Here is a 57,671-nt window from a genome sequence, read left to right on the forward strand (position 1 = left end):
CCGACGAGTTCGGCCGCGACGTTTTGAGCCGTATCATGGTGGGCGCCAGGGCCAGCGTATGGATCGGCGTGGCCACGGTATCCTTTGCCGTCGTCGCCGGCACATTGATCGGCCTGCTCAGCGGCTATTCCCGAGGCTGGATCGACAGCGTCATCATGGCGTTCAACAATGCGCTGCTTGCCTTCCCCGGCATTCTCCTGGCGCTTGGCCTTCTCGCAGTTTTCGGTGCAAACCAGTATGGCATCATCCTCGCACTGGGCATCGCCTACACGCCCTCCATGGCACGCATCGTGCGTGGTGCCGTGCTGTCGCTGCGCGAAAAGGAATTCATCGAAGCGTCGAAAATCATGGGCAACAGCGAATTCTACACGATGTTCCGCCATGTCCTGCCCAACTGCCTCGCGCCGATCACCGTGCTTGGCACATCCATGTTCGGCTGGGCGATCCTGTCGGAAAGCGCCCTGAGTTTCCTTGGCCTTGGCGTACCACCTCCTGCGCCGACATGGGGCAATATGCTCGCCGCGGGCCGGCCGTTCATCGAGCAGGCAGCCTGGCTGGGCTTCTTTCCCGGCCTCTGCATTGCCTTGACCCTCCTCGGCATCAACCTGCTTGGCGATGCGCTGCGTGACAAGCTCGATCCCCGCATGAAAGGTCTGAAATGAGCGATCAGAAGCAGCAGCTCCTCAGCGTTCGCGATCTTTCGCTCAGCGTCGCCCATAGCGGAACGCCTGTCGTCAAGAACGTCAGCTTCGACGTCGCACCGGGTGAAATCGTCGGGATCGTCGGTGAATCCGGTTCGGGCAAGACGCTGGCGACGCGCGCCATCATTGCCCTCATTCCCCCCGGCATCCGTCATGCGGGCGGCTCCATATTCTACAAGGGAAACGATGTCCTCAAGGCCAAGGATGGAGCGCTGCGTCAATTGCGTGGTGGCGAAATCGGTGTGGTCTTCCAGGAACCGATGACATCGCTCAACCCCTCGATGACAATTGGCCGCCAGCTCGAAGAAGGACTTGTCCTCCACACGAAGCAGGGCCCTGCCGAGCGCCGGGAGAACATTCTTCGCATGTTGACCCGTGTCGGCCTCAAGGACCCTGCTGGCGCGCTGGCCGCCTATCCGCATGAGTTTTCGGGCGGCATGCGGCAGCGGATCATGCTGGCGTCGGTCATGCTTTTGAAGCCAGCCTTGCTGATCGCGGATGAACCAACCACCGCGCTTGACGCGGTAATCCAGCGCGATGTGATGGAGTTGATGGTGGAACTGACCCGCGCCGAGGGCACTGCGGTTCTGCTGATCAGTCACGACCTGCCCATGGTTGCCCGCTATACCAACCGCTTCGTCGTGATGGAACGCGGCGTTGTCGTCGAGCAGGGTACGACAGGGGAAATCCTCACCAGGCCCGCACATCCCTATACGCGCAAGCTCCTGTCTTCCCTGCCTTTCCGCGGCGATGTGCGTTGCATCGACAAGGTGAAGGCGCCGATGATCTCGGCACGGGATATCATCGTCGATTATCCCGGACGCAAGAGCCTGTTCAAGAAGGGCTTGGCCAAGCGGGCATTGCATGGCGTCAGTGTCGATATCCACGTCGGCGAAGTGGTCGCTCTGGTTGGCGGCTCGGGCTCCGGCAAAACGACGCTTGGGCGCACAATCGCCGGGCTGGTGCAGGAAAGCAGCGGTGAAATTCTCTTCCAGGGCAAGAGCCGCAGGAGCGACTGGTTCGACTATCGCATGAACTGCCAGATGGTGTTCCAGGATCCCTATTCCTCGCTTGATCCGCGCATGACTATCTTCGCGCTCGTGGAGGAAGCCTTGCGGCTTGTTCCTGATCTCACCGCCACGGAAAAGAAGAAGCGCGCGCTCGATACACTCGAAGAAGTGGGGCTCGGCGGTAATTTTGCCGATCGCTACCCGCATCAGTTGTCCGGAGGCCAGCGCCAGCGTGTGGCAATCGCCCGCGCGATCGCCCGCCGGCCCAAATTCCTGATTGCCGACGAGCCGGTCTCCGCCCTCGACGTCACCGTGCGGGCACAAGTGCTGGAGCTCTTTTCGAACCTGCAGCAGCGTTACGGTTTCTCGTGCCTATTCATCAGCCATGATCTTGGCGTGGTCGAACAGGTCGCCGACCGGGTGATTGTCATGCAGGACGGCCGGATCGTTGAACAGGGTGATCGCGACACGATCTTCGACAATCCGAAGAATGCCTATACGCGCAAACTGCTCTCGGCGATTCCGGCGCTCGATCTCAACGGCAGCGGCGGCGTCGCGCTGAAATGGCGTCTCGACGCCTGAGACGACGAAATTCCGAACAACCAAAGAAGAAGAGTGGAACCATGAAAAAAATACTTCTCGCAGGAACGATCGTCATGACGGCATTCGGTATTGCCGAAGCGCGTGAGATCAATGTCGCGCAAAGCTCGGATATCCGCAACAATGTGCCTGGCGTCAACCGTGACGGCAATACGGACTCCGTGATCTTTCATCTCGTCGAAGGTCTCGTGGGCTACACCGAAAACGGCGATGTAAAGCCGCTCCTCGCCGAGTCCGTAGCCGTCTCTGAAGACGGGCTCACTTACACATTCAAGCTGCGCGACAACGTCAAATTCCACAATGGCGGTGCATTGACCGCTGAAGATGTGGTCTGGAACTGGAACCGCTATATGGCGGAAGACACCAAATGGACCTGCCGTGCCGATTTTGACGGCAGCCGGGCTGTGAAGGTGACCGGTATTGAAGCAACCGATGTCCGCACGCTGACCATGAAGATCACTGCACCTTCCGCGGTTTTCCTGGGCCTCATGGCTCGTCCGGAATGCGGCTATACCGGCATTATCAGTCCGAAATCCATCGCGGCGGATGGCACCTTCATCGCCCCCATTGGCACCGGCCCCTTTAAATGGGGTGAGTGGAAACGCGGGGAGTACGTCCGCTTGACCAGGTTTGACGACTATGTGTCGCCGCCCAATGATGGCAAGCCCGACGGCATGGTGGGATCCAAGCGGCCACTGGTGGACGGCGTCAAGTTTTCCGCGATTCCGGATGCATCGACCGTCAAGGCCGGCCTTCAGTCCGGTGCGCTCGACGCTGCCGAAGTGTCGGCGGACCTGGTGGCCGAATTCAAGGACAATGCGGCCGTTCAGCTGATCATGCAGCGCAACAATGGCAAAAATCTTCTCTACATCCAGACCCGGGATCCGGTCCTGAGCAAGCCCGGCGTGCGCCGCGCCATGGCTGAAGCGCTCGACCTCGACCAGCTTGTCGCGGCAGTGTCGAACGGAACCGGTGCTGCGAATCCCTCGATGGTTTCAATGGACTCCATCTACTACTCGGACGTCCAGAAGAAAAAGATCACCACGGACCTTGAAAAGGCCAAGGAAGACCTGGCTGAATCCGGCTACAACGGCGAGCCGATCACAATCATCGCCAACAAGCGCGGCAATGTACCAAGCTATCCGGCCGCTGTGGTTGCCCAAGCAATGATGCAGCAGGTCGGCCTCAACGTGCAGATCGAGGTTCTCGATTACGCAACACAGGTGGATCGCCGCCGCAGCGGCAAGTACCAGGTGATCTCCCAGTCGGTTACCCCTCGCCTCGACCCGGCGCTGATGTATAGCTTCTACGTCGGCAACAAGGACAAGAATGCCTCGCTGATGTGGGACAATCCGAAGGCGATCGAGCTGATGGAATCCGCCTACAAGGAAACCGACCAGAGCAAGCGCCAGGCGATCTTCGACCAGTTTCACGAATTGATGCTCGAAGATGTGCCCGGCATCTTCCTGTACGACCTCATCGACATCTGGGGCGCATCGAAGAAGCTGCATGGCACGCCCGTGTGGCAATCGAATGTACGCGTTTGGGAAGTTTCTCTCGACGATTAACCGGCAAGCATTCCTCCCGGGCCGAGCAAGCCCGGGAGAACCATGCCCAAGAAGGAAAAAAATGATGCATATCAAGCCATCCGTTGCAGCCATCGCTGCGGCCGTCGACCGGCTGCAGCCCGAATTTGCTGCGATGAGCGACGCGATCTGGGACTATGCGGAGCTGAGTTTTGCCGAGCACCAATCCGCGAAGACACAGATTTCAATGCTGGAACACCATGGCTTTGGCATTCAACGCAACGTCGCGGATATTGAGACTGCCTTTATCGGCGAGGCCGGCAGCGGCAAGCCGGTCATTGCCTTCCTGGGTGAATTCGACGCCCTGGCTGGCCTTAGCCAGCAAGCCGGGATCGCCCAGGAAGCACCGGTAACTCCAGGTGCAACCGGCCATGGCTGCGGACACAATCTGCTCGGGACTGGTTCGATGCTGGCGGCCGTGGCGCTTGCCGCCCACCTCAAGGCCAACAATCTCCCAGGCACCATTCGCTACTACGGCTGTCCGGGCGAAGAAGGCGGATCAGGCAAGACATTCATGGCCCGCGCAGGCGCCTTCGACGACGTCGATACGGCTCTGACCTGGCATCCAGCGCCGTTCAATGGCGTGCGCTCAACCAATAATCTCGCGGTTCTTGAAATCTACTACCGCTTCAAGGGAATCGCCGCCCATGCCTCCAACGGCGCGCATCTCGGCCGCAGCGCGCTTGATGCACTTGAACTGATGAATGTTGGCGTCAATTTCCTGCGGGAGCACATGCCGCAGGATTGCCGTGTGCACTATGCAATCACCGATGCGGGAGGCAAGGCGGCAAATGTCGTGCAATCGCGTACGGAAGCACTCTACCTAGTACGCGCGCCGGAAATGCCGACAGCGCTGGAACTCGCAAGCCGCGTCGATCGCATCGCCAAGGGCGCTGCAATGATGACCGATACGCAAGTCGAGATTGTCTTCGACCGCGCCGCCACCAACCTTCTGCCGAATATTGCACTCGAAAGCGCGATCCACGCCAATATGCTGCAACTTGGGCCCGTACCGTTCGATGAGGCGGATATCGCCTTCGCAAAGCAGATCCAGGATACGCTGACCCAGGAAGCCATCAAGAGCAGCGTGAAACTTTACCAGGTCAAATCCGACGTCTTCCTCAACAGCAAGGCGGATGGATCAACGCCGCTGCATCTGGGCCTGCGTGACTTCGAAGGTGAACCGCATTTCCGTGCCGGATCGACCGATGTCGGCGATGTGAGCTGGGTCACACCAACAGCGCAGTGCTGGGCGCCGGCATGGGCCATCGGCACTGCGCCGCACACATGGCAAGTGGTTGCGCAGGGTAAGAGCCCGGCAGCGCACAAGTCCTTTGCCCACGCGGCAAAATCACTGGCCGCGACAGGTCTCGATCTCATCCTCAATCCCGAACTTTTGGCAAGCGCAAAGGCCGAGTGGCTAGAGAAAACCGAAGGCCGGCCCTACCAGTGCCCCATTCCGCCACATGTCGGGCCCAAACTATGATGGTAATTCCTAGAGGGAAATGGTTGACGTTCGACCCGGCTGCAGCACATTGCGCATGTCGCGACGGAAGTCGGATGGCGACATGCCGGCAATATTGCGAAATGACTTGTTGAAAGCGCTGAGCGAACCAAATCCGCTGTCCATGGCCACCTGAAGCACATTGACTTCGTCTTTGAGCAGCATTGCCTGGGCATAGGAGAGGCGCAGCAGACTCACATAGCTGTTGAGTGTCATGCCGGTTGATTTCTTGAAAACGCTCATTGCATATTTGGGATGCAGATTGGCCGATAGCGATATGTCTGCCGAATCGATCTCCTGCAAGAAGTTGGCCGCGATGAAATCGCACATGCGGGCAACCGCGCGCGACGATTGCTGGCTTGACTGATCGATGGAGGGCGTGTCCCTGTTTTCGGGGACCATGTGAAACGGCTCGAAACACACACGTTCGATGCGAAGCAGCAACTCGCTCACCGCATGCTCGACCTTGGCCGGATCACCGGAGCGGACGTAACGGAACCATCGCGCAAAATTTTCGGCGTCTGCCACGTCGGTGGCCGAGGTTACCAATGTCTGTCCCTGCATCAGGCGGCTCGGCACCGTCTCCGGCAAACGCATGCGGAAGAAATGGACGAGCGGCAGATGCGCCCCGGCATAGATCGAGATCGTCGGAAGAATCGTCCATCTGATGCGGCTGGCCTCCCCAGAACAGGCACATATCTCCAGCGTTCAGGCGAATTGCGTGGTCGTTCATGCGATAATGAACGGAGCCGCGGACGATATAATTGACTTCCACCTGGGCATGCCAATGCGGCATGGCCATCACCGGCGGGTGGTTATGAAACATCTGCAAGGCAGTTGGCATCCCCTCGACGCTGCTTGCACCCGGCTGGTAAATCGGCCTTTCACCCATCTTACTTTCCGCCCATTTCATGTTCCCTTTGTAGGAGACAGACGCTCCCTTGTGGTTAGTCTAGCCACGTTCGCAAAGAACGAGCAATTGAAAAGGGAGGATTTTCAATGCGCTTTATATCTCTTGGCGCGACAGCGCTCGCGGTAACACTGGGCTTGAGCTCCTTACCGGCGTTTGCCCAATCGGGCGAACTGACCATCTGGAGCTGGAATGTCGCTGCTTCATCGCTGAAGTCGACCCTGGAAGGTTTCAACAAACAGTTTCCCGATATCAAGGTCAACGTAATCGATCTTGGCAATCACCAGGTTTTCGACAAGACGCTCGCGGCTTGCGCAGCGGGTGGGGATGGCCTGCCTGACATCGTCACCATCGAGAACTTCGAAGCTGAAATATTCTGGAATCGTTTCCCCGAATGCTTCGCCAATCTCAAGGATCTCGGATATACGCCCGAAATTCAGGCCAAATTTCCCGAATTCAAGCGTACCGAGCTGGAAGTCGGGGATGTTGCCTATGCAATGCCATGGGATTCCGGCCCGGTCGCCGTTTTCTACCGCCGTGACTTCTATGAGAAAGCCGGCGCTGATCCGGCAACGATCAAGACTTGGGACGATTTCATTGCCGCAGGCAAGAAAATCGCTTCGGCCAATCCGGGTGTCGTCATGGCGCAAGCCGATTTCAATGGCGACAGTGAATGGTTCCGCATGATTTCCAACGAGCAGGGATGCGGATACTTCGCCACCGATGGCCAGTCGATCACCATCAACCAGCCCGCATGCGCTGCAGCGCTGGAAAAGATAAAACAGATGAAGGATGCCGGCACGCTGACGGCCGCCATCTGGGATGAGAAAATACAGTCCAATACGGCAGGAACCGTTGCAAGCCAGCTTTATGGCGGCTGGTACGAAGGCTCCATCCGCTCCAATTCGCCCAAGCTTGAAGGCAAATGGGGCGTCTATCTCATGCCAAGCCTCACCGCCGACGGCCCGCATGCGGCCAATCTCGGCGGATCCTCGCTCGCCATCAGCAACGGCTCCCAGAACAAGGAAGCTGCCTGGACCTACCTCAACTATGCGCTTGGCACGAACGAGGGACAGATTGCCATGCTCAAGAGCTTCGGCCTGGTGCCGTCCCTGCTCGGCGCGGTCAAGGACCCGTTTGTTTTGGAGCCGCAACCCTATTGGGGCGGACAAGCCGTATGGTCGGAAATCCTCGGAACCTTGCCAAAGATCGTTCCGAGCCGCGGTACGGCATTTCAGAGTGACGCCGACGAAACTTACAAGGCGACACAAACGAAATATTTCGCGGGCGGCTACCCCGACGCCAAAGCCGCTCTGGATGACGCTGCCAACCAGATCGCATCGGCCACTGGCCTTCCCATTGCCGAATGACCTCAAACCGGACACGCGACAGGGCGTGTCCGGTTTACCTGGCCTTTCGCACTGAGGAGAACAACTGATGCAATCGTCGCGCAACCGGGCCGCCTACGGGTTTCTTGCCCCCTATCTGTTGATCTTTGCCGTCTTCTGGATTTGGCCGATCATCAGTTCATTTATGATGTCGTTTCAAAATACGCGCATCAACCCGTGGACCTTCAGCCCCGGCACGAACTGGGGGCGGCTGTTCTCGGATCCGGCTTTCTACAATGCGCTGAAGAACACGATGATCATCCTGGTCATTCAGGTGCCGGTGATGATTACGCTTGCAACGATCATGGCGGTGCTGCTCAATTCCCCGCTGCTGAAGGCAAAGGGCCTGTTCCGCTTCGCCTTTTTCGCGCCAGTCGTTGTGGGCGAAGTCGCCTACGCCGCGGTGTTCCGGCTCATGTTCAATCTCGATTTCGGCATCGTCAACAAGCTGTTGAATGCCACCGGCATCCCGTCCGTCTCATGGTTTGCCGAAGCCCCGGCGGCAATGGCGCTGCTGATCATCGCCGTGACCTGGCGCTGGGCCGGATACAACGCCATCATCATACTCGCCGGACTTCAGTCAATCCCCGATGACGTTTACGAGGCCGCAACACTCGACCGCGTCAGCAAGTTGAAGCAGTTCATCTACATTACATTGCCGTTGCTCAGGCCCATCATTCTCTTTTGTGTCGTGCTGTCGATCATCGGTTCCATGCAGCTCTTCACCGAGCCGTTCCTGATCACCAATCGCGGTGGTCCCGGCGGTGGAACGGAAACGCTTGGCCTCTTCCTCTACCGGCAAGGTTTTGCGTCTGCTCAACTTCGGCTATGCCTCCGCCATTGCCTATACGATGGCGGCGCTGGCGATTGCAATTTCACTTCTCAATCTCTGGGTGGGGCGCGAACCGAAATGAAATCGAAATCGAGATCAACATTCATCCGTTCGCTGTCATTGCATGCCGTGCTTATTCCGCTGGCGATCATCTGGCTGTTTCCGCTCTGGATGATGTTCGTGTTTGCGACAATGCCCGACTACGGCATTTTCAGCCCGCACATCGAACTGCTGCCCTCGACCTATTTCGTCGAGAATCTCGGCAACCTTCAGGCGGATACCGACTTCATACGCGCACTGATGATCTCCCTTAGCGCCGCGATGATCTACACGTTCCTGTCGGTCCTGCTCACAGCGATGGCCGGCTGGGCACTCGCACGCTACCGGTTCTTCGGCAAATCTCTGGTGGTCGGCATCATTCTCGGCACCATCACCCTGCCCTATTTTGTCGTGGTCATCCCACAGTTCATCATGGTGGCGCGTGAATTCAGACTGGCCAATACCTGGGTTGCGCTCATCGTGCCGCCATTGTTCAACTCGCTCGGCGTATTGTTCATGCGGCAAGCCTTTTCGATGATGCCGTCAGAGCTGTTTGATGCCGCGCGCGTCGAAGGTGTCAAGGAATGGCAGATCTTCCTGCGCATTGCGCTGCCGCTGGCCCGGCCGACCATGGCTGCACTGGCGATCATCCTCTTTCTCCACTCCTGGAACAACTATCTCTGGCCGCTGCTGATCAATTCGCGGCCCGGCATGATGACGGCACCAGTCGCGCTCGGAACGCTGATCGGTCTGACCAAGGTTTCCTGGGGCGGCATCATGGCAGGGGCGGTATTGCTCACCGCGCCGATCCTTGTCGTCTTCATCCTCTTGCAGCGCCACTTCATTGCCGGCATCGCCGCCGGCGCGATCAAATAACCGGAGAACGCCGCATGGCTGAACTTTCGCTCAAGGGTGTCGTCAAGCGTTACGGCTCCTATGAAATCATCCGCAACGCCAGTCTCGATGTCGCCGATGGCGAGTTCGTGGTGTTTGTCGGTCCATCCGGCTGCGGCAAGTCCACATTGCTGCGCATGATCGCCGGCCTTGAACATATAACCGACGGAGAAATCCGCATTGGCAGCACTGTCGTCAATGATGTCGAGCCGGCGGACCGCGGCATCGCCATGGTATTCCAATCCTACGCGCTCTATCCGCACATGACCGTCGAAGAGAACCTGGCCTTTGGCCTGCGCATGACCGGCAACCCCAAGGCCGATACGCAGCGCCGTGTCCAACGCGTCGCCGACATTCTGCAGATCAGGGAATTGATGAAACGCCGCCCCAAGCAGCTTTCCGGCGGCCAGCGTCAGCGCGTCGCCATTGGGCGCGCCATCGTGCGTGAACCGCAAGTTTTCCTGTTCGACGAGCCGCTTTCAAATCTCGACGCGGAACTGCGCGTGCAGATGCGGGTCGAAATTTCCCGGCTGCACAAGGAACTGGGGACGACCATGATCTATGTGACGCACGACCAGACCGAGGCCATGACCCTGGCCGACAAGATCGTCGTGCTGCGTGGCGGCAATATCGAGCAGATCGGTGCACCACTCGACCTGTACGACAATCCGGCCAATCAGTTTGTCGCCGGTTTCGTCGGTTCGCCCAAGATGAACTTCATGAGCGCGGAAATTATCGAGGCAACGGACCACAGCGTTACGATCACGCTTTTGAACCAGGGCAACGTCCGGGTCACCCTGCCGGTCGAGAGGCCTCGCGGCGGTAGCGGCGAGCGCGTGACGCTTGGCATTCGGCCGGAGCATTTCGTCAAGGCTGGTCAAGGCGATGCCGACCTCACCATCAAGGTCGATGTCGCCGAACATCTCGGCAATACCAGCTACATCTACGCGAACGTTGCGGGTGGTGAACAGGTCATCATCGAACGCGAAGAATCCCGCAATGAAACCAACCGCGACCTGCTCACCGTCGCCATCAGATCGAGCCACGCCTTCCTGTTCGACAACGATGGCAACCGGCTGCGGTAATCAGCATCCAGTTCGGCCACCCTCCCAGTGGACGAGAACCAATCCAAAGAGGACATATCCATGACCGAAACGACATCGATCCGCTGGGGCATCATTGGCCCCGGCACCATCGCCCGGACTTTTGCCGATGGCATTGCCCATTCCCGGACCGGCAAGCTGGTTGCCATTGCTTCGCGCAATCCGGACCGGCCCGGACTTGCCGATCATTTTCCAGACGCTCGCATCGTCAGTGGCTATGAGGCTCTGCTGGACGATCCGGAAGTGGATGCCATCTACATCGCGACACCGCATACGGCTCACGCCGAGTGGGCTATCAAGGCGCTCCGCGCCGGCAAGCATGTCCTCGTCGAAAAGCCAATCGGCCTCAGCGCCTTTGCTGCGGAAGCCATCTTTCATGAGGCGAAAAAAGCGGGCAGGTTCGCCGGCGAGGCCTTCATGTACCGCGTTCATCCGCAGACCGTCAAACTGGTCGAGTTGATCAAGGGCGGTGTCATTGGCGATATCCGTATCATCCGGTCGAGCTTTGGCTTCAACATGGGCAGCGTCAAGCCCGACCACCGGCTCTTTTCCAATGAAACCGCGGGCGGCGGCATTCTCGATGTCGGCGGTTATCCCGTGTCCATGGCGCGGCTTATAGCTGGCAGTGTCGACGGAAAGCCCTTTCTTGAGCCAGAATTCGTGTCGGGGGCAGGTCATCTCGGTCAAACGGGTGTGGACGAGTGGGCTTCAGCTGTCCTCAAATTTCCGAATGGCATCGTCGCCGAAGTATCCTGCTCGATCATGGCCGATCAGGATAACACGCTTCGCATCATCGGCTCGCAAGGACGGATCGAGGTCAAGGATTTCTGGTTTGCATCCGGCCACAAAGGGGGCGTGGGCAAGCTGGAACTGTTCGGTTCCGGTGGAAAGCATGAAACAATCGAAGTCGAGGAAAGCCGATGGCTCTATTCCTTCGAAGTCGATGCTGCGGGCGAGGCCATCCGCGAAGGACGGCAGGAGTTTGCCGCCCCCGGCATGAGTTGGGCTGACTCCACCGGCAATCTGCGCGTGCTCGACCAGTGGCGGGCCGCGATAGGGCTCGAATATACGGTTGAAAAAGCGGCGTTTCGCACCAGAACGATTTCAGGAGACACGCTCAAGCCGGGCAATGCCATTCCAAAGAGAAGCATTCCCGGCCTTGCAACATCCGCCTCTGTTGTCGCGCTGGGCTTTGAGTTTTTCCCGAATTTCGCGGCGGCCGCGTTGACCCTTGATTCCTTTTACGAGGCAGGCGGCAATCTGTTCGACACCGCTTACATTTACGCTGGAGGAAAGACGGAGGAGATATTCGGCGATTGGCACACCAGCCGCAATGTTCCGCGCGAGGAGCTCGTCCTCATCGGCAAAGGTGCCCATTCGCCGCTTTGCTATCCGGATGTGATTGGCAAGCAATTGTCCCGGTCGCTTGACCGGCTCAAGACCGACTACGTGGACCTTTATTTCATGCACCGCGACAATACCGACATTCCGGTCGGTGAATTTGTTGACGCCATCGATGCCGAAGTCAGGGCCGGCCGCATCCGGGGACCATTTGGTGGTTCGAACTGGACGCGCGAACGTATGGATGAGGCAATCGCCTATGCTGAAAAAACCGGAAAAACGGCACCGGGTGCACTATCGAATAATTTTTCGCTGGCCGAAATGCTCGATCCGATCTGGGCTGGCTGTGTGGCAGCGTCGGATGACCGGTGGAAGGCATGGCTCAACAGCGGCCAGATACCGAACTTCGCCTGGTCAAGCCAGGGCCGCGGGTTTTTCACGCACCGTGCTGGCCGCGACAAGCGGGACGATGAAGAACTGGTGCGCGTCTGGTATTCGGAGAAGAATTTCGGGCGGCGTGACAGGGCGATTGAACTCGCCACGAAACTTGGCCGCAATCCAATTCACATCGCGCTTGCCTATGTCCTTGCCCAGCCTTTCCCTGTCATTCCGCTCATCGGGCCGCGCACGCTGGGTGAACTCGAAGACAGTCTGTCGGCTCTCGATATCAAACTCACCCCAGATCAGGTGAAATGGCTGGAAGGTTAGAGCATTCGCATAGCGGATCAGTCCGGCCGCGGATTATCGTCCGGGCTGGTCCGGTTTTTGACGCTGGCATACATGCCCGTGGTACGAAACTCGGTCGGGCTGGCACCGTAGACGCGCCTGAATACTTTTGAAAAATAATTGGCGTCGTCAAAGCCGGTCATGATTGCGACCTCCTTGACCGGCAGAAACGCGGCGTTGGTCAAAAGCTTGGTTGCTCTTTGCATCCGCTTCTGCAGAACGAATTCGGCGGGCGGCAGCCCCTCGCTCTCCGCAAAGACCCGTGAAAAATGTGCGCGGCTCAAACCCGAGACGCCCGCCAGTTCGTCAACGGGAAGCGGTTTGTCGAGGTTGGCACTGATATGGTCGATAACCGGCTGCATGGCTGTCCGCTCATGTTGTGCGACAGGGTGAGAACCGAACACTCCATCGTAGAGTGCCATGGCGGCCTCATAGGCGATGGAAGAAGCCCGTCCGGCGGTTTCCGCATTCTCGATCAGCCGCAAACTGCAATCGGCAAGATGTTCTATGGTCTCTGCCGGCAATCTCAGAACTGGCCCTTGAGCCGCAAGGACGGAGCGATGAATACGCAACGCTTCTTCGCCGTTCATAGAAATCCAGAAATATTCCCAGTGACCGCCCTGCGGCAGCCAATAGCGATGATTGTGCGGCACCAGAACCAGCAGAGTTTCACCCTCGCGCACTTTGTAGTTGCGATTTTCATAACGCAGATTGCCTGCGCCGCTGATCGTGTGCTGCAACACCGTAAAGGGCGTCTGGCCGCGCTTGCGCCCATCCCAGTCATATGGCTCATCGTGGCGGACCTCATAACCCGTACTGGTGGGCATTGTATGCAGCGAATGACGCCCGCGCGGCAGTGAAACGGTCTTCATGACTGGTCCGGAAGCAACTAATTTCTGCAGCACAAAATTACCCTCAAAAGCATAATCCCTCTCTATTCGCTCAGGGGAATATACGCATAATACCGGCAAAGAACAGCAAATGAACTGTCAGCGAGAAGTGTCAACGGAGGGGAAGACAGGAGAATCCTGATCTTTCGAATGGCTTGGCGTTACGACGTCCAGGGGCGTGCCTTTCTCACTGCTTCCGGCGGTTCCAGATGATCGAGGTCAGCATGAGCAGTTTCAAGATCGCCATCATTGGCGCAGGCAGCGTGGGTTTCACAAAGAAGCTGTTCACCGACATTCTGTGCGTGCCCGAGTTCCAGGATATCGAATTCGCCTTGACCGACCTGAGCGAACATAACCTCAAGATGATCAAGGCCATCCTGGATCGCATCGTCGAGGCAAACAAGCTGCCGACGCGGGTTACCGCGACGACAAACCGGCGCAAGGCGATCGAAGGCGCGCACTACATCATCAGCTGCGTGCGGGTGGGCGGACTTGAAGCCTATGCCGACGATATCCGCATCCCTTTGAAATACGGCATCGACCAATGCGTGGGTGACACGATATGTGCCGGCGGGATCCTCTACGGGCAGCGCAATATCCCCGTCATCCTCGACTTCTGCAAGGATATCCGCGAAGTGGCGGAACCTGGCGCGAGGTTGCTCAATTATGCCAATCCCATGGCCATGAATACCTGGGCTGCCATTGAATACGGCAAAGTCGAAACGGTTGGCCTCTGCCACGGCGTCCAGCACGGTGCAGAGCAGATCGCCGATATTCTCGGCGCACAGTCGAAGGAGGAACTCGACTACATCTGTTCCGGCATCAATCATCAGACATGGTTTATCGATCTGCGGCTGCGCGGCCGCAGAATTGGCAAGGATGAACTTGTCGCGGCATTCGAGGCCCACCCCGTCTATTCCCGGCAGGAAAAGCTGCGCATCGATGTACTGAAGCGTTTCGGCGTCTATTCCACCGAGAGCAACGGCCACCTTTCGGAATATCTTCCCTGGTACCGCAAGCGGCCGGAAGAAATCACCAAATGGATCGACATGTCCGACTGGATCCATGGCGAGACGGGCGGCTATCTGCGCTACTCGACCGAAACACGCAACTGGTTTGAAACCGAATTTCCGCAGTTTCTTGAAGCTGCCGCCAAGCCCATCGACCCGGCCCGCCGCTCCAACGAACATGCAAGCCATATTCTGGAGGCGCTCGAAACGGGACGGATCTATCGCGGCCACTTCAACACGAAGAACACTGGCATCATCACCAATCTGCCCGCCGATGCGATCATTGAATCGCCGGGCTTTGTCGACCGTTTCGGTATCAATATGGTCTCCGGTATCACGCTGCCGGAAGCGTGCGCCGCAACCTGCATTTCATCCATCAATGTGCAGCGCATGGCGGTGCACGCCGCAGTCAAGGGCGATATTGATCTCCTTAAACTCGCCGTCCTGCATGATCCGCTGGTTGGCGCGGTGTGCACACCGGAGGAAGTCTGGCAGATGGTCGATGAGATGATTGTCGCCCAGGCACAGTGGCTGCCACAATATGCGCACGCAATCGACGGTGCAAAGGAGCGCCTGCGCCACAAGACCGTCGCGACGCGCGAATGGAAGGGCGTAGCCAGCCGTTCAGTGCGTTCCATTGAAGAATTGAGAGCAGAAAAGGCGGCCGTGAAACAGGCGGCGGGCTAGAACCGCCAGTCTGTTTTCCCCGTCTTGGAGGAGACGCGCCGGAATGCAGAGAAGCGGCGGCAAATGCTGCCGGGAGGAGTGGTCCGGTGAAAACCGGCCAGAAGCACAGAGGGAGAGACGATGAGCCATTTTCGCTATTGGAGCAAATTAGCCGTTGGCGTGTCGATGCTGGCCTTTCCGGCCCTTGCATCAGAGCCCACCGTTCCGCCAGAGCCAGCGGAATTCAAGGCGCAGGCCCCTATCACCTATGTTCCGCGCGATTCAATTCTCGAATTCAAGAGTCTTCCCGAGTACCACGAGCCGGAATGGGTGACAGAGAAATTTGTCAAAACGGGCGGGCTTCCGCCCGTCAAAGACCGCCTGCCCAAGGAGCCCCTGGTCTTCAAGACCGGAAACATGCCCGACGGAATCGGGGTTTATGGCGACACACTTCGTCATGTCATTGGCGGGCGTCCCGAAGGCTGGAACTACAGTGCCGGTCAATCCCAGGGCTGGGGCGGTATCGACATCGCCATGTCGGAATGCCTTACCCGCACTGCTCCACTTTTCCAGGTGGAGGCCAAGGATATAGAGCCGTTGCCGAACCTTGCGAAGGCTTGGGAGTGGTCGGCGGATGGCCATAAACTTACGATGCATCTTATCGAAGGTGCGAAATGGTCCGATGGAGATGCATTCGATGCCGATGACGTCATGTTCTTCTGGCAAGACAATGTTCTCGATTCGAATGTTTCACCGTTGAATGGAGCAACACACGAGAGTTTTGGCCCAGGGACGACACTCACGAAAATCGATGCCTACACTGTTGAGTGGACTTTCATAGAGGCTTTTCCCCGTCAGTATCTCTACGCCATGGCCTATGGCACGTTCTGCCCCGGGCCTTCGCACATCCTGAAGACAAAACATCCCAAATATGCGCAAACAACCTACGACCAGTACAAGAACGGCTTCCCGCCAGAATATATGAATATTCCGGTCATGGGCGCCTGGGTTCCCGTGGAATACCGGCCCGATGACATTATCGTGCTGCGCCGCAATCCTTACTACTGGAAGGTGGACGAAGACGGCAATCAGCTGCCTTACATCAACGAACTGCACTACAAATTGTCCACCTGGGCCGATCGCGATGTGCAGGCCGTGGCCGGTTCGGGCGATTTTTCCAACCTCGAGCAGCCAGAAAATTTCGTGGAATCCCTCAAGCGCGCCGCCCAGGACAATGCTCCGGCCCGTCTGGCGTTCGGTCCTCGCCTCATCGGCTACAATCTCTACATGAATTTTTCCGGCAATGGCTGGGGCCAGCCTGACGCACGCGGCCAGGCCATTCGCGAGCTCAATCGTAATGAGCACTTCCGCAAGGCGGTGACAATGGCGATCGACAGGAAGCGGCTTTCGGGTCACTGGTCAAGGGACCGTTCACGGCGATCTATCCGGGCGGCATTTCCTCTGGCACAAGCTTCTACGACCGGCAATCCACGGTCTACTATCCGTTCGACCTGGAAGGTGCCAAGGCGGAACTTGCAAACGCGGGACTGAAGGATACGGACGGCAACGGCATTGTGAATTTCCCGGCTGACAAGGCGGGCGGAAAGGATGTCGAGATCACGCTTCTCGTCAACAATGGCTACAACACCGACAAAAACCTTGCCGAAGGGGTCATTGGCCAGCTGGAAAAACTTGGTCTGCGCGTCATCATCAATGCCCTCGACAGCAATCAGCGCGATGCCGCAAATTATGGCGGGCGTTTCGACTGGATGATCATGCGCCATCATGCGGAACTTGCATCGGTCGTGCAGAATACGGAACAGCTGGCACCAACCGGCCCGCGCACCAGCTGGCACCACCGCGCACCTGAGGGAGGCCAGCTCGACCTGATGCCCTTCGAACAGCAACTGGTCGACGTGGTGAACAAGTTCATTTCAAGCCAGGACAAGGACGAACGTGCCGAACTGATGAAGCAGTACCAGAAGATTTACACTGCCAATGTCAACACGGTTGGCCTGACCGAATATTCCGGCGCGCTGATCATCAACAAGCGTTTTTCCAATATACCATCCGGCGCTCCGATCTTCATGTTCAACTGGGCGGAAGATACGATCATTCGCGAGCGTGTATTCGCCAAGGCCGACAAACAGGGTGATTATGAATTGTTCCCCGAACAGCTGCCGGGAAAGCCGGGCGGCGATGGTCCTATGAACTGAGCCTCCCAAGCTCTGACTTTCCGGCCGCACGCTGGTGCGGCCGGAGGGTGCCGCGATTGCGTTAGTTTTGAACCAGGCAAACACAGAGAAGTGAACCGGCCCATGTTACGATTCCTGCTTGTGCGTATTGCATCTGCCATTCCAGTGCTGTTCGTCCTGAGTGTAGTGACCTTCGCCATCATCCAGGCGCCCCCTGGCGACTATTCCGATTACATCCGCTCGCAATTGATCAATCAGGGCGGTGCTTCCTTCGAGGCTGCCGACGCCCAGGCACAGGCCTATCGTGTCGCCAATGGCCTCGACAAGCCCCTGCCCGTCCAGTACGTCAATTGGGTCGTCGGCATGGTGACACGCGGCGATTTCGGCCACAGCCTTTTTTACAACAAACCGGTGGCCGACGTGGTCGGCGAGCGGCTGCCGCGCACCCTGCTGCTGGCACTTACCTGTCACATCCTGGCGTCAGTTATCGGCATCAGCTTTGGAATATTGGCGGCAACACGGCAATATTCCTGGGTCGACAGCCTGTTGTCGGGAATATCGTTTCTCGGCATGACGGTGCCGCGCTTTCTGATGGCACTGATCATCGTCTACATACTTGTGTTTCATTTCAACGTCTCGGAGATCGGTAGTTTCCATTCGGCACGTTACGGCGGCGCTCCGTGGTCATGGGGCAAATTCGTCGATCTTGCCCAGCACGTCTGGCCGGTTGTCGCCATCGCCACATTTGGCGGGCTTGCCTACAATATGCGCGTGATGCGCGGCAATCTGCTCGATACGCTCAATGCCCAGTATGTCGAAACCGCCCGCGCCAAGGGCCTGAGCGAGGGTGCGGTTATCATGCGGCACGCTGTTCCCAACGCGATGCATCCGTTGATCATGTATCAGGGCGTGGTCTTGCCCTACATGCTGACCGGTGAGATCGAGACTGCCATTATCTTTGCCCTGCCGACCGTTGGTCCAGCCATCGTCGGATCAATGTGGGTGGGCGATGTCTATGTCACCGCAACCTTCATGCTCGTGCTTTCAGCGACATTGATCGTGGGCAATATCATTGCCGACCTGCTTCTCGCCTTGATGGATCCGCGCGTCCGGCAATATGGGGAGGCAAGCTGATGCAGATGCACGTCCAATCCCGCGCACATGTGGCGGAAGTCATTGATAACCAACGCGGCAATGAGAGCTACATCGCGCTTGTGTGGCGGCGCTTGAAGCGATCCTGGACAGGCATGACCGGTCTCGTTCTTGTCTGCCTCCTGCTCGTCATGGCAATCTTCGCCGGCTTTTTTCGCACCAGTTGATCCAAAGCAGACCGATATCGGATTTGCACCACCGGAAGCCGTCCGCTTCTTTGACAAGGACGGCAATTTTGCATTGCCCCCCCGGACCTATCCCATAGCAGAAACCGAAGAGCTGGACCCGGTTACATTCCAGCCAATCGTCGGACCCGACTATGACAATCCCCGCTTGCTTGGATTTTTTGTACGAGGCTTCGAATACCGGCTCTTCGGCATTATTCCATCAGACCGTCATTTCTTCGGCACGCTTGATGGAAAGCCGGTGCATTTCCTCGGGACGGACAAATTCGGACGTGATGTCCTGTCCCGTGCCGTTTATGGCTCACGCATCTCGCTGATGATTGCGCTGATCGTGGTGTTTATCGTCACCGTGGTCGGTACAACCGTGGGTCTGGTCTCCGGCTATTTCGGCGGGCGGTTCGATTCGTGGACCCAGCGCTTCGTTGAGCTGGTTCTGGCATTCCCGCAATTGCCACTCTATCTCGCCTTGAGCTCGCTTATTCCTGTGACCGCACCGACGAATGTCTTCCTTGCCTTCGTCATTATCGTCATGTCGGCGCTCGGCTGGGCACAGATGTCGCGCGAAGTACGCGGCAAGACGCTGGCCCTTGCACGGATCGAATATGTCCGTGCCGCCATGGCCGTGGGCGCTACCGACCGGCGCATCATCTTCCAGCATATTTTCCCCAACGTGCTGAGCCATGTGATCGTTGCCGTCACGCTCGCCATCCCGCACGTGGTGCTTCTGGAATCCTTTCTTGGCTTTCTCGGATTTGCCGTCAAACCGCCGCTGATTTCCTGGGGACTGATGCTGCAGGATACCGCTACCTACTCGGTCATCGGTTCCTATCCGTGGATACTCACCCCCGTTGCCTTCGTGCTCCTCACCGTCTTTGCGTTCAACGCGCTCGGTGATGGTTTGCGCGATGCCGTTGACCCTTATTGAGGCTTGAAGCGATGCAGATTTCCGATCTCAGAACGATTGCTCCAGGTCAACGGCAAGACCACGCGGCACACAGCGGCGCGCCGATCATCAGCGCCAGCAATATCGCTGTAAAGTTCAAGGTCGAAGGTGGAATCGTCGATGCCGTCAAAGACGTTTCCTTTCAGCTCTATCGAGGCGAAACCATTGCCATTGTCGGCGAGGTCTGGGTCCGGCAAATCCGTAACTGCCCGCACGATCATGGGTCTTCTGACAAAGCGGGCCGTAGTCTCCGGGACGGCGAAGATCGACTATGACGGCAAGAACGTGTTGAAATTCTCGGATCGCGAACGGCGCAAACTGCGTGGTGACCGCATGTCCATGATTTTTCAGGAACCGATGAGTTCCCTCAATCCGATCTATACGGTCGGCAGTCAGATCGTCGAGGCCATTCGCGTGCATCGTCGCGTCAGCCGGCGCGAGGCGCAAAAGCGTGCGCTCGAGCTGCTGGTACAGGTGCAAATTCCTGATCCGGATCCCGGCTCAACCAGTATCCGCACCAGCTCTCAGGAGGTCAGCGCCAGCGCGTAATGATTGCCATGGCGCTCGCCAACAATCCTGACGTACTTATCGCCGATGAGCCGACGACAGCACTGGATGTCACAGTCCAGGCCCAGATTCTCAACCTCATCCGGGATTTGCAGAAGCGGCTCGGAATGGCGGTGATCCTCATCACCCATGATCTAACTGTCGTCCGGCAGTTTTCCGACTATGTCTATGTCATGCAGAACGGCGAAGTGCGGGAACACAATACGACGGCAGCGCTTTTTGAAAACCCGCGTCACCCCTACACCCGTCATCTGCTCGGTTCGGAGCCGACGGGACAAGCCAATCCGATGCCGGCAAATTGCGAGGCTATTCTGGAAGGCAAGGCAGTAAGGGTTTCCTATATGTTGAAGCGCGGCGGCTTCTTCAAGCCGCAGCTGCACGAACTTGTAGCCGTCGACAGCCTCAATCTGAAACTTCACCGGCACGAAACGTTGGGCATCGTCGGTGAATCCGGCTCGGGCAAAACGACATTCGGTCAGGCACTTGTCCGGCTCATCAACACCGACAGCGGTGAGATCTATTTCGATCGCCAGCCGATCCATAGGAAAACCCGGGAGGAGATGCGCCCGCTGCGATCGCGCATGCAAATCGTGTTCCAGGATCCTTTTGCCTCACTCAATCCGCGCATGTCCGTGGGGCAGATTATCGAGGAAGGGCTAATCATCAACAGGATTGGCCAGAACCGTGCAGAGCGCCTTGAACGTGTGCAGGAGGCTTTGACCTGCGCAGGCATGCCTCACAATATTCTCTCGCGCTTTCCCCATGAATTCTCCGGCGGCCAACGCCAACGCATCGCCATTGCCCGCGCTATTGTGCTTGAGCCGGAATTCATCCTTCTCGACGAGCCGACATCGGCGCTCGATCTGTCGGTCCAGGCCCAGATCATCGACCTGTTGCGCAAGCTGCAGGACGACTGCGGCCTCAGTTACCTGTTCATTTCCCACGATCTGAAAGTAGTCCGTGCCCTCTGCCATCGCGTGATGGTGATGCAACACGGCAAGATCGTCGAAGAGGGCCCCGTTGACGAAGTCCTCTCCCAACCCAAGACCGCCTACACCGAACGGCTCGTCAAAGCCGCATTCGAGGTAGCCGCATAATCCTCCCGGAGACTGCCATGCCAAGACAACAACCCAAAATTACCTTCATCGGAGCCGGATCGACGGTCTTCATGAAAAACATCATCGGCGATGTGCTGCAGCGCCCCGCTTTGTCGGGCGCAACGATCGCGCTGATGGACATCAACCCGCAGCGCCTTGCGGAAAGCGAAATAGTTGCGGGCAAGCTTGCTCGGACGCTTGACGCCAACGCGGCCATAGAAACCTATTCCGACCAGCGCCGGGCTCTCCAGGATGCCGACTTCGTCGTTGTTGCATTCCAGATCGGCGGCTACGAACCTTGTACGGTCACCGATTTCGAGGTCCCAAAGAAGTATGGCTTGCGCCAGACCATTGCTGATACGCTCGGTGTCGGTGGCATAATGCGAGGCCTGCGTACGGTTCCGCATCTATGGAAAATCTGCGAGGATATGCTCGCCGTCTGCCCTCGGGCCATTCTCTTGCAATATGTGAATCCGATGGCGATCAACACCTGGGCGATTGCGGAAAAATACCCGGCCATCCGGCAGGTTGGCCTGTGCCATTCGGTTCAGGGAACCGCCGGCGAGCTCGCTCGCGATCTCGACATTCCCATTGCGGAGATTCGCTATCGCGCGGCCGGCATCAACCATATGGCGTTCTACCTGCAATTCGAGCACCAGCTGCCGGACGGCAGTTATCGCAATCTTTATCCGGATCTGGTGCGCGGTTATCGCGAGGGCCGTTTGCCAAAGCCCAGCGACTGGAATCAACGCTGCCCCAACAAGGTGCGGTATGAGATGCTGACGAGGCTCGGCTATTTCGTAACGGAAAGCTCCGAGCATTTTGCCGAATACACGCCCTATTTCATCAAGGATGGCCGTGATGATTTGATTGAAAAAGTTCGGTATTCCGCTGGATGAATACCCAAAGCGCTGCATCGAGCAGATTGAACGCTGGAAGGATCAGGCGGAGAGCTTTGCGAAGGCCGACACGATCGAGGTGAATGAGAGTCACGAATATGCATCATCCATCATGCATTCGGTGTGGACCGGCGAACCGTCCGTGATTTACGGCAATATACGCAATAATGGCTGCATCACCTCTCTGCCTGCCGATTGCGCGGTGGAAGTGCCGTGCCTTGTCGACGCATCGGGCATCCAACCAACCTTCGTTGGTCCGCTGCCGCCGCAACTAACCGCTTTGATCCGGACCAATGTCAACGTGCAGGAACTGACCGTTCAAGCCCTGATGACAGAAAACCGTGATCATATCTATCATGCCGCCATGATGGACCCGCATACTGCGGCAGAGCTCGATCTCGACCAGATATGGTCGCTTGTCGATGACCTTCTCGCCTCTCACGGCGAATGGCTGCCCGCCTGGGCAAGGGCAAAATAACTCAAACAGCGGTGTCATTGTCGCCATGGCGCCGCTCTCTCGCCTTGACCCGACAGGCCGGGCTCAACCGCCGGGGCGGTGATCGTCGCCTTTTGTCTTGCCGCGCCGATCAAGGCTCAGTATTGAGAATCGGGCACCACAACCAGCTTGCCGACAAAGTTTTTTGCCATGAAATCGGTCTGCGCTTTATGGAACTCGGACAGCCGGTAGACACCACCGACAAGCGGCTTGATCTTGCCTTCCTCAATATAGCGGACTATGCGGCGGAAATCGCCTCGCGTCCCCTGTGAAGAGCCATGCAGGGCGAGCTGCTTGAGGTACATCGTGCGCAGGTCGAGTTGCACAACCGGTCCGCCAATCGCACCAGCCGTGGTATAACGGCCCTCGGCGCGCAGGATACGCAACAGATCATTGAATATCGCACCACCTACAAGATCGGCAACGACATCGATCGGCCTGCCGCCTGTGGCACTATTGACGGCCGCGACAAGATCTTGCGTTCCGCGGGTGATTACCGCCTCGGCGCCAATATCCTTGAGCGCCTGTTCCTTGCCGGGGCCAACGATCGCGTATGGAATAGCCCCGCGCGCCCTGGCCAGCTGAACAATACCGGATCCGACGCCGCCAGACGCGCCAGTTACAAGTATTCGCTCACCGGTCTTAAGACCAGCGCGCTCCAGCATCTGTTCGCCCGTAAGGTACGCACAACAGAACGTGGCAAGCTCGACATCGCTCATCGCGGTGTCGACAAAGTGGGCGTTTTCCGCAGGGACCGTGACGTACTCTGCATAGCCGCCATCGCGGCCATGCCCGATGTAGTCGATATCGGCCAAACTGTCGTCGTCGCGATTATAGATCGAGAAGTCTACCATCACGCGTTGGCCGATGCGCTCTTGCGGCACGCCGTCACCAACCGCAGCGATGTTGCCGACGATGTCCGTACCCTGGATCCGCGGAAAGGTGAGTGTCGGTTCCTGCCGGCGCCAGGTGGAAACTGCACCTGCATCTTCCTCGGTGCCATAGGCGCCTTCGCGCACCCAGACATCGGTATTATTCATGCCGCAGGCCGTGATCGCTATCGACACTTCACCGGCTGCCGGTGCCGGGACGAGGACGTCTTGGCTGTAGACGAGCTTGTCGAGACCGCCGTGGCCAACGAGTTGAACCGCGGCCATGGTCTTTGGAAACTTCTCATGCATCGTCGTTATTATCCTCAGAGTGTCCTGGCTACGGATTCAACAGCATCGGCTGCGGCTTTGACGACAATATCCGCCTCGACAGGCGTCAGGCAGAGTGGCGGCGCGAAACCGAGTATATCGCCCTGCGGCATGGCCCGGCCAATGACACCGCGTTCCGCCAATGCAGCAGCGATGCGCGGACCGACTTTCAATGCCGGATCGAAGAATTTGCGATCGTCCTTGTCGGCCACAAATTCGACCGCTGCCAGCATGCCATCACCGCGGACATCGCCGACGATCGGATGACTGGCGAGCGCTTGCCTCAGCTGCTCCCGGAAATACGCGCCGGTTTCACCGGCGTTGGTGACGAGATCGAGCTTGTCGATCAATTCGAGATTGGCAACACCGGCTGCGGCGCAGATTGGATGGGCCGAATAGGTCCAGCCATGTCCGAGCGCACCGAGCATGTCGGAGCCTTTCACCAGCACCTGCCAGACCTTATCCGAAACGATCACACCGGAAAGCGGCGCATAGGCGGAGGTCAATCCCTTGGCGATGGTGATCAGATCCGGTTGAATCCCGTAGTGATCGGAACCGAACATGGTGCCAAGGCGGCCAAACCCGGTCACGACCTCGTCAGCGATCAAAAGAATGTCGTATTTATTGAGGACCGCCTGGATGTGCTTCCAATAATGCGCTGGGGGCGGAACGATACCTCCCGTTCCAAGGATCGGCTCACCGATGAAGGCGGCGATCGTCTCAGGACCCTCCACCAAAATCATCTCTTCCAGCTTGTCCGCGCACTGTTGTGAGAACTGCTCCTCGCTCATCGCGCGATCTTCGCGGCGGAAATAATAGGGCGCTTCGGTGTGCAAGATTGGTGCGAGCGGCAAATCGAAAGCGTTGTGAAACAGTTCGAGGCCAGTCAGACTGCCGGTCATGACTCCCGAGCCGTGATAGCCGCGCCAGCGCGAGATGATCTTCTTCTTCTCGGGACGCCCAAGTACATTATTGTAGTACCAAACCAGCTTGATATTGGTTTCATTCGCATCCGAACCGGACAGACCGAAATAAACGCGGCTCATCCCCTTTGGCGCGCGATCGATGATCATTTTGGCCAAAGTGATCGAGGCATCCGTGCCATGGCCGACATAGGCGTGGTAGTAAGCGAGCTCCCTGGCCTGCTTGGCAATTGCTTCAGCAATTTCTGTCCGCCCATAGCCGACATTGACGCAATAGAGCCCGGCGAACGCATCGATGCTCGTCCGCCCTGTGCTGTCGGTGATGTGAACGCCCTCGCCGCCCCTGATGATGCGTGTCGGTGTTTCGCCTCGCGCATGGGTGCCCATATGCGTCGAAGGGTGGAAGAAGTGGTCGCGATCCCAGGCGTTCAGTTCGTTCGAGCGGTCAAGCATGATTGAATTCCTTGTTCTCAGTCAAATACTGCGTGTCGATGCAAAGATATTTGAGTTCGGTGAACGCCTCGATTCCATGGCGCGAGCCCTCACGGCCCAGGCCGGATTGCTTGATGCCGCCAAAGGGAACCGGCGCGCCGGTGATCTTGACGCGATTTATCGCCACCATGCCGTATTCGAGGCGGCGGCCAAGCCGCAGCATGCGCGCGCCATCTCTTGTCACGGCATAAGCGACAAGTCCATATTCGGTGGCATTGGCCCGTGCGACAACCTCGTCCTCGGAATGAAACGCGCTGATGGCCGCTACCGGTCCAAACGTTTCCTCGCGCATGATCAGCGCATCATCCGGGACATCGGTCAGAACGGTTGGCTGATAAAACAGCTCCCCCTGCCCCGTGACGCTTGCCGCCGACAATGCATCGAGCGCCTCGGGCCAAGGCGTCGGCGACCTGTTCCTCCACTTTTCTTATTGCACGCTCATGCATCAAGGGACCAATGACAGCATCGAGGCTCAATCCAGCCGCGACTTTGAGGTCTGCTACTCTCCTGGCAAATGCTGCAGCAAAGTCATTGTGGATCGGGCCTTCGACATAGATCTCGATTGGCGGCGAGGCAATCCTGCCCTGACGTTGCGAACTTGGCATTGATGGCGATATCGACGGCGCGGCCGATATCGGCGTCGGCGAAGATTATCAGTGGTGCGTGGCCGCCAAGCTCCATGATCAGGTTTTTCATCGTTGGCGCGCATTGCGCAGCGATCAAACGGCCAATTTCCGTCGACCCGGTGAAGCTCAGCGCGCGAACGCGCGCATCTGCGCAAAGCCGCCCCACAATGGTTGCGGCGTCGCCAGTGACAATGTTGAAAACACCCGCCGGAATTTCCGCGCGGTCGGCAAGTTCGGCCAATGCCAATGCAGACAGCGGCGTCTCCGACGATGGATGAGCGACGATCGTGCAACCGGCCGCCAAAGCCGCCGCAGCCTTTCGCGTCAGCATCGCCGATGGAAAGTTCCACGGGGTAACGACACCGACAACGCCCACGGGTTCGCGCCGGACCATCATCTCGGCGCCCACAAGATGACCGGTCACGCCTTCAGCGTTAAGGCGCTTGGCTTCTTCCGCATACCATTCGACGAAGGACGCCGCATAGTCGATCTCGCCGCGCGATTCTTCGAGCGGTTTGCCCTGCTCCAACGTCATGATGAGAGCCAAATCTTCTTTGGCTTGCAGGATCAGCTCGTACCAGCAGCGCAGTTTGGCCGCGCGCTCCTGCGGCAGTAGATCCCGCCACAATGGGAAGGCTCTGGCCGCAGCGTCGATCGCAAGGTTCGTCTGGCCGGAATTGAGCTTGGACACCCAGCCAATCGCTTCGCCGGACGCCGGGTCATTGACCTCGAACGTTTGACCCGCATCGCCGGCCCGCCATTGCCCATCGACATAGGCGAGTTCGCGCAGCATGCGGCGGTCTTGCAGGCCGTCGAGGGCCGGATGGCGGTCTGGTCGTGCGAAATGGGCGGACATGCGGCTCTCCCGAAAAATACTCGGTTACAAGGCTCGCATGAAGGAGAGGAGAGAGAGACTGTTTCCCGCTGCTATCGAAGAGAGATCGTCTTCATGGGGGCAGGTATGCAGAGAAATCGACTAATTTGGCTCAGCCGCGGTTATCAGATCCGCGACAGGGAGCACCACCTCATCCTTGACGGTTTTGGTGACGATATAGGTGAAATAGCGGTCGATGCCGATTTCGCGCTGCAGGAGGCTGTCGACCAGGCGCTGATAGGAATCGATGTCACGCGCCATGACCTTCAGGACATAGTCGACGCCACCCCCGACCGACCAGCATGTCACAACCTCGGGTATCGTCTTGATTGCCCGTTCAAATCGGTCAAAATCCGTCTGGCGATGGGCTCCGAGTGTTACTTCCATCAGCACAGTGGTTACGGGCGTCACAAGCCGCAAAGCAAGCCGGGCGTGGTAGCCGGTAATGACCCCCGCCTTCTCCAGCCGTCGCAGACGCGTCCAGCACGGAGTTGGCGATATTCCAACACGTTCGGCCAAGGCAAGCTTGGTGATCCGGCCCTCACGCTGGATTTCGTCAAGGATGCGAATATCAATCGGATCGAGCTTTAGCGATGTCATTTCCTGCCTACTTTTGTGCCCAATAACCATGACGTTGTGATTTTTCGATTGTCAATTGCACTGACTTGGATCACTTATAAATCATGACATTATGGCGTCCAGATCCAAGTACACTTCGCCGTCCAGCCTATCTGGCTTTGGCCGAACAGATTGCACGTGCAATCGCCGATGGCAAACTTGAAAGCGGTACACGTCTCCAGACCCATCGACAGATGGCCGACGAACTACGCCTGTCCGTACAAACCGTCAGCCGGGCCTATGAGGAACTCATCCGGCGCAATCTGATTTCCGGTGAAACCGGACGCGGTACTTTCGTGCGTTCATTGCGACGCGAGCCGGACCCGCCCTACCTGCCCGAGCGGCTCGGCGAAGTCATCGACCTTTCAATCCTGAAACCAGTCTGCGAACCAATGCATCTTGAGCGCATGAAGAAAGCCCTTGGCTGGCTGGCGGAAAATCTGCCTGCAAGCTCGGCGCTGTCCTTCCGGCCCAATGTCGTATTTCCACGTCATCGCGCCGTCGCTGTTGAGTGGCTACGCACCTGTGGGCTTGATGTCCCGGCATCCAACATCAGCCTGACGAACGGCGCGACTGCTGCAATGACGGTTGCGCTGATGAGCGCTGCACCGCCCGGATCCACGGTTGCAACCGAGGGCATTGGGCACCATACGCTCACGCCGCTTGCCTCCTACCTCGGTCTGACGCTCCAAGGGCTTGCGATCGACGAACAGGGCATCATTCCGGAAGCTCTGGATGAATGCTGCCAAGAGCACGGTATTCGTGCGGTTTTCGTGCAACCATCGGTGATCAACCCGACCGCAACGCTCATGGGTTTGGAGCGGCGCGCGGCTCTCGTCGAAGTCGCCCGACGGCACGACATTGCGATCATCGAGAGCGACGTGCTCGGTCCACTCGTGGAGGATCGCCCCCCTCCGATTGCAGCACTGGCGCCGGAACGCACCCTTTATTTCACCAGTTTTACCAAGATCGTGCTACCTGGACTGCGTATTGGATACCTCGTTGCGCCGGATCGCTATGTGGCTGCTGTCGCCAATCGGCACCTTGTTTCCAACTGGATGGCAACGCCGATTATTGCTGAGATTGCAACCCGCTGGGTGTCCGACGGGACCGCAATGGAACTCGTCAATTGGCAGCGGGAAGCGCTGCGAACCAGACACACCACTGCATCGGAAGTTCTGGCCGGCATTCCATTTCTCTCGCATCCTCAGAGTCTCCATGTCTGGTTGCCATTGATCGGAGAACGGACTGAAGAAGCCTTTGTCGCCCATGCGCGGCTGCAAGGTGTGGCCATAGCGCCCGGCACGTCTTTCCGGATTTCGCAGGAACAATGGCATCCCGCCGTTCGTATTTCTCTCGGCTCCACAACCGAGACTGAATTACGCACCGGACTTGGCGTCGTGGCCAACCTGCTACACGGCGACCAGGAACATCTGTTGCTTGCGATTTAACCGCTTCGCCTCAAATTTCATCACGATCGCCTAAATTGTCATGATTTAATTTTTACAATTGACATGATTTGATAAGTCTCCCATCGTTATGTGCATGAGGTTGTCTCAACCAGGAGGAGACACGCATGCCCGCACTGAACGGTCCGCCAATCATTGAGATCAACGGCATCAGCAAGAGCTTTGGCGCGTTCAAGGTTCTGAACGATCTGTCGTTCAGTGTTGCGCCGGGCGAGAAGCTGGCTCTGATTGGTCCGTCCGGTTCGGGCAAGACCACAATTCTGCGTATCCTGATGACATTGGAAGGCATCGACGGCGGCGATATCAAGGTCGACGGCGATGATCTTTACAAGATGCAACGCAACGGCAAGTTGCAGCCGGCGGACGAAGCGCACCTTCACAGGATGCGCGAGAAGATCGGCATGGTGTTTCAGTTGTTCAACCTGTTTCCGCATAAGTGCGTTCTCGACAACGTTACCCTCGCACCCATGCTGACCAAGGGCGTTGCACGCAAGGATGCCGAACGGCATGCGATGGAATTGCTCGAAATGGTTGGACTTGCCGACAAGGCGAAGTCGATGCCATCGCAGTTGTCGGGGGGCCAAAAGCAGCGCGTCGCCATTGCGCGAGCCCTCGCTCTGAAGCCCAAGATCATGCTTTTTGACGAAGTGACGTCAGCACTGGATCCTGAGCTCGTGGAGGAAGTGCTGAATGTCCTTTGGAAGCTTTGCCGCGAGACGGACATGACGATGCTGCTCGTGACCCATGAGATGGGCTTTGCCCATGATTTTGCTGATCGCGTCCTGTTCTTCGATCGCGGCCGTATCGTCGAGGATGGCAAGCCAGACGAAATATTCAGACATCCGAAGCAGGAACGGACACAGGCTTTCCTGAAAAAGATCATCGCCGCCGGTCACCGTGTTTGAAGACGCGGCCGCGACGAGTTGGGCACACAAGAAAACCAAAGGAGCTGGGAACATGATCGAACAAAAAAAAATAAGCGCATTTTTGGGGGCCGCCGCACTTGCCGCACTGGCATCATCCATGCCGGCCAAGGCAGATGAAGCATTGGATAAATTGAAGGCACAGGGCTTTGCCCGCATCGCCATCGCCAACGAACCGCCGTTTACGGCAGTGAAGGCCGACGGAACCGTTTCTGGCGCTGCGCCGGATGTAGCGCGTGCTGTCTTCAAGAAGCTCGGCGTAAATGATGTTGTCGCGTCGATTTCGGAATACGGCGCGATGATTCCGGGACTTCAGGCCGGCCGGCATGATGTCGTAACCGCCGGTCTCTTCATGAAACCCGAGCGCTGCAACGCCGTTTCCTATTCGGAACCCATCCTTTGCGACGCAGAGGCATTCCTGGTGAAAAAAGGCAATCCGAAAGGTTTCAAGAGCTATGCCGATATCGCCAAGGACGAAAAGGCCACGATCGGAGCGCCGGGGGCGGCACTGAAGAACGTCTCGCGTTGGAAGCCGGCGTGCCGCGTGACCGTGTCATCGTCGTGCCGGATGGCCAGAGCGGCCTGAAGATGCTGCAAGATGGCCGAATCGACACATATTCTTTGCCCGTCCTGTCGATCAACGATCTCGTCAAGAAGGCCAACGACCCGAACCTCGAAGTGATCGCCCCGGTTCAGGGCGCACCCGTCTATTGCGACGGCGCGGCCTTCCGCAAAGGCGATACTGCGCTTCGCGATGAGTTCGACAAGGTTCTGGCCGAGATGAAAACATCTGGCGAATTCGCCAAGATCGTGGAGCCCTATGGATTTTCGGCTCAGGCGGCAATGTCCACCACACGCGAAAAGCTCTGCGCGGCCAAGTAACCGCCTGGCCCGCGACCGCTCCGCCCTATGCGGAGCGGTCTCCAGTAGTTCCAGCAAAGGTTTGTAAGCGATGGGCCAATGGGCCGGCTATCTGCAACTCATTCTTGACGGTGCGATTGTAACCATTCAGCTGACGCTGATGGGTTCGGCACTTGCGCTTGTCATGGCCTTCCTCGCGGGTCTTGGCCGGCTGTCTCGTTTCGCGCCGGTGCGGTGGCTCGCAACTGCTTATATAGAGTTCTTCCGCGGCACCTCGATCTTCGTGCAATTATTCTGGGCCTATTTCGTCCTGCCGCTGTTCGGCTTTTCACTAACCCCGTTGCAGGCGGGCGTCCTCGCGCTTGGCCTCAATGTGGGCGCCTATGGAGCCGAGGTAGTGCGCGGCGCCATCAAGTCGATCGGCAAGGAGCAATACGAGGCCTGCACCGCGCTCAACTTCAACCGCTGGCAAGGCCTTCGTTACATCATCCTGCCCCAGGCATTCGTGCTGATGCTGCCGACCTTTGGCAACAATGCGATAGAACTTTTGAAAGCTTCGGCCGTGGTGTCCCTTATTTCGCTGACCGACATGACATTTCAAGCCCAGGTGGTACGTGCGCAAACCGGAAACACGCTTGTTCCATTCCTCACCATTCTGGTGCTCTATTTTGCCATCGCCTGCGTCATCACCTTCGCCATTCGAGGCCTTGAACGTCATCTGACGCGCGGCCTCGACGGTATCAGGTCATAGGAGGCGGCAATGGAATGGGATTGGGCCTTCGTCATTCAAATTCTTCCGACCCTATTCGAGGGTGTGAAGATCACTATTCTTGCAACCCTCCTCGGCTCGATCGTTGCCGCCGCAATAGGCCTCGTCATCGCCATTGTCCGGCGGTCGAAGAACCGGCTCGTATCGATCCCCATGGGCTTTGTCGCCGAGTTCATTCGCGGCACGCCACTGCTGGTCCAGCTCTATTTCATCTTCTACGTACTGCCGGATCTCGGCATTACCCTTTCGCCACTCGTTGCGGGCGTGATTGGTCTTGGCTTGCACTACGGGACCTATACGGCGGAGGTCTATCGCGCCGGTATTGACAATGTTGCTCGCGGCCAATGGGAAGCAGCCAAAGCCTGCAATCTCAGTTCGATACAAACATGGACGCAGATCATCCTGCCGCAGGCTTTGCCGCCGATGATCCCTGCCCTCGCCAACTACTTCATCGCCATGTTCAAGGAGACGCCGCTGTTATCGGCAATCACCGTGCTTGAACTCATGAACCAGGCGCGCAGCATCGCAAACTACAACTATCGTTATATTGAACCAATCACCCTGGTCGGCGCATTTTTCCTGATCATCAGCCTGATCTCGGTGGTGGGACTGCGCTGGCTTGAACGCCGCTATGGCAGGATTGATTGAGGAGCATGATCATGGATGCCTTTCCGACAATCCGGCAAACCGCGATGCCGCTTCATTTCGACGATCGCCCGCTCGCAAAACGCGTCGGGCTCGTCATTCTCGCGACGGATCACACGACCGAACCGGATTTCCAGCGCATGGTCGCCAGCGACCGTATCGGTGTCTATACGGCGCGCATTCCTTATGCCAATCCGACGACCCCGGACAACCTCCGGCGCATGCAGCCTTCGCTCACGGAGGGCGCCAGACTGATCCTTCCGGATGAGGATCTGGACGTTATCTGTTATTCCTGCACCTCCGCCTCGGTTGTCATTGGCGACGACGAAATCGAAACTGCGATCAACCGTGCCAAACCGGCTGTTCCGGTGGTAACGCCCCCGCTGGCCGCAGTCAGGGGATTGCAGGCCCTCGGTGCGCGGCGCATCAGCATTCTCACACCCTACACGATCGAAACCAGCACCCCAATGGCGCATTATTTCACTGCCAAAGGCTTCGAAATCGCCACCTTTACCTGCCTTGGCCTCGAAGATGACCGCGAGATGGCGCGGATCAACTTGCCGTCGCTGGTTTCCGCAGCCCGCGAGGCAACCGCAAAAGATGCAGATGCCCTGTTCATTTCCTGTACGGCGGTGCGCGCCGCCAGCCTCGTGCCGCAGATCGAGCAAGCAATCGGAAGGCCGGTCGTCAGCAGCAATCTGGCGACCGCGTGGGTTACGCTTCGTATCTGTGATGACGACGCCCCTCGTCCGGAACTGGGGAGCCTGATGGCACAGCCCATGGCGAGTTGGTAAGTGATGACTTACAATTTTGTAACTCTTGCCGATATCGAGAAAGCCCGCAGGCGGCTTGAAGGCAAGGTGGTGCGCACACCGGCCGTTCAATCAGTTGCCCTGTCGGAAAGACTGGGGGTGCCGGTGTTCCTGAAGCTGGAACACCGCCAATCCACTGGCAGCTTTAAACTGCGTGGCGCAACAAATGCCCTTGGCAATTTGACGGCAGCAGAAAAAGCAGCGCGGTGTCGTGGCGGCCTCGACCGGCAATCACGGACGGGCGCTTGCTTATGCCGCGGGTCTTGAAGGTATTCACGCGGTCATCTGCATGTCCAGCCTGGTTCCATACAACAAGGTCGAGGAAATCCGCCGTCTCGGTGCCGAGATCCGCATTATCGGAAGATCGCAGGATGACGCACAGGAAGAAGTCAATCATCTGGTTCGTGACAGCGGGCTCACTATGGTGCCGCCATTCGACAATGCAGCCATCATCGCCGGTCAAGGCACGCTTGGCCTGGAGATTGTCGAAGACGTTCCTGACGCCGATACCGTCCTTGTTCCCGTTTCGGGCGGGGGCCTCGCGTCGGGGGTTTCGGCCGCGATCAAGGGCTTGCGGGCTTCGACGACGATCATCGGCGTTTCGATGAACCGGGGCGCTGCGATGCGCGCCAGTCTCGATGCCGGAAAGCCGGTGGTCGTTCCAGAAAGCGAAAGTCTGGCGGATCTCGCTTGGCGGCGGCATCGGGCTCGATAATCGACTCACCTTCGCAATGGTGCGGGAGCTGGTCGACGACGTAATCCTGCTCTCCGAAGACGAAATAGCTGCGGGCATGTCACATGCCTATGCACAGGAGCGCGAGGTCATCGAGGGCGCCGCTGCTGTCGGTATCGGCGCCCTGCTCGCGGGAAAGGTGCAGGCAAAAGGGCCGGTCGTCGTCATTCTTTCCGGCCGCAATGTGGATATGGACCAGCACCGGCACATTGTCTGCGCAACCAACCAGAGCGAAAGGACTGCGCCATGTCCCGCATGACAATCCTGACCGAAGCGGATTTGCGCAAGATCGTGTCACTTGATCTCGATGCCGTCGCTTGCGTGGAGGCCGCCTTCGAAGCGCTCGCGACCAGAGCGGTGGCCATGCCACCCATCCTTAGGCTCGACATTCCGGAATATCGCGGTGAAGTCGATGTCAAGACCGCCTATGTGCCCGGCATCGATGGTTTTGCCATCAAGATCAGTCCGGGATTCTTCGACAATCCCAAGCTCGGCCTTCCGAGCGTCAACGGCATGATGGTTCTGCTGAGCAGCCGGACGGGTCTGGTCGAAGCGTTGCTGCTCGATAACGGCTATTTGACCGACATACGTACGGCGGCTGCAGGTGCCGTGGCAGCTCGACATTTGTCCCGGCCGGAATCACGCGTTGCTGCGATCTTCGGAGCCGGCGTACAGGCCCGCCTGCAGCTTGAAGCCCTGACCCTCGTCCGCCCCATAACGCACGCCCGCATTTGGGCCCGTGACACCGCCAAGGCGCAGCAAGCCGCACGCGAATTGACCGATAAGCTCGAAATTGCTGTAAGCGGCGTAAGCGATGCTAAAGAGGCAATCCGCGATGCGGATATCGTCGTGACGACGACACCCTCGAGCGAACCAATACTGCGGCAAAACTGGCTGCAGTCGGGTCAGCATATTACCGCCATGGGATCGGACGCCGAGCACAAGAACGAGCTCGATCCTGCCATGATCGCGAAGGCTGATCTCTATGTCGCCGATAGCCTCAAACAGACACGCCGCCTCGGTGAGCTTCACCATGCCATCGAAGCCGGATTGGTAGAGGCTAACACGGGATTTTCCGAACTTGGCTCGGTGATCGCTGGATCGGCACAAGGCCGGCCATCGCCCGACGCAATCACCATCGCCGACCTGACGGGTACAGGGGTGCAGGACACCGCCATCGCCACGTTTGCCCGGGATCGCGCCATTCGGGCGAATGCCGGGACGAATTTCGAAAGTTGATACGGGCTTCGGCCCAAGCATGAGGAAACAACCATGACCGAGCCAAATCTGAAATTCACGCGACAGGAATTCGCTGAAAGATTGAAGAAAACCCGCACCGCCATGCACAAGCGCGGCATCGACCTTCTCATCTGCAGCGATCCTTCCAACATGGCGTGGCTAACGGGTTATGATGGCTGGTCATTCTATGTGCACCAGGCCGTCATTGTACCGCCGGAGGGCGAGCCGATCTGGTACGGCCGTGGACAGGACGCAAACGGCGCGAAGCGCACAGCGTATTTGGCGCATGACAATATCATCGGCTATCCGGATCACTATGTTCAGTCGACTGAGCGCCATCCCATGGATTTTCTGTCGAAGATTATTGCAGAACGGGGCTGGGACAAGCTGACGATCGCTGTGGAGATGGATAATTACTGGTTTTCTGCCGCCGCATTCGCATCCTTGCAGAAGCATTTGCCCAATGCCCGCTTTGTTGACGGGACAGCACTTGTCAACTGGCAACGCGCGGTGAAAAGCCCGACAGAACTCGACTACATGCGTAGAGCAGCCCGCATCGTTGAAGTCATGCACCAGCGTATCGTGGACAAGGTCGAACCCGGCATGCGGAAATGCGATCTTGTGGCAGAGATCTACGATGCGGGTATCCGCGGGACCGGCGGATTCGGTGGCGATTATCCGGCTATTGTTCCTCTGTTGCCATCAGGCGCAGATGCCTCGGCGCCTCATCTTACCTGGGACGACAAGCCGATGAAAGTCGGGGAAGGTACATTCTTCGAGATTGCCGGGTGCTATAACCGCTATCATGTGCCGCTTTCACGCACTGTGTTTCTCGGCAAACCGACCCAAGAGTTTCTCGATGCAGAAAAGGCGACACTGGAGGGGATGGATGCGGGCCTCGCTGCGGCGAAGCCGGGCAATGCCTGCGAGGATATCGCCAATGCGTTCTTCGCGGTTCTGAAAAAGTACGGCATCGTCAAGGATAACCGCACGGGCTATCCGATCGGCATTTCCTATCCGCCGGATTGGGGCGAACGGACGATGAGCCTGCGTCCGGGTGACAAGACCGAGCTTAAGCCAGGCATGACCTTCCATTTCATGACGGGCTTGTGGCTCGAGACGATGGGCCTTGAGATCACCGAAAGTATCCTGATCACAGAAACCGGCGTTGAATGCCTTGCCGATGTCCCGCGTAAGCTTTTCGTCAAGAACTGAGGCTGCCATGCGATCTGAGATATTCGGGCCCTCGCCTGTGACACCAACTATCGATCTCGACAGGCATGGTGTGCAGCACGGCTTTTTGCGACTGCCCTATAGCCGCGATGAGTCGGCCTGGGGATCGGTCATGACCCCAATTGCGGTTTTTCGCAATGGCGAAGGGCCAACCGCTCTCCTGACTGGCGGCAATCATGGTGACGAGTATGAAGGACCGATTGCGCTGTTCGATCTGGCCCGCACACTCGACGTCGGCAGCGTCAGCGGTGCGATAATTATCGTTCCGGCAATGAACTACCCGGCGTTTCGCGCCGGCACCCGTACCTCACCCATCGACAAGGGTAATATGAACCGGAGTTATCCCGGCAGGCCCGACGGGACGGTAACCCAGAAGATCGCCGATTATTTTACCCGCGAGCTACTGCCGCGTGCCGACGTGGTGCTGGATTTCCATTCGGGCGGCAAAACCCTCGATTTCGTGCCATTTGCTGCTGCGCATATTCTGCCCGACAAGGTGCAGGAGGCCAAAGGCTTCGACGCAGTCAAGGCCTTCTCCGCCCCGTGGTCGATGCGAATGCTCGAGATTGATGCGGTCGGCATGTATGACACGACCGCAGAGGAAATGGGCAAGGTTTTCGTCACTACCGAACTTGGCGGCGGCGGCACGGCCCGTGCGCAAACGGTAGCCATCGCCAAGCGCGGCGCGATAAACGTTCTGCGACATGCAGGCATCGTGAGTGGTGAAATCGAGCACCGGGAAACGCACTGGCTCGATATGCCTTCAGGGGATTGTTTTGCTTTTGCGGAAGATGACGGGATGATCGAAACAATGGTCGATCTTGGCGATCCAGTCACAGAAGGACAAGTGATCGCCCGGATTCATTCTATCGGCCGGACCGGCACTGCGCCTGCTGAAATTCGGGCAAAACTTGCCGGGCTTCTCGCCGCCCGGCATTTTCCCGGCTTGGTCAAGCCGGGTGACTGTGTCGCTGTGGTGGCCGTGCGGCAGGAAGCAGGCAATTGAGGGGGGTAAACCGATCAGGATCAGTCGTCAGTCGTACAATTGCTGAGGGCGTCTACATCGGCTGAAACAATGTGCCTCAGATTGCGCGTGATTGTTTCAATTGGCCAGTCCCACCAAGCCAAGGCTTCCAACCGCTTTATAACATCCGGCTCGAAGCGTGCTTTGACTGGTTTGGCGGGATTGCCTCCAACAATGGTGTACGGCGGCACATCGGCTGTGACCACCGAACGCGAAGACACGATAGCACCATTGCCGATTTTAACGCCCGGCATGATCAATGCCTCATAGCCTATCCACACATCGTTCCCGACAACTGTGTCACCCTTGTACGGCAATTCGCCGGCCACAGGCATGACTTCCTCCCAACCATTGCCAAATATCTGGAAGGGGTACGTCGAGATACCGGAGAGCTTGTGGTTTGCTCCGTTCATGATGAAGCGAACACCCCGTGCAAGTGCACAGAATTTACCGATCACCAGTTTGTCGCCGATGAAGGGGAAATGGTACAGGACATTGCGTTCAAAATTCTCCGAGTCTTCGGGATCATCGTAATATGTGTAGTCGCCAACGATGATATCGGGATTGGTGACTGTATTCCTGATGAAACAAACCTGCGGAAATCCATCCATTGGATGCTTGTTGTTGGGATCTGGACCGTTCATGGCTGCTCCATCATTCGAATCTGTTCCGGCACGACTTCATCATCGATCTCAACGTCACGTCCTCCCTAGAATGCAAACCTCGGCATTGCCAAGTGCGGCCAGAAAGCCATAGCCAGGAAATGTGGATCAACCCGGCATAGTGCTCGCATAGGCGATGAGCTCAATGGACCCACGGTAAATCATCTCCAGCGCAACGTAGAGAATGATCGCAAGGCCTACATAGGCAATCCAGCGATGCCGCTGAAGCAATCGGGCGATAAAGCTTGCAGCTATGCCCATAAGCGCGATCGAGAGGATCAGGCCGAACACCAACACGGCCAGATGATCGCGCGCAGCTCCTGCCACGGCCAGTACATTGTCCAGGGACATCGACACGTCCGCGACAACGATCTGCCACGCGGCCTGGGCAAAGGTTTTGCGCGGTGCCATTGTTTCGTTAACGTCGAAATTCTGATCTTCCAGTGCATCGCTCGCCTCCGCTTCCTCGGCGCGGCTAACGCTTAGCTCTCTCCACATTTTCCAGCAGACCCAAAGCAGAAGTACACCGCCAGCAAGCAAGAGGCCTATAATTTGCAGGATCTGGCTTGCAGCGGCCGCAAAGGCAATGCGCAGCACCGTTGCGGCGATGATCCCGATGAAAATAGCCTTGTTTCGCTGTTCGCGCGGGAGGCCGGCAGCCGCAAGACCGATGACGATCGCGTTGTCGCCGGCCAGGACCAGATCCATCATGATGACCTGAAGGAGAGCTGAAAGTGCTTCTGCAGTAAGGAGTTCGCTCACGAGATACCCATTTTTCCTAGCAGGTTTGGTTGATGGCCGCCCAGATCCGCCCTAAACACAGAATGTGTCCTTCGGGGGTGCTTCCCTAGCATGAGGGGAAGGATAGCTCCAGCCTTCGCGATTGCCCCGTCTCGCTCGCAGCCAGCGCGAACGATCAACTTGCTAATGCGTCGGGCAACAGAGCAAATAGCAGCCGGCAAAGGGAGGTGCCCGGCGCTTCGGCCGGGCAGAGCTTTTAAGCTAGTCAGGTAGCAAAAGCCGGTGTGCGACGCGCACCCATCCGCAACATGAAATAGACGGCTCCACCGATGGCCACACCGAAGAACCATCCGTAAGTACCCCACCATGCTGGCAGGACGGTGGTAAAGGTCGGCAGGATTGACGAGAACAGAACCCCCATCGCAAAGGCAATGAAGGCATTTGCATGCCAACCGCCCTGGAAGCGGAACTCTCCGTCTTCCTGATAAAGCGCGTGCACGTCCAAAGCGCCTTTGCGGATCAGATAGTAATCGACCATCATTACCCCAAAGATCGGCCCCATCGTCGAGCCGATAAAGTTGACGAAGTGGGCGGCACCCGTCTCCCATGGCGCGAATGGATAGAGCACCAGCGCAATCAATGCGGCGATATAGCCGCCGCGCTTGAAGCTGATCTGTCGCGGAAAGACGTTCGAAAAATCAAACGCCGGCGAAACGAAATTCGCCACGACATTGATGCCGAGTGTCGCCACCGCAAAGGTGAGTGCTGCGAGCAATGCCAGGAACCAGCTGTCGAACTTCGCTGAAATGGCATCGGGATGCAGCAGCACCTCGCCATAGACTGTGAAGGCCGCAGTGGTGGTGACGCCGGCGACGAGGCAGAAGGCGAGCAGGTTGATCGGCAGGCCCCAAAGATTGCCTTTCCGAAGTGTTTTCACATCCTTCGCATACCGTGAGAAATCGCAGAAATTCAGATAGAGTGCAGCGAAATAGGTGATCCACGTCGCCGCCACCGCAGCGAGCGCAGCAAAAGAGCCTGGTTCGCCCGGCACGCCGGCGTCCTTTGTCTTTTCCAGTAGCACGTCACGCGGAATTTCGCTGCCGAACGAGAACGTCCCGGCCTTGATGACCAGATAGATCGCCAAAATCAGCATCATGATCCAGACGGCCGGCCCAGCCCAATCCTGGAATTTCCGCACCGTTTCCATGCCGCGCTGAATGATCAACAATTGTAGCGCCCATATGATCACATAGCAGATCACCTCCAGCGTCGAATGACCGAGCATGTGGCTGTTTTGATGAAAAGCAAGCAGGCTGTCGTTACGGATCAGCAGCGCGACAATAGCGCCCGAAGCGGCGGCCGTCTGCGCGCCGTACCAGAAGCAGGCGACGACGGCACGCACCAGTGCCGGCACATTGGCACCGAATGTGCCGAAGGACGCACGCGCCAGCACCGGAAACGGCACACCCGTTTTGACGCCGGCATTGCCAACCAGACTCATGAGAAAAAAGATCACCAATGAGCCCAGGCCGATGGCGATCACAAAATTGATGAAGCTGCCGCAGAGCAGGAAAAGACTGGCGGCGAGGTAATAGCCCCACAGACTATGGACGTCCGATGTCCAGACATTGAAGATGCTGAAGGCACCCCACTTTCTTTCCTCGGCGGGCGCCAGGTCTTCGTTGTACAACGAAGGTGACGGATCGCTGACTGCTGCCATTTTCTCCCCTCCAATTCTCCTGAGCCAAAAGTTCACAAGTCAAATTTGCCGCTTTTTTCGGTAATACACAAATTCTAATCACGCCAATGCACAGGCTGGTTGCGCTGAGCGTTAAGCGCAATTGGGATAGCCGCGACACAGCCATGATCGGGATGCGAGTTACCACTTTGTTGAACCGTCCATCGTGTATTCGTCCTTACTTTTAGGCGGAACCCAAGGATAAACGCCTTCGCTGAAGGCCACTTCAAATTAACTTCGCTATTGACGATCAAATGTTGCCAGGTAGAGTCTACAAGGCGTGACCCTTTCATTCTTGAGATAGGAAAGTCTGATGTTTCACACCGGTCGAGCAAAGTCAGTATTTCTTTCCATCGCTATTTCCGTCGCTATCATTTTCACTTTGGTGCCAACACCAGGCCATGCGGCAAACGTCTGCGAGTACAAGGACTATGATTGGGCAGAACTCAGCCCGGTCGAGAAGTCTGCTTGGGAGGTCCTCGGCTACTCGCAAAGGCTGTGGGATGGAAACCGTGAGTCCCCGACATCCGACAAGGATTGGTCGGAGCTTACGTCCGCCGAGAAGCGAGCGGCGCAATCCCTCGGCTATACTCGCTCGTCCTGGGACAGCGGCAAGTGTTAGATCTCGTGAACAAGGCTTGACGAGGATCTGGATTTTGATTCCAGGTTGCTGTTTGCGAAGCGCGAACTCCCGCAACGTTTACCATCATGACACCCATGGAATACTGGGATAAAGATTAAAACCAGAGTTCCCAGACATACAATGCGACCTCGGCCAGAATTGCGAGCAGGATGCATATTTCGATCAAGAGACTTCTTCCGGCCTCCCGCTTTTCGCTTAGCCGCATAAAAGCTTGTTCGTAAAGCAAGTGAATTGCGTCGACTGCTCTTTCTGCCGCCTTCATACGCGCGGCTATCTCGGTCCTCAAGCACAGCTCAAGAAATACGCGTCGAGCAATTGGCGGCGTGATCAGATCAGAGCGATCGAGCAACGTCTCCGCACGGACTAGCCAATACTTTGCCGCACTTGTTTGGGCGGCGGTAACACCTGCTCGTTGCTGGAAAGAACGTCCAGCGCGGCTCAAGTAGAAGAAGGTTGCATCTTCTCCCGACGTTTTCCATTGGTTTACTATGCACTCCTCCAGACGACATAGTTGTTTACATATCCATTCAAATTGGGCGATTCCCTTCCTGACCGGCCAATCCTGATCCCCCACGATGATGATCTTGCCTACTGCGCGTAAAACGCGGGCTCCTTGAAATGAGATCTCAATCACTGGATGCCGAGCGCCGGTGCCGGATGGGTCTTCAGCGATCCAACCCTCTGCGGCCTTCTGCAGTGGGAACGGCGTTGCAGAACCTGCAGGCAGAAAGATAATCTCGCAATCATGCGAGGGCGGCGTAGTGACCGGCGGAAGGGTTCCGCCGTCAAGCAAGCAATCGGGATCCGGGAGTTCTTCAAATAAGGCCAGGACAGACTCCGGCAAATCCAGCCTGATCTCTTCGCCCTCGTTCTTCGATGACTCGGAACGAAACGTCAGCAGCCACGCACGTGGTTTGAGCGAAGCTACGGTCACCAATCGTCTCGTACCAATCGAAGTCTCTCCCATGTGGGATCAACCTCCTGTATGTCCGGAAGTCTCACATACTGCTCATCATCGTCCACAATCGGGCCAGGAAGCGAGAGATAAAGCTTCAATTCTCGACAATTACAGAAGCTCGCGTGCAAAAGCTCGCCGGTCAAATGATCCAGCCAATCAGGATCGAGCTTGACAGAAATCCGACCCTCGATGTCCAACGGAGAGACAAGATCAAAGGCATCGATCCGATCCGACGCCATCAGAAAGCCCCACGAGCAGAGGAATGACGGGACATTCAGATGATAGCTACCGACGTTCGCAAAAACTGTCTGCAGAGTGCGCCTCAAGGCGGTGTGGTCCTTCCAATGATTAATTGAGAACTCAAGCCCTTGGATAGCCAAAATTCCGCCGGGGCGAAGCCGCTTTTTGGTTAGTTCATAAAACTGCCGTGTGTAGAGTCGCTGAGCAGGGCCGTTGTCCAGCATATCGACTACATCCACGATGACGACATCATATTGCCGATCATCGTTTTCAATAAATTCACGTCCATCCCGAAAGTGGATTTCCGCGCGCGGGTCGTCGAACGCGCCACAATGCCATTCAGTCAGGTGCAGTCGGCACAGTTCTACAGCTTCTTGGTCGATATCGACCATGACCGCCTTTCGAACCGTGCGGTGCGCAAGGACTTCGCGCAAAGTAGCACCTTCCCCTCCGCCAATGATTAAGACATCCGCCGGCTTTTCGTGTAGCAGCATCGCCGGCTGGACGAGCATTTCGTGGTAGAGGTCCTCATCGTGAGCCGCACTCTGAATCACACCATCCAGATACAATGCAACGCCGTGGTTGTACGTGTCTGCTATAACGACGCTCTGGAAAGCCGTTTTTTGCGAGCAGAGAATCGACTTGACCCTATAGTGATATCGATCAACCGGATCAGCGATTTCGACAACATACATGCCTTCGCGGAGCGGCAATTGGTAGGCAGGGGCATCGGCGTAGAAATAACCTGGTGGCAGGGGCGGAAGAGAATAAGATCGCTCACCGTCCTCCGGTGACGATGGAGTAGCCTCATGCGGCGAATACGTCACGATGAGCACCCTGCGCCGGCGTCACATACGGGGAGGCCCCGCGTCATCTGAACTATGTCGATACGGCGCGGGCTGAACACTCCGACCATGGCGGGCAAACAACTTCGGGGATCACAAGCGCCGCACATGAAGATGTCGATCGCGCAAAAGCTCTTCTCTGGCCATGTATGAACCGTCATGTGGCTCTCAGCAAGGATTGCAGCCCCGGTAACCCCCTCCTCCGCCAAATATATGCAAGTGCAAATGGAGCAGCGCTGCCCCCGACTGGCTGATGGCGTCCCGAAATCCAGACTCGATCCGCGCTATGTCCTCAAGAGCCGACGCATCATAGAACTCTGCAATCAGGTGGCGGCCCGGTAATCCGCCGGCGACAACATGTTCACTCAATTTCCGATTGGCCACAGGTAGCGGAGGAATAAAAATACCAGCAACAGCACAATGCGCGGAGAACTCAGCGGCAGTCGACGGGAATGGTCCCGAATATAGCCTGGACATCGAAGTTCATCTGCTTACTTTCAACGCCGCATAGACGAACCGATGGGAATAAAGTGCCACTACTCCGCCGCGTCGACTGCAGTAACGCCGAGGACTCGGAACGTCTTCAGTAACATTATCCTCTGATGGGCGCCTAAATAACTTCATTATTGTTACCGGCGTTGGCCACGACATAGTTCAGCGCACCTTTGCCAGTGCCGGCGTAAAGAAAATCAAATGCAGGAATCGTGTCGCTGCTTAGTGTCCCAAGCAACCATTTTGAGTCAAACCTACCATTGATGCGCATCTTCCCCCACGCAGAACTAGGTTCCATTTGACAGGATAGTAGGTCACTTCGAGAACTAATTGTCAAATAAAGAATTAGCGTGATTTTAAACATTACACGGATACTGCAAATTTCTTTTTTGTCCATCAGTCCTTATGTAGTTAAAAAGTACTAGCTCGCTCGCCGGGACCTTGGAGAAGTGCTTGGTACAACTTTCAGAATTTTCCTTGCATAAGGACCATGTTGCCGTTGCAGGACAACAGCGAAGCAGCAAATGCTGTGTGACCTGCAACATCTATTCATATCGTCCGTAATGTTTGGGAAGGTGGGATCGGACATTTCAATGGTTCCAAATTTTGTCGGGCATCTGTCCGACGGCGGCCAATCGCCCGCCCTGATATTCCCCGGCCGGGCCGTCATAACCTATGATCAACTTGCGCAGCGGGTCGCGACTTTGGCGACGTCGTTTAGCGGCGAAAAGCGGTTGATTGCCATAGAAGCCAGTCTTTCCGAACACGCCATCATCGCCTATCTCGCGGCGCTTGCCGGCGGGCATGCCGTCGCGCTGCTCCCGCCGGGCGACACGCGTGCGGCTGCCAGTTTTCAGAAGTTATACGGACCCGATATCTGCTTTCGCAAAATTGGAGACCGCTGGCTCACCGACCACACAGCTCACCCATCGTGTGAAACCCTGCATCCTGATCTCACCTTGCTGCTCTCGACATCCGGCAGCACCGGTCAGGGCAAGTTCGTGCGGCTTTCGGGAACGAACGTAGAAGCCAATGCGGATTCTATTGTTCGTTTCCTCCATCTCACATGCAACGACCGCAGCGCGTTAATACTGCCACTGCACTATTCTTACGGCCTTTCGGTTCTGAATTCCCACCTGGCCGCGCATGCCAGCCTCTTTGTTCCGCGTAAATCAATCCTCGACACCGGCTTCGTCGAGGACCTGCGAGAGAGCCGTTGTACAAACATTTCCGGAGTTCCGTTTTCTTTCGAACTATTCGAGCAGATCGGTTTTCGCGAGGAAAACCTGCCGAACCTGAGGATGTTGACCGTGGCCGGCGGACGATTGCCCGCCGAACTGGTGGGTCTTTATGGCAGCCACCTATCACGGCAGGGCAAGGAACTCTTTGTCATGTATGGGCAGACCGAGGCCACGGCGAGAATGGCTTACGTTCCGCCTCACCTGGTGGTGGAAAACCCGCACGGCATCGGGATTGCAATTCCCGGAGGGGAACTGGGCCTCGTGGATGAATACGGGATGGTGATCCATGGAGCCGAGACCCCGGGTGAATTGATCTATAGCGGGCCCAATATCATGATGGGCTACGCATCGAGCCGGAGCGACTTGAGCCGCGGCGCGGAACTGACGGAACTGAAAACAGGAGATCTGGCGATACGGGACAAGCGTGGATTTTACCGCATTGTCGGTCGCCGCAGTCGTATATCGAAGATCGCAGGATTGCGCATCGGTCACGACTTGCTCGAACAAGCACTGTCACTACAGGGGATCCAAGCAGCCGTTTTGGGCGATGATCAATCAATCATTGCCTTTTATACGTCATCGCATTCAGAAGATACTGTACGCAACGCGCTGGTCCAGGCGAGCGGGCTGACCGCCCTCCACGTCGAAGCCAGTCGGCAGGAAATACTGCCTCGCCTTCCATCGGGCAAGGTTGACTATCAACAGTTGAGAAGGCGTTTTGGCCAGAAGCAGACCCACAAAGCGCTGAGCGTAAGAGCAGCGTTCAGGGAAGCGTTCTTCCCGCTGACCGTCGCCGGCAATGACACCTTCGTGTCGCTGGGCGGTGACTCGTTACGCTACGTCCGCTTGTCCTTGGAACTCGAGCGAGTCCTGCGCCAGCTGCCCGAGAATTGGGAGAACAGATCAATCGCGGAACTCTCCACCATGGGACAGGCCACCACCGGGATGCAGAGAGTGGAAACGGATCTGCTGATCCGCACTTTGGCTATCCTTTGCGTTGTCGTCCAACACGCAACCCTATGGCCAATTCCAGGCGGTGCTGCCGCCATGGTCATGTTGATTGGCTACGGTCTCGCCCGCTTCCAGAGCGGCAATTTGTTTTCCGGCAATTTCACTGCTTTTGCACGGCCCATCATAACTGTCCTTGCGCCCTATTATCTGATTGTTGCCGTTTACGGCCTTGCGTGGGGCAAGGTGCCGTGGACATCAGTGCTACTTGTCGGCAACTTCGGTTTCGCCGATCCGGCCAACGGAACGATGGTTCCCTTGCTGTATTGGTTCGTTGAAGCCTATGTCCAGATGATGCTGATCTGGATTGGAATATTCGCCATACCAACCATCCGGAAAACCGCCGCGAGAAATCCGTATTCCTTTGGGATGTCTTTTCTTGCAGCGGCGCTGGCAATTCGGTTTATGGGGCCATTGGCCTGGCCGATCGGGGACCGACAAATTTTTACGGTGCCATGGGTGCTTTATCTCGCGGCCTTTGGTTGGTTGGCGTATTTTGCCGACAGTTTCTTCAGAAAGCTATTGGTGCTGGCAGCTGCTGCAGCCATTTTTCCGCTGGTTGCCTATTCCGGTGGCAACTGGATCGGGTCCTGGGTCAAATATATGCTACAGTTCGCGCTTCTCGCTGGCCTGCTATCTGCTCCCCGCGTATCGTTGCCGCGGCGTATCGTCCGTCTCGTGCTTCCGATCTCCGCCGCAAGCTACCATATCTATCTTTTCCATAGGTTCGTACCTGAGTCGATACTGACTCCACTTGAAGGCGTGCTGCCCTGGTCGGTTTTCACTGCAGCATCGATCTTCGGCGGCGTTGCCGCAGGTTTGTTGGCTAATGAATTTCTGAAGAACTTGTTGCGTTGGGCGTGGATCATCAGGCCGTCCCGCCTGCCGTGGGCGAGAGAGCGGTTGAATCCAACCAGCCCCAGATAAACCATGAAGCGGCGTCGTTTCCGCGCTGGCATTCGTCAGCTCATGAACGTCACGTGCCGTGCGCTGGAGATAGCGAAAACCATGCCCTGGTTTAAGTACAGTATGAAACAGTTCTTGGTTGAGACGACGCCAATGTCGAATTGCACTTTCTACCGGAAAGCAAGCGTATAGCAGGTGCAGTTGAACAAATGCGCGAGTACAGTGAGTACACCATTTACTTGGACCGCATTTGCGCAGAATATAACAAAGTGGGAGGAAGCATTCGGACCCCTCTCGATAAGTGCGCCCGAACGGCTTTCGCCCTTGGTTGGAAAGGGAGGATCAGTCATGGGGCGTAATTTTTTGCTCGCGGCTTGCGCCGCGGCGTTATCGCTCGGCGTCACGCACGCCTTCGCACAATCCGGGAGTGTCGAGAAAGCAGTAGGCGGCTATAATTTTAATGAAGCCGCAAAGGAGGCACCCGGTACCAAGGATTTCCATTCGGCCGACGGTCATTTGACATTTGCGATTGTAACGCACACCGCCGGCAATGGCTTCTTTGACCCTGTCTATGTTGGCGCAACTGTCGCCGGCAACATGATCGGCGCCAAGATCCTGCTGCTTGGCTCGGAATCGCCAGTAGATGATCCCGCACGCGAGATCGAAATCCTGAACCAGATCGTGCAGGATCCGACTATCGACGGCATAATCATGACCACACCACAGGTCGGCGCCTATAACGACATTGTCAAAACCGCCGAAGCAAATGGTATCCCGGTCGCCACCACCAACTCGTTCGACGCAAACATCTTGCACCGGAGCGCCATCAGCCACACCGGCCAGGACGCGTCGGCTGCGGCAATCGGAGGTGAGGCGCTCGCCAATTGCGTCCTTGCCAGTGGCGCGACCAGCGGCTCGATCGTTCTGCCGTCCTCTACCGCAATGGGCAATATTGAGGTGAACAATCGTGTGACCGCCGCCTTCAACGCAATTGTCAAGACGTTGAAGGACGCCGGCAAGCTCGAGGCATTCAAGGTCGACGCTGGTCCGGAGAACGTGGGCATCGACACGAACCCAAATGACCCGGTCAACGCGCTTGTTACACTCTTCGAGTCGCGTGGTGATGTGGTCGGCGCTTTCACGGCCAACAACGTCTTCACGCCGCCGCTCGTCAAAGCGGTCGAACAGATGAAGAAAACCGGCAAGCTCTGCGCCTATGGTTTTGACCTCGGACCAGCGCAGCAAGAAGGTATCGCTGCGGGGAACCTGACCGGTTCGCTGGGACAGCAGCCCTTCCTGCAGGGGTTCTGGCCGGTCATGCAGCTCTATCTGCAGATCGACCGCGGCATTGCAGCCGCCAATCTTGATACGCGCGCCCAACTCGTGACGAAGGAAACGGTTGCGAATGTCGGCAAGCGCTTCGAGAATTGATGTAGCTCGGAACACTTCAAATTCGCGGGAGGGCGCGCGTTCTCCCGCGTTGCGGCGGCCAGGGATCAGAAGAACGCCATGACGATCATCACGACCACATCGCTCGGCCGTGCGCCTCCCCAGCTCGTCGGCGGCTGGGAGATCGGACTCCTCATATTCCTTGCCCTGCTCTACCTCGGCGGGGTGCTCGTCAATCCGGCCTTCTTCGGTTCAACGGAGGCGCTTCATGCGCTTCTGCGCGACACATCCCGGGTTGGGATTATTGCGGTTGGAATGACTTTCGTCATCGTCAACAGGGATCTCGATCTTTCGGTGGGCTCGATCTACGGCTTGATCGCCGTCGTTTTCGCCCGGTTGTTCGCCCCGAACTTCCTTGATCTCGGCATCACGACTTCAGTTGTTCTGTGCATCCTGCTTGGCGTCGGGATCGGATTGGCAAATGGGGTGCTGATTACCATCCTGAGGGTACCAGCGTTCATCGCGACCTTGACGACGCTCTTGATCGGCCGCGGCTTCGTCCTCGCACTTACGCATGGCCAGGCAATTTATTATTCCGAAAAGGCGGCCGCGCATCCGCTCTTCTTCCATCTCGGCGAAACCAACATTTTAGGCTTCAACAATCAGATTCCGATCGCGATTGTGGTGATGGCGATCGGTGCTTACGTTCTGGCCAAGACGCGTTGGGGATACGAGACATTTGCCACCGGCGGTAACGAGCAGGCAGCGATCTATGCGGGCATTGCGACGAACTGGGTGCGCATTCGCGCATATCTGATCTCGTCGCTTTGCGCGACGCTGGCAGCCCTTTTGTCGGCCGCCCAAGACAAGGGGGTGACCCCGCTATATGGCGTGAATTGGGAACTCACCGTCATCGCATCCGTCATCATCGGCGGTGCCTCGATTCTTGGCGGCCGCGGCCGTGTCGTGGGTTCGTGTCTTGGCGCCGCGCTCGTCGTTCTGATCGACAAGGTATTACGCGAAGGCTGGCCCATTACCCGCATCATCGTCATCGACGGTCAGAACATCCCGGTCAACGCCAAGTACACCCTGCCGGCCGGCGCAGTGCTGGTATTTCTTGGCCTCCTCCTAGTCTTCGCCGTGCTCATCGAGCCTTATCTCATTCGTCGCCAGGTCGCGGCGCGGCTCTGGGCATGGCTTCGTGGCCGGCCACCGCCCCCGCCTACGAGATCGGCGGCATCGCGGTCGAGGGTGTCCAGACCAAGGGGGCGATGGTAACGGACACGGCGTTGTCGTCCACGGGGCTCGGCAAGTTCCTCGCCCGGCGCGACGCACTCGCCATCATCTTGACCGCGCTGCTATGGTTGACGGGCCTCATTCTGCGGCCCGACTATTGGTGGAACCTGTCCAATACCTTCGCGATCCTGCTCAACTACACGGAACTGGCGTTGATTACGGTCGGGCTCACCTATGTGATTGCGGCCGGCGATATCGATCTTTCGGTCGGGGCGGTCCTCGCTCTCGCCGGAAGTGCCGCCGCCTATTTCCTCAAGGTGCTGGGCGCCGACCCTTTCACCGCCGTGGCAATGGGCTTGCTCGCAGGGATGGCCGCTGGCCTCGTCAACGCTATCGTCACGGTCGGCTTCAAACTGCCGGCCTTCATCGCGAGCGCTCGGCATGTTCTATATCGCCCGAGGCCTCGCTGCCTGGTTCGTGGCCGGTCAGCAACTGACTGGCTGGCCCGAAGGCTACAACCTGCTCGGTCGCAAGGTGAACGACATCCTCCTGCATTTCGGCATATCACTGGCCGATGGAGTCCTCCGCTCAGTTGCTCAGGTGGTGAGCGTGCAGACGGTCTGGATGCTCATCATCGCGCTGATTGCTGGCGTGGTACTTGCCTATACGCCGTTCGGGCAGAAGGTCTACGCCACCGGCGGCAACGTCCGCGCCGCAGCCTATGCCGGCATCAATACCAATCGCATGCGGTTCGTCGCGCTGTTGTTGGCGGCACTCTGCGCGTCCATGGCAGGGATCATCAATGTCGCTTATTTTCGCAGCTTCAACCCTGTTGCCGGCCAGTTCCGCGAGCTTGACGCCATCGCCTCCGTGATCATCGGCGGAGGCTCAATCTTTGGTGGTTACGGCACGGTGATCGGCGCGCTTGCCGGCGCTGCCGTGATCACGCTCGTCCGGGCACTCTTGCAGCTCAATGTCCAAGGGTTCAGCATGCCGCAGCACTGGATCAATGTTTTCATCGGCGTCATCCTTATCGTGGCGGTGCTCGTCGATATCTGGGTACGCCAGACTAACATTCTTGGACGCCTGAGAACCCGCCTCACGAGAGGCGCACGAACCTCGGAAACCGTTCATGGCTGATGCGACACCACCCGAGCCCATCGTCGAGATGCGGAACATCGAAAAAGCTTTCGGAGCCGTGCAAGCGCTCCGCAAGGTCGACCTCATGCTCTATCCCGGCGAGATTCTTGGCCTGGTCGGCGACAACTCCGCCGGCAAGTCGACTCTGATGAAGATACTGACCGGCGCCTATCAACGCGATGGCGGTGAGATCTTCGTGGCCGGGCAGCCGGTCCACTTCAAGAGTCCGCACGAGAGCCGTGACGCCGGTATCGAGATGATCTACCAGGATTTTGCGCTGTGCGGGAACATGGATGTCGGCCAGAATATCTTTCTTGGCCGCTGGCCGCTCAAGGGGCCATTCGTCAATCGGCGGAAGATGTATACGGAAGCTGACCGTGTGCTCAAACGGCTCAAAGTCGACGTGAACTCCGTGTATCAGAAGGTCGAAAGCCTTTCGGGCGGCCGCCAGCAATCTGTGGCGATCGCCCGCGCCATCTCGTTCGAGCCGCGCGTCGTGATCCTCGACGAGCCGACCGCCAACCTTTCGGTGATGGCGACCGAGCGCCTCCTCGAAACCATGCTTGAGCTAAAGAAGCAGGGGGTTGCCCAGATCATCATCTCGCACCGTCTCGTCGACATTTTCGCCGTGGGCGATCGCGTCATGGTGCTTAAGCGAGGCGAGTACGTCGGCGACCGCTACATCAAGAATACCGACGAACATGAGGTCTTGGAGATTATCGTTTCCGGCACGCGAGAGAGCGCGCTTACGGCCGATGAAGCAAGAAGAGTGGAGCGGTGATGGATCACCTTTCCAGGCGTTTAGGATCGTTCCTGAGTGACTAGAGCATCGGACGCATTTCCCGCCGCTTCAGGCATCTTCAAGCCAAGATCGATCTCGACATTGGGTTCTTGCACGAGTGAGGCCGACCCGATCGAACACGTTTTCAATTCATGAACAAACAGCGCCGCAATTGGCGCACAGTCGATCGAAGTAGTCGGCAACGCCATGCAGTGATTTTTGCATTTGGATCATGTACACTGGCAGGTTTAGGATGGTCGTTCTGAGAGGGGCCTCCGATGATCATTGCGTCATGGCTGGAGAGTTTGGGGCTTGGGCAATATGCCACGGCTTTCGATAGTAATGCGATTGACGCCGAGACGCTGCCAAAGTTGACTGCCGAAGATCTCAAGGAGCTGGGGGTCGCTGCTCTTGCCCACCGAAAGAAGATTCTTGAAGCAATTGCCGCACTCGAAAGCGACCAGCACGCCCCACCGTCGAAATCTTCAACTGGTAAAAAAGCAGTCACTGCCCGGCGCCAATCATTCGCGGATCGCCCTCGTGAGGCCGAGAGACGACAGCTCACTGTAATGTTCGTCGATCTCGTGGGCTCGACAGGTTTGTCCACCCAGCTCGACCCCGAAGAAATGGGCGCGGTCCTGCGCCAATTCCAAAATGCCGTTGCTGGCGACGTTGTCCGTTTCGACGGCTATGTCGCGAAACTGATGGGCGATGGGGTGCTTGCTTACTTCGGTTGGCCCCAGGCCCATGAGGACGAAGCGGAACGTGCCGTCAGAGCAGGGCTTGCCGTCGTCGAAACCGTCAAAGGCCTTTCCGCGAATAACTGCCGGCACCTTTCCGTCCGGGTTGGCATAGCGACGGGGCTGGTTGTCGTCGGAGAGCTGATTGGCACCGGTGCCGCACAGGAGAACGCCGTCGTTGGCGAGACACCCAACCTCGCTGCCCGTCTGCAGACCCTCGCTGAACCAGGTACAGTCCTGATATCCGAACTCACTTTTCGATTGATGGGGAAGCTTTTCGAGGTGAAGCGAGATCCGTCCTCAAAAGTTGCACGGCTTCGACACCCCTACCAATTCGTACCTCGTAATTGGAGAAAATCGGGCGGAAAGCCGTTTCGACGCTCTTCATGTTGGAGGTACAGCGCCACTGGCCGGTCGCGACCCGGAGATTGCCCTCCTGGTCGAGAGATGGAACCTTGCTGCATCTGGGGAAGGACAAGTCGTGGAGCTGTTCGGAGAAGCGGGGATTGGCAAGTCACGCATTCTTCAGGAGCTTCGTGAGCGCCTTAAAGAGGAGGCTATCACATATCTGCGCTACTTCTGTTCACCGTTTCATACCGAGACCGCACTTTATCCTGTAGCAGACCAACTGTTGCGGGCCGCGGACATCAATCGAACCGACCCGCCAGAAAAGCAGCTAATGTTCCTGGAGCAAGCACTTTCAACGGCGCAGAGTCCACATGAAGCCATCCCCCTAATTGCCGCCCTACTTTCAATCCCCACAGACAACCGCTATCCAAAGCTCGACCTAATGCCTCAGAAGCAAAAAGCGCGGACGTTCGAGGTTTTAATCGAACAGCTCGAGGCGCTCGCAAGAAATAAGCCTGTCCTCATGCTGCTTGAGGACGCCCACCATCTTGATCCGGTTTCTGCTGAACTCTTTGATGTCATCGTGGACCGCATGCAGCGACTCCCGATCATGCTTGTTGCCACCTCTCGTCCGGAAGGAATTCTACGTTGGAACGGATTTCCCCATGCGACTGTGCTGACGTTGAACAGGTTAAGCCGAGCCCAAGCGGCTTCCATCATCACGGTTATGACGGGCGGAAAGCAACTCCCGTCGTCCGTTCTCGACCAGATTCTTTCCAAGACCGAAGGCGTACCGCTGTTCATCGAGGAGTTGACCAAGGTCATCCTGGAATCCTGGCCTGCTCAGCGAGAGCGGTGACGACTACAAATTGTCGGGCCCGCTACCCCCGCTTGCCGTTCCCGCAACCCTTCATGACTCCTTGATGGCCCGTCTCGACCGGCTCGCCTCGGTTAGGGAGGTCGCCCAGATCGGTGCCGTAATCGGGCGGGACTTTAGCCACGAATTGCTCGCCGCTGCCTCCGGCTTTTCGGAAGTCGAGCTTGAACGGGCAACAGAGCAGCTCGTGACAGCCGGCCTGGTGTTCCGTCGAGGCGGTGAGAGCCAGGTCAGCTACACCTTCAAACACGCGCTGGTTCAGGATGCCGCATACGGCAGCCTGCTTTTGAGCCGCCGACAACAACTGCACGCCCGCATCGCGCACATCCTGGAAGAACGCTTTCCCGAGATCACTGCGACGGAACCTGAATTGCTTGCACATCATTTCGGCCAAGCTTCGCTTGTTGAAAAAGCCGCGGAGTATCACGAATTAGCCGGACGGCGTGCCCTGTCGCGTTCGTCCCTTTCGGAAGCGCTTGTTCGATTCGGGAATGCGCTAACCGGATTGAAGGCTCTTTCCCCATCAAAGCAGCGTGCACGGCGTGAGCTTTCGATTCAGGTGGCACTAGGCAGTACGTTAGTAGCATTTCACGGATTTGCCGCTCCCGAAACTGGTACGGCTTATCTGCGGGCACAGGAACTTTGTGAGGAACTGGGTGAGATACAACAACTCTTTCCGGTCGTTTATGGCCTCTGCCTTTTTCATCTTTATGCCGCCCAACTGGCCGAAGCACGGCATGATGCGGAGAGACTGCTTGAATTGGCCCATGGCAACAATGACCGCGGCCTCTCGTTCTTCGCCCATCGCGCGGCCGGCGTCAGCGCCCTGCCTGCAGGCGAATTTTCCCGCGCACGCGCTCATCTGACGGAAGCGCTGGCACTTTATGACCCGCAGGAGCACCGGTCTCCGGCATTCGTGTACGCTTTCGACCCGCATGTCGTGTGTCTCGACTATCTGGCGCGGGCGCTGTTGGCCCTAGGTTTGCCCGACCAGGCACTTGCGGCAAATGAGGAGGCAGCAGGAGAAGCCAGGAGAATCGGACACCGCAACAGCCTCGCACTGCCGCTGTTCTTTGGGGGTGTGATGCGCCAAATCCTCGGCGATGCTACCGGAGTGAAGCTCCGTGCCGCCGAACTTGCGCAGATATCGGCAGAGGGCGGATTTCGGTTCTGGCAGGCTGGAGCCACGATTTTGCAGGCGTGGGTAGTCGCGGCCGAAGGCGAAACAGAGCGCGGCCGCGCCGAGTTGCACAGGGGTGTCTGCGAGTGGCGGAGCACTGGCGCGCAATACATGTGGCCCTACTTCGCTGCCCTCTTGGCGCAGATCGAGCTTAAAGCCGGCGATCCTGCAGCGGCACTCACGTGGCTCAAAGAGGCGCAAGAGGTCATCGAAAAGACTAACGAGCGCTGGTTCGCGTCCGAGGTGTTTCGTCTCCAGGGAGAGGCCCTGCTTCAGCTTGGGCCTGAACGGGCGAAAATGGCGGCGGAGCGGTTCGGGGACGCCCTGACCACCGCACGTTCACAGGATGCGCGTTTTTGGCAGCTTCGCGCGGCAATAGGACTGGTACGCGCCGACGGTGCCGAAATCAATGCACGCAAGCAGCTTGCTGAGATTTTCTCGAGCTTCACAGAAGGATCGACGTTGCCGGACATGAAGGCCGCGCAATTGCTTGCAGCGACAGTGGGATCAGCATAGCCAAGGAACTGGGAGGAGATCATGTTGGAATCAGACATTAATACGATCGTGAAAGAAGCACAGGACCGCTGGAATGCAGCTTTCAACGGCGGAGATGCAGCAGCGGTGGCGGCGCTTTATACGTCGGATGGAACTGTATTGCCGCCCGCCCATGCCGTCGTGAAGGGAACGGCCGCAATTGCCGATTTCTGGGCCGGTTTCATATCGGCTGGAGTCAGGGAACATGGTATCGAACTGCTCGATGCCCAAGATGGCGGCGACATGGCCTATTCCAGCGGCAAGTGGTGGGCGACCGGCTCGGGCGAAGACGGCAAGGCCTTGCGCTTTGAGGGCACGATCGTCACCATCTTCCGGAGGCAACCCGATGGTTCTTGGAAGACTTGTTTGCATACGTGGAATTGAGCTAGGCCGAAATCGGGACAAGCATATTGGTTGTTGTCACGCAAGTTACGGCCGGCGCTCGCACTGCATCTAACCATGCCGGATTTCAGCGGTCAGCGGTCCGATAATAATGTACGCCGGGTAAATTGATGCTGGCGCCAAACTGTGAGCAGGGCAAGGCACGAGTACTTTGCTGTTATCGTGCCATGGAGAAAAAAGTGCTCAGTCTCAAGCTTTGTCGCAATTCGCTTGAAGCGGCATTATTCAGCCCATTCCCTGCAGCCAAGATATTGAACTGTTTAGCAAGTGGACGGAGCCGGAATATTGGCAGGCACCTGTCGTTTGCGCATCCTGTGGACCCGTCAGAATATTATTCGGTCGCGGAGGTCTAATTCATCTTAGACTTCGCATTGAAACGGCAAGATGCAGGTGTTCGTATATGAGTCAGATTGAGGCCACGTTGGACAAACTCCAACGCCACACGTTCGAATATTTCCTGAAAGAGAGCAATCGCGCCAATGGGATGGTCCCCGATAATACGCGCAAAGATCTGCATGCCAGCATTGCTCCGATAGGGTTTGCCCTGGCGGCTTACGCGATCGGCGTCGAGCGCGGTTTTATCACACGCGCCGAAGCTATCAAACGCACACTGGCGACACTACGATTCTTCAGCGAGAGCGAGCAGAGCGAGGATGCGGATGCGACCGGCTACAAAGGTTTTTATTACCACTTTCTATATATGGACACGGGCCGTCGCGCCTGGGAGTCGGAGTTATCGACGATTGATTCGACATTTCTACTCGCTGGCATGCTGGCCTCCGCTGCGTATTTTGATGGAGATGCTCCCGATGAGTGCGAAATACGTTCGCTGGCTGTAGAGCTCTATGCCCGAGCTGATTGGCAGTGGGCGCTTAACGCTGGCGAAACCGTATCGATGGGTTGGAAGCCGGAGTGCGGGTTTCTGCCGTATCGATGGGAGGGCTATAACGAAGCTCTGATCCTTTACGTATTGGCACTGGCTTCACCTACCCATCCAATTTCGGCCGAGAGCTACAAGGCCCAAACCCGGACCTACTGCTGGAAGAAGCTCTACGACATGGAGTTTCTCTATGCTGGCCCACTATTCATTCATCAACTTTCACACATGTGGATCGACTTTCGCGGCATTCAGGACGAATTCATGCGCGAGAAAGGGATCGATTATTTCGAAAACAGCCGCCGTGCAACTTACGCACAACAGCAATACGCGATCCGCAATCCATTGGACTATAAGGGGTACAGCGAGCATTGCTGGGGCATCACCGCGAGTGATGGTCCCGGTCCAATCTGTATGAAGTTCGAGGGCGTTGATCGCTGCTTTTTTGACTACACGGCGCGCGGCATCCCGTATGGTCCGGACGATGGCACCATCGCGCCCTGGGCCGTGATTGCTTCGCTACCTTTCGCCCCCGAGATCGTCTTCCCAGCGCTGCGGCACTTCAATGAAGTATACCCCGAAGTGACCAGCAAGTACGGCTTCAAGTGCAGCTTTAATCCAACCTTCGAGTCAGGACATCAAAGTAAGCCGGGTTGGATCTCGAAGGGCTATTACGGACTCGATCAAGGACCGATCGTGTTGATGATCGAGAACTACCGCACCGGATTTCTTTTGGGAGTTGATGAAGAAATGCCCGCTCATTGTCGAGGGTCTGCGCAAGGCGGGATTCACCGGTGGTTGGCTGCAATTATCGTAGCTTCATCGAAGGGATTGGGATAAACGGAACGGGGACAGCGTATCGTGCTGCCGTTGAACCCATTGTTTAGTCCAATACCCAGTGTTCAACGTGAGCGTCCTTACAGCCACCGGCTGCCGCATGTTGGACCAAGCGACTTTGGCGGTCGAGAATTGCCCTGCGGAATCCCATGAGTTTGCGTCCGTCGTAGTGGAGTGCAAGTCGTGCTATGCTGCCTACCGGTTATGAGGATGACACCAAAGGAAGTTCACTTGCCTCCATCATTTCGGCCGCACTGGTGTACCCACCATCCATTCCGTCCAAGAAATGCAAATGCGAATCCGGCCTGCCTGAAGGCACAAGACAGGTCATGAGTGCATGAGACTGCCTATGCAGTCCGAAGTTGATGTCGCCACGCGATTTTGCCGCAAGAAGGATGGCTTCAACTTCTTCGATTTGTTTGAGTGTGCTGTCCAGCGTAAGACGCAAACCATCATCATACTTACGGAAATCCGAATTGTAGACTATTTCCGACCAGCTTTTGGGGTCGAGATACCTATCGTTGTCCTTAGGAGTGGCGATGTCTTTGGGAACTGGATGAGACCGACTTGGTCCAGCATCAAAAATGGCGAGCACACGCCTGGCCAGCGCAGCAAAGACTTCGGTACTTGTATTTTCAGAAGGCTCTATCAACAGCGATAGAATCTCGCCCTGCTGACTAGG

The 57,671-nt window shown here is 57.3% G+C and carries 37 protein-coding genes and 11 pseudogenes (2 of these 48 running past the window's edge); 35 read left to right on the forward strand and 13 right to left on the reverse strand.

Going from position 1 to position 57,671, the window contains the following annotated elements; genetic code table 11:
* From N8E89_RS27645 to N8E89_RS27660, 4 genes are all read left to right on the forward strand, one after another.
* Positions 1-662, forward strand: the 3' portion of a protein-coding gene (locus tag N8E89_RS27645) for an ABC transporter permease (RefSeq protein WP_262263700.1). 157 nt of this gene lie to the left of the window's left edge; 662 of the gene's 819 nt are visible here — the last part of the coding sequence; the start codon falls outside the window, past its left edge; its stop codon occupies positions 660-662.
* Positions 659-2,293 (forward strand): ABC transporter ATP-binding protein, encoded by a 1,635-nt coding sequence (locus N8E89_RS27650; protein ID WP_262263701.1) that lies wholly within the window; start codon positions 659-661, stop codon positions 2,291-2,293. Before N8E89_RS27645 ends, N8E89_RS27650 begins: the two co-directional genes overlap by 4 nt.
* 41 nt (positions 2,294-2,334) lie before the next feature.
* Positions 2,335-3,879, forward strand: a complete 1,545-nt coding sequence (locus N8E89_RS27655) for an ABC transporter substrate-binding protein (RefSeq protein WP_262263702.1) — start codon at positions 2,335-2,337, stop codon at positions 3,877-3,879.
* Positions 3,880-3,943: 64 nt separating this feature from the next.
* Positions 3,944-5,383: a M20 family metallopeptidase gene (locus N8E89_RS27660; protein ID WP_262263709.1), complete on the forward strand. Its 1,440-nt coding sequence runs from the start codon at positions 3,944-3,946 to the stop codon at positions 5,381-5,383.
* A 9-nt stretch (positions 5,384-5,392) separates the two neighbouring features.
* Here N8E89_RS27660 and N8E89_RS27665 read toward each other — a convergent pair.
* A pseudogene (locus N8E89_RS27665) lies at positions 5,393-6,314 on the reverse strand (helix-turn-helix domain-containing protein).
* Between the two features lie 86 nt (positions 6,315-6,400).
* Here N8E89_RS27665 and N8E89_RS27670 point away from each other — a divergent pair.
* The 5 genes and pseudogenes from N8E89_RS27670 (at position 6,401) to N8E89_RS27690 (ending at position 12,616) form a co-directional block, all read left to right on the forward strand.
* Positions 6,401-7,681, forward strand: coding sequence for an ABC transporter substrate-binding protein (locus N8E89_RS27670; RefSeq protein WP_262263375.1), 1,281 nt, complete (start codon positions 6,401-6,403; stop codon positions 7,679-7,681).
* Between the two features lie 67 nt (positions 7,682-7,748).
* Positions 7,749-8,613 (forward strand): annotated as a pseudogene (locus tag N8E89_RS27675) (carbohydrate ABC transporter permease).
* Entirely contained in the window at positions 8,610-9,446 is an 837-nt protein-coding gene (locus N8E89_RS27680) for a carbohydrate ABC transporter permease (RefSeq protein WP_262263376.1), read from the forward strand. Before N8E89_RS27675 ends, N8E89_RS27680 begins: the two are co-directional and overlap by 4 nt.
* A 14-nt stretch (positions 9,447-9,460) precedes the next feature.
* Positions 9,461-10,549, forward strand: a complete 1,089-nt coding sequence (locus N8E89_RS27685; protein WP_262263377.1) for an ABC transporter ATP-binding protein — start codon at positions 9,461-9,463, stop codon at positions 10,547-10,549.
* Between the two features lie 60 nt (positions 10,550-10,609).
* A complete protein-coding gene (locus N8E89_RS27690) occupies positions 10,610-12,616 on the forward strand; it encodes an aldo/keto reductase (RefSeq protein ID WP_262263378.1) in 2,007 nt (668 codons plus the stop codon).
* A gap of 17 nt (positions 12,617-12,633) precedes the next feature.
* Here N8E89_RS27690 and N8E89_RS27695 read toward each other — a convergent pair whose 3' ends face one another.
* Positions 12,634-13,506 (reverse strand): AraC family transcriptional regulator, encoded by an 873-nt coding sequence (locus tag N8E89_RS27695; protein WP_262263379.1) that lies wholly within the window; start codon positions 13,504-13,506, stop codon positions 12,634-12,636.
* 242 nt (positions 13,507-13,748) lie between these two features.
* On the opposite strand from N8E89_RS27695, the gene N8E89_RS27700 reads away from it, so the two are divergent.
* The 6 genes and pseudogenes from N8E89_RS27700 (at position 13,749) to N8E89_RS27725 (ending at position 22,716) form a co-directional block, all read left to right on the forward strand.
* Positions 13,749-15,221, forward strand: a complete 1,473-nt coding sequence (locus N8E89_RS27700; RefSeq protein WP_262263380.1) for an alpha-glucosidase/alpha-galactosidase — start codon at positions 13,749-13,751, stop codon at positions 15,219-15,221.
* 120 nt (positions 15,222-15,341) lie between these two features.
* A pseudogene (locus N8E89_RS27705) lies at positions 15,342-17,416 on the forward strand (ABC transporter substrate-binding protein).
* 102 nt (positions 17,417-17,518) lie between these two features.
* A complete protein-coding gene (locus N8E89_RS27710; protein WP_262263381.1) occupies positions 17,519-18,529 on the forward strand; it encodes an ABC transporter permease in 1,011 nt (336 codons plus the stop codon).
* Positions 18,529-19,657 (forward strand): annotated as a pseudogene (locus N8E89_RS27715) (ABC transporter permease). Before N8E89_RS27710 ends, N8E89_RS27715 begins: the two are co-directional and overlap by 1 nt.
* A gap of 11 nt (positions 19,658-19,668) precedes the next feature.
* A pseudogene (locus N8E89_RS27720) lies at positions 19,669-21,339 on the forward strand (ABC transporter ATP-binding protein).
* A gap of 17 nt (positions 21,340-21,356) precedes the next feature.
* Positions 21,357-22,716, forward strand: a pseudogene (locus N8E89_RS27725) (alpha-glucosidase/alpha-galactosidase).
* Positions 22,717-22,832: 116 nt separating this feature from the next.
* Here the strand turns inward: N8E89_RS27725 and N8E89_RS27730 are convergent.
* The 4 genes and pseudogenes from N8E89_RS27730 to N8E89_RS27745 all read right to left on the reverse strand — a co-directional run bounded on the left by N8E89_RS27730 (position 22,833) and on the right by N8E89_RS27745 (position 27,448).
* Entirely contained in the window at positions 22,833-23,915 is a 1,083-nt protein-coding gene (locus N8E89_RS27730; protein WP_262263382.1) for an alcohol dehydrogenase family protein, read from the reverse strand.
* A gap of 14 nt (positions 23,916-23,929) precedes the next feature.
* Positions 23,930-25,309 (reverse strand): aspartate aminotransferase family protein, encoded by a 1,380-nt coding sequence (locus tag N8E89_RS27735; protein ID WP_262263383.1) that lies wholly within the window; start codon positions 25,307-25,309, stop codon positions 23,930-23,932.
* Positions 25,302-26,830, reverse strand: a pseudogene (locus N8E89_RS27740) (NAD-dependent succinate-semialdehyde dehydrogenase). The gene N8E89_RS27735 and the pseudogene N8E89_RS27740 overlap by 8 nt, the downstream one beginning before the upstream one ends.
* Positions 26,831-26,950: 120 nt before the next feature.
* Positions 26,951-27,448 carry an Lrp/AsnC family transcriptional regulator gene (locus tag N8E89_RS27745; protein WP_262263384.1) on the reverse strand — a complete coding sequence of 166 codons (498 nt, stop codon included), beginning with the start codon at positions 27,446-27,448 and terminating at the stop codon, positions 26,951-26,953.
* 83 nt (positions 27,449-27,531) lie between these two features.
* Here N8E89_RS27745 and N8E89_RS27750 point away from each other — a divergent pair, with 83 nt between their 5' ends.
* The 10 genes and pseudogenes from N8E89_RS27750 to doeB all read left to right on the forward strand — a co-directional run bounded on the left by N8E89_RS27750 (position 27,532) and on the right by doeB (position 37,156).
* Complete coding sequence (locus N8E89_RS27750) at positions 27,532-28,917, forward strand: MocR-like ectoine utilization transcription factor EhuR (protein ID WP_262263385.1); 1,386 nt, start codon at positions 27,532-27,534, stop codon at positions 28,915-28,917.
* 125 nt (positions 28,918-29,042) lie between these two features.
* A complete protein-coding gene (ehuA, locus tag N8E89_RS27755) occupies positions 29,043-29,840 on the forward strand; it encodes an ectoine/hydroxyectoine ABC transporter ATP-binding protein EhuA (protein WP_315975749.1) in 798 nt (265 codons plus the stop codon).
* 52 nt (positions 29,841-29,892) lie between these two features.
* Positions 29,893-30,740: pseudogene (ehuB, locus tag N8E89_RS27760) on the forward strand (ectoine/hydroxyectoine ABC transporter substrate-binding protein EhuB).
* Between the two features lie 70 nt (positions 30,741-30,810).
* Positions 30,811-31,470 carry an ectoine/hydroxyectoine ABC transporter permease subunit EhuC gene (gene ehuC, locus N8E89_RS27765; protein ID WP_106665541.1) on the forward strand — a complete coding sequence of 220 codons (660 nt, stop codon included), beginning with the start codon at positions 30,811-30,813 and terminating at the stop codon, positions 31,468-31,470.
* 9 nt (positions 31,471-31,479) lie between these two features.
* Entirely contained in the window at positions 31,480-32,136 is a 657-nt protein-coding gene (gene ehuD / locus N8E89_RS27770; protein WP_262263386.1) for an ectoine/hydroxyectoine ABC transporter permease subunit EhuD, read from the forward strand.
* An 11-nt stretch (positions 32,137-32,147) separates the two neighbouring features.
* Positions 32,148-32,927, forward strand: a complete 780-nt coding sequence (eutA, locus tag N8E89_RS27775) for an ectoine utilization protein EutA (protein ID WP_262263387.1) — start codon at positions 32,148-32,150, stop codon at positions 32,925-32,927.
* Between the two features lie 3 nt (positions 32,928-32,930).
* Positions 32,931-33,937: pseudogene (eutB, locus tag N8E89_RS27780) on the forward strand (hydroxyectoine utilization dehydratase EutB).
* Positions 33,925-34,917 carry an ectoine utilization protein EutC gene (gene eutC / locus N8E89_RS27785; RefSeq protein ID WP_262263388.1) on the forward strand — a complete coding sequence of 331 codons (993 nt, stop codon included), beginning with the start codon at positions 33,925-33,927 and terminating at the stop codon, positions 34,915-34,917. Before eutB ends, eutC begins: the two are co-directional and overlap by 13 nt.
* A gap of 33 nt (positions 34,918-34,950) precedes the next feature.
* Positions 34,951-36,132 carry an ectoine hydrolase DoeA gene (gene doeA / locus N8E89_RS27790; RefSeq protein ID WP_262263389.1) on the forward strand — a complete coding sequence of 394 codons (1,182 nt, stop codon included), beginning with the start codon at positions 34,951-34,953 and terminating at the stop codon, positions 36,130-36,132.
* A 7-nt stretch (positions 36,133-36,139) separates the two neighbouring features.
* Complete coding sequence (gene doeB, locus N8E89_RS27795; RefSeq protein WP_262263390.1) at positions 36,140-37,156, forward strand: N(2)-acetyl-L-2,4-diaminobutanoate deacetylase DoeB; 1,017 nt, start codon at positions 36,140-36,142, stop codon at positions 37,154-37,156.
* Positions 37,157-37,176: 20 nt separating this feature from the next.
* On the opposite strand, the gene N8E89_RS27800 is transcribed toward doeB, so the two are convergent.
* The 3 genes from N8E89_RS27800 to N8E89_RS27810 all read right to left on the reverse strand — a co-directional run bounded on the left by N8E89_RS27800 (position 37,177) and on the right by N8E89_RS27810 (position 40,297).
* The gene (locus tag N8E89_RS27800) at positions 37,177-37,818 is read right to left on the reverse strand and encodes a Vat family streptogramin A O-acetyltransferase (protein ID WP_262263391.1); all 642 of its coding nucleotides are present in this window, start codon (positions 37,816-37,818) and stop codon (positions 37,177-37,179) included.
* Between the two features lie 126 nt (positions 37,819-37,944).
* On the reverse strand, positions 37,945-38,598 hold the full coding sequence (locus N8E89_RS27805) for a TerC family protein (protein WP_262263392.1): 654 nt from the start codon (positions 38,596-38,598) through the stop codon (positions 37,945-37,947).
* A 244-nt stretch (positions 38,599-38,842) separates the two neighbouring features.
* Complete coding sequence (locus N8E89_RS27810) at positions 38,843-40,297, reverse strand: NCS1 family nucleobase:cation symporter-1 (RefSeq protein ID WP_262263393.1); 1,455 nt, start codon at positions 40,295-40,297, stop codon at positions 38,843-38,845.
* Between the two features lie 331 nt (positions 40,298-40,628).
* Between N8E89_RS27810 and N8E89_RS27815 the strand changes: the two genes are divergently transcribed.
* A complete protein-coding gene (locus N8E89_RS27815) occupies positions 40,629-40,937 on the forward strand; it encodes a hypothetical protein (protein ID WP_262263394.1) in 309 nt (102 codons plus the stop codon).
* A 115-nt stretch (positions 40,938-41,052) separates the two neighbouring features.
* Here the strand turns inward: N8E89_RS27815 and N8E89_RS27820 are convergent, their stop codons facing one another.
* From N8E89_RS27820 to N8E89_RS29620, 3 genes are read right to left on the reverse strand one after another with little or no spacing between them, the layout of a single operon-like run.
* Positions 41,053-41,892: a hypothetical protein gene (locus N8E89_RS27820; RefSeq protein WP_262263395.1), complete on the reverse strand. Its 840-nt coding sequence runs from the start codon at positions 41,890-41,892 to the stop codon at positions 41,053-41,055.
* On the reverse strand, positions 41,889-42,983 hold the full coding sequence (locus N8E89_RS27825) for a fused MFS/spermidine synthase (protein WP_262263396.1): 1,095 nt from the start codon (positions 42,981-42,983) through the stop codon (positions 41,889-41,891). The genes N8E89_RS27820 and N8E89_RS27825 overlap by 4 nt, the downstream gene beginning before the upstream one ends.
* A complete protein-coding gene (locus tag N8E89_RS29620; RefSeq protein WP_410010472.1) occupies positions 42,980-43,162 on the reverse strand; it encodes an S-adenosylmethionine decarboxylase in 183 nt (60 codons plus the stop codon). Before N8E89_RS29620 ends, N8E89_RS27825 begins: the two co-directional genes overlap by 4 nt.
* A gap of 924 nt (positions 43,163-44,086) precedes the next feature.
* On the opposite strand from N8E89_RS29620, the gene N8E89_RS27830 reads away from it, so the two are divergent.
* The 9 genes and pseudogenes from N8E89_RS27830 to N8E89_RS27870 all read left to right on the forward strand — a co-directional run bounded on the left by N8E89_RS27830 (position 44,087) and on the right by N8E89_RS27870 (position 56,969).
* Positions 44,087-46,669, forward strand: coding sequence for an AMP-binding protein (locus tag N8E89_RS27830; protein WP_262263397.1), 2,583 nt, complete (start codon positions 44,087-44,089; stop codon positions 46,667-46,669).
* 327 nt (positions 46,670-46,996) lie between these two features.
* Entirely contained in the window at positions 46,997-48,079 is a 1,083-nt protein-coding gene (locus tag N8E89_RS27835) for a substrate-binding domain-containing protein (protein ID WP_106665528.1), read from the forward strand.
* Between the two features lie 78 nt (positions 48,080-48,157).
* Positions 48,158-50,413, forward strand: a pseudogene (locus N8E89_RS27840) (ABC transporter permease).
* Positions 50,406-51,194: an ATP-binding cassette domain-containing protein gene (locus tag N8E89_RS27845; RefSeq protein ID WP_262263398.1), complete on the forward strand. Its 789-nt coding sequence runs from the start codon at positions 50,406-50,408 to the stop codon at positions 51,192-51,194. Before N8E89_RS27840 ends, N8E89_RS27845 begins: the two are co-directional and overlap by 8 nt.
* Positions 51,195-51,472: 278 nt before the next feature.
* Positions 51,473-52,474: an adenylate/guanylate cyclase domain-containing protein gene (locus N8E89_RS27850; protein ID WP_262263399.1), complete on the forward strand. Its 1,002-nt coding sequence runs from the start codon at positions 51,473-51,475 to the stop codon at positions 52,472-52,474.
* Positions 52,371-53,141, forward strand: coding sequence for an ATP-binding protein (locus N8E89_RS27855; protein ID WP_262263714.1), 771 nt, complete (start codon positions 52,371-52,373; stop codon positions 53,139-53,141). Before N8E89_RS27850 ends, N8E89_RS27855 begins: the two co-directional genes overlap by 104 nt.
* Positions 53,142-53,205: 64 nt before the next feature.
* Entirely contained in the window at positions 53,206-54,855 is a 1,650-nt protein-coding gene (locus tag N8E89_RS27860; protein ID WP_262263400.1) for an ATP-binding protein, read from the forward strand.
* A 21-nt stretch (positions 54,856-54,876) separates the two neighbouring features.
* Complete coding sequence (locus N8E89_RS27865) at positions 54,877-55,257, forward strand: YybH family protein (RefSeq protein WP_106665523.1); 381 nt, start codon at positions 54,877-54,879, stop codon at positions 55,255-55,257.
* Positions 55,258-55,675: 418 nt separating this feature from the next.
* Positions 55,676-56,969 (forward strand): annotated as a pseudogene (locus N8E89_RS27870) (glucoamylase family protein).
* A 222-nt stretch (positions 56,970-57,191) separates the two neighbouring features.
* On the opposite strand, the gene N8E89_RS27875 reads toward N8E89_RS27870, so the two are convergent.
* On the reverse strand, positions 57,192-57,671 hold the 3' end of the coding sequence (locus N8E89_RS27875) for a DUF3095 family protein (RefSeq protein WP_262263715.1). 555 nt of this gene lie beyond the right edge of the window; 480 of the gene's 1,035 nt are visible here — the last part of the coding sequence; its start codon lies beyond the right edge, outside the window; it ends in the stop codon at positions 57,192-57,194.

The organism is Phyllobacterium sp. A18/5-2 (genome assembly GCF_025452215.1).
In the GTDB taxonomy this organism is placed as follows: Bacteria; Pseudomonadota; Alphaproteobacteria; order Rhizobiales; family Rhizobiaceae; genus Phyllobacterium; species Phyllobacterium sophorae.

Coding starts and splice junctions, on each gene's coding strand:
- N8E89_RS27810 (WP_262263393.1), bottom strand. CDS start 40,297: ATGGCAGCAGTCAGCGATCCGTCACCTTCGTTGTACAACGAAGACCTG.
- ehuD (WP_262263386.1), top strand. CDS start 31,480: ATGGAATGGGATTGGGCCTTCGTCATTCAAATTCTTCCGACCCTATTC.
- N8E89_RS27845 (WP_262263398.1), top strand. CDS start 50,406: ATGGCTGATGCGACACCACCCGAGCCCATCGTCGAGATGCGGAACATC.
- N8E89_RS27815 (WP_262263394.1), top strand. CDS start 40,629: ATGTTTCACACCGGTCGAGCAAAGTCAGTATTTCTTTCCATCGCTATT.
- N8E89_RS27745 (WP_262263384.1), bottom strand. CDS start 27,448: ATGACATCGCTAAAGCTCGATCCGATTGATATTCGCATCCTTGACGAA.
- N8E89_RS27670 (WP_262263375.1), top strand. CDS start 6,401: ATGCGCTTTATATCTCTTGGCGCGACAGCGCTCGCGGTAACACTGGGC.
- N8E89_RS27695 (WP_262263379.1), bottom strand. CDS start 13,506: ATGAAGACCGTTTCACTGCCGCGCGGGCGTCATTCGCTGCATACAATG.
- N8E89_RS27690 (WP_262263378.1), top strand. CDS start 10,610: ATGACCGAAACGACATCGATCCGCTGGGGCATCATTGGCCCCGGCACC.
- N8E89_RS27730 (WP_262263382.1), bottom strand. CDS start 23,915: ATGCATGAGAAGTTTCCAAAGACCATGGCCGCGGTTCAACTCGTTGGC.
- N8E89_RS27865 (WP_106665523.1), top strand. CDS start 54,877: ATGTTGGAATCAGACATTAATACGATCGTGAAAGAAGCACAGGACCGC.
- doeA (WP_262263389.1), top strand. CDS start 34,951: ATGACCGAGCCAAATCTGAAATTCACGCGACAGGAATTCGCTGAAAGA.
- eutA (WP_262263387.1), top strand. CDS start 32,148: ATGGATGCCTTTCCGACAATCCGGCAAACCGCGATGCCGCTTCATTTC.
- N8E89_RS27685 (WP_262263377.1), top strand. CDS start 9,461: ATGGCTGAACTTTCGCTCAAGGGTGTCGTCAAGCGTTACGGCTCCTAT.
- ehuC (WP_106665541.1), top strand. CDS start 30,811: ATGGGCCAATGGGCCGGCTATCTGCAACTCATTCTTGACGGTGCGATT.
- N8E89_RS27860 (WP_262263400.1), top strand. CDS start 53,206: ATGGCCCGTCTCGACCGGCTCGCCTCGGTTAGGGAGGTCGCCCAGATC.
- N8E89_RS27830 (WP_262263397.1), top strand. CDS start 44,087: ATGGTTCCAAATTTTGTCGGGCATCTGTCCGACGGCGGCCAATCGCCC.
- N8E89_RS27710 (WP_262263381.1), top strand. CDS start 17,519: ATGTTACGATTCCTGCTTGTGCGTATTGCATCTGCCATTCCAGTGCTG.
- N8E89_RS27650 (WP_262263701.1), top strand. CDS start 659: ATGAGCGATCAGAAGCAGCAGCTCCTCAGCGTTCGCGATCTTTCGCTC.
- ehuA (WP_315975749.1), top strand. CDS start 29,043: ATGCCCGCACTGAACGGTCCGCCAATCATTGAGATCAACGGCATCAGC.
- N8E89_RS27680 (WP_262263376.1), top strand. CDS start 8,610: ATGAAATCGAAATCGAGATCAACATTCATCCGTTCGCTGTCATTGCAT.
- N8E89_RS27835 (WP_106665528.1), top strand. CDS start 46,997: ATGGGGCGTAATTTTTTGCTCGCGGCTTGCGCCGCGGCGTTATCGCTC.
- N8E89_RS27800 (WP_262263391.1), bottom strand. CDS start 37,818: ATGAACGGTCCAGATCCCAACAACAAGCATCCAATGGATGGATTTCCG.
- N8E89_RS27660 (WP_262263709.1), top strand. CDS start 3,944: ATGCATATCAAGCCATCCGTTGCAGCCATCGCTGCGGCCGTCGACCGG.
- N8E89_RS27850 (WP_262263399.1), top strand. CDS start 51,473: ATGATCATTGCGTCATGGCTGGAGAGTTTGGGGCTTGGGCAATATGCC.
- doeB (WP_262263390.1), top strand. CDS start 36,140: ATGCGATCTGAGATATTCGGGCCCTCGCCTGTGACACCAACTATCGAT.
- N8E89_RS27750 (WP_262263385.1), top strand. CDS start 27,532: ATGACATTATGGCGTCCAGATCCAAGTACACTTCGCCGTCCAGCCTAT.
- N8E89_RS27700 (WP_262263380.1), top strand. CDS start 13,749: ATGAGCAGTTTCAAGATCGCCATCATTGGCGCAGGCAGCGTGGGTTTC.
- N8E89_RS27655 (WP_262263702.1), top strand. CDS start 2,335: ATGAAAAAAATACTTCTCGCAGGAACGATCGTCATGACGGCATTCGGT.
- eutC (WP_262263388.1), top strand. CDS start 33,925: ATGTCCCGCATGACAATCCTGACCGAAGCGGATTTGCGCAAGATCGTG.
- N8E89_RS29620 (WP_410010472.1), bottom strand. CDS start 43,162: ATGACGGTTCATACATGGCCAGAGAAGAGCTTTTGCGCGATCGACATC.
- N8E89_RS27735 (WP_262263383.1), bottom strand. CDS start 25,309: ATGCTTGACCGCTCGAACGAACTGAACGCCTGGGATCGCGACCACTTC.